Below are 57,671 nucleotides of genomic sequence, written 5' to 3'. Positions count from 1 at the left end.
GGTCCCAACGGCTATTACCCCCCTGCCACTCACGGGCATAGGGGTCGAAGAAATTGCGGTACAGGCTGTAGCGGGTCACTTCATCATCAAAACGCAAGCTGTTGTAGCCCACCCCGCAGGTACCAGGCTGCGAAAGCTCGACATGCACACGGCCCATAAATTCGGCTTCATCCAGGCCATGCAGCGCCAGCTTGCTCGGGGTAATCCCGGTCACCAGGCAGGCTGCCGGATGCGGCAGGATGTCGTCGCTGGGCTGGCAGTAGATGTTCAGCGGCTCGGCAATTTCATTGAGGTCTTCATCGGTACGAATCCCCGCTACCTGCAGCGGCCGGTCGCGCCGCGGGTCAATACCGGTGGTTTCGTAGTCGTACCAAAAGAGGCTGGAAGTCACTGTCATGTCCTGATGCTGAGGCGCGAGCAGTCTAGCACCCCACCGCCATCACGCAGACAAGCACAGAACCTTGCACCAGCGCACGCCCCGCTTGGGGTCTGCGCCTTGTAGGGCGCCCTGGCGACGACTAAAGTGGGAAACTCAATTAACCACTCTGCACAAGGACGCCCCATGAGTGAGATCAACCCCAGCAATCCCTACGCTGCTCCTGCCAGCGCACTGCAGGAAGCGCCACGCGACAGCCAGGTGCCGAGCATCGAAGAAGCCCTGAGCCGTGGCTATGACTTCACCATCAGCGACTTGCTCAGCGAAGCCTGGCAACGGGTAAAAGGCACCAAAGGCATCATCATCGGTGGTTTCCTGGTTTTTTACGTTGTACTTCTAGCGGCGTCATTTCTGATTGGCGGCTTCTTCGGCATCCTGGGCCTGGTCAGTGACAGTCCGATGCTGGCCGTCGTGGTCGAAATGGTCGTCGGGATCTTCGCCTCAGCACTGGCCTACCCCTTCATGGCCGGGATAAACATGATTGGCATCCGTCGCGCTGCCGACCAACCGATCAGCTTCAACGATATTTTCAGTCACTTCGGCCGCACCATACCGCTGGTAATCACCGCCATTATCAGCATGCTGCTGATCTACCTCGGCATGATTCTGCTGATCATTCCCGGTCTGTATCTGGCCATCGCCTATATGCTGGCCATTCCTCTGGTGGTCGAGCGCGGTCTGAGCCCCTGGCAAGCCCTGGAAGTCTCACGCAAGGCAATTACCCAGCACTGGTTCAAGGTCTTCGGCCTGTTCCTGTTGCTCGGTCTGATCACCGGTATCAGTGCCATCCCGCTGGGTATCGGCCTGGTCTGGACCATCCCGCTGTTCACCATCGCCATCGGTGTGCTCTACCGCACCATCTTCGGGGTACTGCCGGCACCGCAATAAATAACTCTCTTTGCACCGGCTCAAACGTTTGAGCCGGTTGCTTCCCCGCCTGCTGCTGGCTAGCATCGGGCTTTCCTCGACGCAGTCTGCCGATGTCGCCCACGCCAACCTCTGTTTCAGTCGCCGCCCGCCCGCTGCTGGATACCCGCTATAAGGTGGAAACGCCGGAAGGCATCGACCTGATCCTGCGTCCAGCCGGTGTAGTGCCGCGCGCGCTGGCTTTCAGCATCGACCTGCTGATTCGCGGTGCGCTGCTCGGCGCATTGTTTGCCGTGCTGGCGTTGCTCGGCCAATTCGGTATGGGCCTGGGCACCATCCTGCTGTTTTTGGTGACCTGGTGGTACATGGTGCTGTTTGAAGTGCTCAACCAGGGCCGCTCGCCCGGCAAACAGATGATGGGCTTGCGGGTGATTCATGATGACGGCACGCCGATTGGCTGGGCCGCCTCGCTCACGCGCAACCTGCTGCGTTTCGTCGACATCCTGCCGTTTGGCTACACCCTGGGCATTCTCAGCTGCCTGAATCACCCAGCGTTCAAACGCCTCGGCGATATCGCCGCCGGCACCTTGGTGGTGTACCGCGATAACGCCCCGACAGCACCCGAGCTGCCGCAAGCCGAGCCTATTCGTGCACCGTTTAGCATGAGCCTGAGTGAGCAACGCGCCCTGCTCAGCTTTGCCGAGCGAGCGCAGAGTCTATCCAGTGCACGGCGTCAGGAGCTGGCAAGCATTCTTGCCGAGCCCTTGCAGGTACCTGCTGAGCAGGCCGAACAGCAGATCCACGGGATTGCCCGTGGCTTGTTGGGGCAGACATGAAACAGAGCCTGTTTGAACACCAGCACCAAGCCGAGTGGCACGCCTTCAATGCGCAGCTCGAAGCCCTTGAGCGCGGCAAGGCCGATAGCCAGCAATGCAAGGCCTTTGCCGCCAACTACCGCAGCCTGTGCCAGCACCTGGCCCTGGCCCAGAGCCGGGGCTATAGCAGCCACCTGATCGAGAAACTGCAGCTGCTGGCCATGCGTGGCCATCAGCAGTTCTATCGCCATCGCAGCCCACTGGGGGCACAACTGCTCGGGTTTATCCTGGCTGGATTTCCACGCCTGGTGCGTGCCGAGTGGCGTTTTGTCGTGGCCGCCAGCCTGCTGTTCTTCGGCAGCCTGCTGTTGATGGGCACGCTGGTGTATCACTTCCCTGACCTGGTCTACGGGGTGATGGCGCCTGACCAGGTCGGCGAGATGGAAAAGATGTATGACCCCGACGCCAGGCGCATCGGCCGCTTCAGCGAACGCGACTCCGGTGATGACTGGATGATGTTCGGCTACTACATCATGAACAACATCGGCATCGCCTTTCAGACCTTTGCCAGCGGCTTGCTGTTTGGCCTGGGCAGCCTGTTCTTCCTGCTGTTCAACGGCCTGATGATTGGCGCTGTGGCCGGCCATCTAACGCAGATCGGCTACGGTGAAACCTTCTGGTCGTTCGTCATCGGCCACGGTTCTTTCGAACTCACGGCCATTGCCCTGGCCGGCGCGGCCGGCCTGAAGCTCGGCTGGGCGCTGCTGGTTCCCGGCCGCCTGCCACGCGGCGAGGCGCTGCGGGTCGCGGCCGGCAGCAGCGTACGGCTGGTCGGTGGGGTGATCGTATTTCTGCTGCTGGCGGCGTTTATCGAGGCCTACTGGTCATCCATGGACCTGGCCAGCCCCGCGATCAAATATGCAGTCGGCGCTGGTCTTTGGCTGCTGGTGCTGGCTTATCTCCTCCTGGCTGGCCGAGGTGCACATGCGCCTGACTGATGCCAGCGTCGCCATCCGCCCCCGTAGCGCCTGGGAAGCCGTCGACCTCGGCGTGTTGCTGGCCAAACAGCATGCCGGCCTGTTGATGCTCAGTTGGGCCTTGGTCACCGTGCCGATTTTCGCCCTGCTGTGCCTGCTGCTGTGGGATTACCCCAGCATCGCCGTACTGATTTTCTGGTGGCTGAAACCGGCTTACGAACGCCTTCCACTGTATATCCTCTCGCATGCCCTGTTCGGCGCTACGCCGAGCCTCAAGCAGGCGCTAAAAGCCTTGCCCGGCCTGCTCAAACCGCAACTGCTGGCCAGCCTGACCTGGCGTCGGCTAAGCCCCACACGCAGCTTCGACCTGCCGGTGATGCAGCTGGAAGGCCTGTCCGGAAAGCCGCGCAGCCAGCGTCTGATCGTCCTCGGCCAGCGTGATGCCGGTGGTGCCAGCTGGCTCACCATCGTCGGCATGCACCTGGAAATGGCGCTGTGGTTTGGCATCATCAGCTTCGTCTACATGCTGCTGCCGGCGCAGATGGAGCTGGACTGGACCTGGGACAGCCTGATCAATGCGGCCTCAGGCGAGTGGCTGTGGCTCGAGCATCTGTCCAACCTGACCTACGTTCTGCTGCTGATCCTCTGGGAACCGATCTACGTCGCCTGCGGCTTCACCCTCTACCTGAATCGCCGTACCGCTCTGGAAGCCTGGGACATCGAACTGGTCTTCCGCCAGCTGCGCCAGCGCCTGACGGGCATGGCTTATGCCCTGCTGCTAGGCTGCGGCCTGCTGCTGATGCAGCTGCCAAACAGCGCCATGGCCTCCGATACCGCAACCGCAACCGCAAGCAGCTGCCCGCTGCCGGTTGAAGACCCCATGGGGCCAGAAGCCGACCGCCTGCTCAAGCAACCGCTGACCAGCGCCGAAGCCCAAAAAAGCATCGGCCAGCTGCTCGATCAGCCGCCCTTCGAGCACCGTGAAACCGTCACCCGTTGGCGCCTCGGCGAAGAGCCCAAGGAGCCGAGCGAAGAAGACGCCAAGGCCCTGATCGAACTGCTGGAAAAGTTCTTCAAACTTACCGAATTCTGGAAAAGCGTCGATGCTGTGGCGCTGTTCTTCGAGGTGCTGCTGTGGGCGGCACTGTTCAGCCTGATCGCCTGGTTGCTGTGGCGCTACCGCGACTGGCTGAGCGCCTTTGCCGGTCGCCTGCGTTTGCCGCAAGCCCGCACCTATCAGTCACCTGAGCAGCTGTTTGGCCTGGAAGTGGCGCCACAAAGCCTGCCCGCGGATATCCCCGGTGAAGTGGAACGACTCTGGGATGAACAGCCACGCGCCGCACTCGGCCTGCTTTACCGCGCCCTGCTCAGCCGCATGTTGCACGAACAGCGCCTGCCGCTGAAAAGCTCGCACACCGAAGCCGAAGTGCTGCAAATGGTGCAGGCGCTGCAACAAAAAGACCTCAGCCACTTCAGCCAGGCCCTGACCCGCCACTGGCAGAACCTCGCCTACGGCCATCGACTACCGCCCGCGGCACTCAAACAGGGCCTGTGCAATGCCTGGCGACGCCTATTCGAACAAGGGGCGCAGGCATGAACCGGCGCATTCAGTTTCTCCTCGGTGCCGGACTATTGCTGGTGCTCGGCCTGCTGGGCATCTACCTGCTGGGTAAACTCACGCCCTATGAGGAAACCCTCGAACACGGCCCCTCACCCGAGGCCCAAGCCAACCCGTACCTCGCCGCCGAGCACTTTCTGCGTAAACAGGGCCTGCAGGTACAACGCGCCGATGGCCTGGAGGTCATGCAGAACCTGCCGAGCGCCGGCCAGACCCTATTGCTGCTCGGCGACCGCAACCGCATGACGCCCAAGCAGGCCGAACGCCTGCTGGCCTGGACGGCCAAAGGCGGCCACCTGCTGTTTGTCGCCGAGCGGCTGTGGGATGAAGAGGAAGGCAAAAGCGGCGATCTGCTGCTCGACAGCCTGGGCATCCAGCAATACGAAAGTGAAGAGCTTGACGAGGACGCCAGCGAAGCAGCGGAAGAAGACGCCTCAGCAGAGAACACGACTGACGCTGAGCCACAAGCCGAACCGGAGGCTGCGGCAGATGCAACCACTGAGTCAGACAATGCCTACCCGGAGCTGACCCAGCTGTATCTGGAAAACGAAGAGGCGCCGGCCTACTTCAACTTCGACACCGACTTTCACCTCTACGACTCCGAGAACCGCGCCCACGCCTGGGCCAACAGCGACGCAGCCACCCATCTGTTGCAGCTCTACCATGGTGACGGCCTGATCAGCGTGGTCAGCGACAGCTGGATCTGGCAGAACCAGAGCATCGGCGAATACGACAACGCCTGGTTGCTCTGGTACATGACCCAGGACAGCCAGGTTACCCTGCTCTACCGCGCCGACCGCGACGACCTGTTCAGCCTGCTGCTCGAACACTTCCCGCAGGCATTGGCTGCACTCACGCTGTTGCTGGCATTCGGCCTATGGCATCTGGGCATGCGCCAAGGCCCGCTGCTGTTGCCCGCCAGTCGCAATCGCCGCCAGCTGCAGGAACACCTGCGTGGTAGCGCTGACTTCCTCCTGCGCCACAACGGTCAGCACAGCCTGCTACAAGGCTTGCAACAAGACATCCAGCGCCGCGCGCGGCATCGTCACCCCGGTTTCGAACGCCTCGCGGTGGCCGAGCAGTGGCAGGTGCTGAGCCGCCTGACCCGCCAGCCTTCCAGCGTTATCAGCCAAGCCATGCGGCCGTTGCCCAAGCAGCGCCTGGCCGCCGCCGACTTCACCCGCCAGGTCGCCAACCTGCAAACCCTCAGGAATGCCCTATGACGAGCGAACACACACCCGAACAGCCGGCCAGCGACATCGAGTCAGCCCCTGTCGCCGCTGAAACCGTCGAAGCTGCTGCCACCGAAACGCCTGTACCGACCCCAGCACCAGCTGCCCCGGCAGCTGCAGCAGCCAACCCGAATGCGCAGCGCCAGCGCGCCAGCCAGTTGGCTCAGGCACTGCGTGGTGAACTGCAGAAAGCCCTGATCGGCCAGACGGCGGTGATCGACGATGTACTCAGCGCCCTGATCGCCGGCGGCCATGTGCTGGTCGAAGGCGTTCCTGGCCTCGGCAAGACCCTGTTGGTGCGCGCCCTGGCGCGCTGCTTTGGCGGCGAGTTTGCGCGCATCCAGTTCACCCCGGACCTGATGCCCAGCGACGTCACTGGCCACGCCGTGTACGACCTGCAAAGTGAGCAGTTCAAGCTGCGCAAGGGCCCGGTGTTCACCAACCTGCTGCTGGCGGATGAAATCAACCGCGCCCCGGCCAAGACCCAGGCGGCGCTGCTGGAAGTCATGCAGGAACGTCAGGTGACCCTGGAAGGCCGCGCGCTGAATGTGCCGCTGCCGTTTATGGTGCTGGCCACGCAGAACCCGATCGAGCAGGAAGGTACCTACCCGCTGCCGGAAGCCGAGCTCGACCGTTTTATGCTCAAGCTGCGCATGGATTATCCCGAGCAGAGTGAAGAGCTGAACATGGTTCGCCAGGTGGCGCGCTCGAGCAAAGCCGACATGCTCGAAGTCACCCCGCTGCGCACCCTGCTGCAGGCCCGCGATGTACTCGCACTGCAGAAAATTGCCAGTGACCTGCCGATTGATGAACAGGTGCTCGACTACGCCGTACGTATCGCCCGTGCCACCCGCACCTGGCCGGGCCTGGCCATCGGCGCTGGGCCGCGCGCCTCGATTGCCCTGGTGCGCTGCGGCCGCGCCCGTGCGCTGCTGCGCGGCGGTGATTTCGTGCTGCCGGATGACATCAAGGGTTGCGCCCTGGCTGTACTGCGTCACCGCGTGCGATTGTCGCCGGAGTTGGATATCGAAGGCCTGTCGGTGGATCAGGTGCTGCAACAGCTGCTCGACCAGGTTCCGGCACCGCGCCTATGACCCGTACTTGGCAAAAGCCCGCATTGAGAGGCGCCTCCGCATGAAGCCCGCGCGCACGCTGCTGGCGCTGCTCGCCGGTCTGTTCCTTCTCAGCATTGCCCTGGGTATCTGCAGCGCCCTGGGCGTTGCCGTGCCGCGCAGCTTCACCCCGATTTACTGGGGCCTGCTGCTGGTCCTGCTCGGCCTGACGCTGATCGACGCCCTGCTGCTGCGCCAAGTGCCCTCGCCGCGCATCGAGCGCCAGCTACCCGGCAACCTGCCGCTGGGGCGCTGGAGCGAAGTGCGGCTGGATCTGCACCACCGCTACCCACGTGCGCTACAAGTGGAGGTGTTCGACCATCTGCCCGGCGAGATGGCCTTCGAGCACCTGCCACTCAAGGTCGATCTGCACCCCGGTGAGCAGACGCAGGTCAGCTACCGCGTGCGCCCGCTACTGCGCGGGCATTTCCATTTCCCGCAGTGCGAAGTCAGCCTGCCCAGCCCCATGGGCCTGTGGCACGCCCGCCGTTATCTGCCAGTGGCCGGTGAAACCCGCGTCTACCCGGATTTCGCCCGGCTGTACGGCGCGCAACTGATGGCGGTGGATGACTGGCTCAGCCAGCTTGGCGTACGCCAGCAACAACGCCGCGGCCTGGGTCAGGAATTTCATCAGCTGCGCGAATTCCGCGACGGCGACACCCTGCGGCAGATCGACTGGAAGGCCACCGCGCGCAAACGCACACCGATTGCCCGCGAGTATCAAGATGAGCGCGACCAGCAGATCGTCTTCCTGCTCGACTGCGGCCGCCGCATGCGCAGCCAGGATGGCGAGCTGTCGCATTTCGATCACGCCCTCAACGCGTCGCTGCTGCTGAGCTACGTGGCGCTGCGCCAGGGCGATGCGGTCGGCCTGTCGACCTTTGCCAGCGAGCAGAACCGCTTCCTCGCGCCGGTCAAAGGTCAGGCGCAGCTGAGTGTGCTGCTCAATGCGCTGTACGACCTGCGCAGCACCCAGCAACCGGCCGATTTCACGGCCGCCGTGGAAAACCTGCTCAGCCGTCAACGACGCCGCGCCCTGGTGGTGCTGGTCACCAACCTGCGCGATGAGGATGACCAGGCGCTGCTCGGCGCGGTCAAACGCCTGAGCCGCCAACACCGCGTGCTGGTCGCCAGCCTGCGTGAAGAAGTGTTGGATACCCTACGCCACACCCCGGTGCAGGACCTCTCCAGCGCCCTGGATTACTGCGGCACACTGGACTACCTGAACGCCCGCGCCGGCCTGCACGAACGCCTGATAGCCAACAGGGTGCCGGTACTGGATGCGCGGCCTAGTGAATTGGGACCGCAACTGGTGAGCAGTTATTTGGCCTGGAAAAAAGCCGGCGTGCTGTAAAGCTGATAGAAGCATGGGTAGGTTGGCGTTGAGCGCAGCGAAGCCCAACTGGCATTGGCGGCTTCATCGCTCTGCTCCTCAACCTACGGCTATAGCCATGTCACGTGCTGCTCCAACGGAAAACGCAGGCGCGGGTTATACACGCCCTTTTCATCCTGCTTGCCCACCGCCAGCAACATGATCGGTAACGCCTGGCGCGGGATGTTCAGGGTCTTGCGCAGGCGCACCTCATCAAAACCTTCCATCGGGCAGGTGGCATAGCCATGGCTCTGGAAGGCCAGCATCAGGTTCTGCGCCGCCAACGCCGTGGATTTCACCGCCCAGATGCGCATCTGCGCCTGGCTGTTGGGCGCGCGCATCAGCGGTTTGCGCCAGGCAGCCACCCGCAGCAGCTGACGTTTGAACAGCCCAAACAGACCGAATGGGCCCTGGTTGTACTGAAAGGGAGCGGTCTTGTTGTAGAAGCGGCGAATCCGCGCAGGCACTTCAGGCTCCGGCCAGTAGTCGATGATGTTCTGGCAAGCCTGTTTCCAGGTATCCGGGCGCGCCAGCACGGCAATGATCAGCGGCGCCTTGGCGGCGTTCTGACTCATGCACACCGGATGCAAACGGGCCAGCAACGCCGGGTCGCGAATCACCTGAAAGCTCCAGGGTTGCAGGTTGCAGGAGTTGGGGGCGAGCACCGCCAGCTCCAGACAATCACGCACCACCTCATCAGGCACCACTTCGGCCGTAAAGCGCCGTACCGCGCGACGACTCTCGATCAGCTCGCGCAGTGCGGCAGGGGTAGCGGGGGCAATAGCAGTGTCAGCGGGAAACAGGCTCATCGGGGGCATCCTCGGCAGATCAACCGATTAAGCCGCGATGCCTGGCTGCGAACAAGCTGTATACCGGCTTAGTCCGCAGCCTTGGCGCAAATGGCCTTATCCCAGGGCTTTTTCGATCGCCTGGATAATGCTCGGATCATCCGGCGTGGTGCGCGGCGAGAAGCGCGCCAGCACACGGCCGTCATGGCCGACGAGGAATTTCTCGAAATTCCAGGTGATATCCCCCGGGAATTCGGCCCCCTCACCTGCCAGCAGGCGATACAGCGGATGGCGGTCCGGCCCATTCACCTCAAGCTTGCTGCCTAACGGGAAGGTCACGCCGTAGTTGAGGCTGCAAAACGTAGCAATGGCTTCTTCGCTGTCAGGCTCCTGCCCGGCAAACTGATTGCACGGCAATCCCAACACGCTGAAGCCCTGACTCTTATAGTGCTGATAGAGCTTTTCCAGGCCAGCATACTGGGGTGTCAGGCCACACTTGGAAGCCACATTAACCACCAGCACCACCTGCCCCTTGAAGGGTGCCAGCGGCAGCTCTTGGCCATCCAGTGCACGCAGGTTGAGGTCGTGAAAGGCACTCATGGTCTAACTCCTTGAGAACACACAGGTTGCGTGTAGCAGACAAAAAATGGCCGGGAGCCATTCTTAACGTCGCATCGCGACGGCCCGCAGGGTGACCGCCGAGGATGGCGGGTCATAAAAAAGGCGCCTATATGAAGGCGCCTTTCTTCTTTTGCAGCTTAGCAGTGGAACCAGCGGCTGATACGACCATAAGTCGACTCGCGGCTCTCACATAAGGCTAAACCATCAATGATGGTGACCGCCTTCGCCATGGATATGGCCATGGGCAACTTCTTCTTCGCTGGCATCACGTACGTTAACAACCTTGACCTTGAAGTTCAGGCGCTGACCCGCCAGCGGATGATTGCCGTCAACGATCACGTCGTCGCCATCCAGTTCACGGATGGTCACGATCTGCATACCGCCGTCCGGGCCGGAGGCGTGGAACTGCATACCCACTTCCAGCTCATCCACACCTTCGAACATCGAACGGTTGAGAGTGGCTACCAGCTCGGCGCTGTATTCGCCGTAGGCATCTTCCGGCTCAACGGCAACGTCCAGTTCGTCGCCAACCTGCTTGCCCAGCAGGGCTTTTTCCAGGCCGCCGATGATGTTGCCGGCACCGTGCAGATAAACCAGCGGCGCGCCGCCTGCGGAACTGTCGATCACCTCACCGGCATCGTTAGTCAGGGTATAGTCGATGGAGACAGCCTTATTGGCGGCGATCAGCATGGGGCGAGACCTTTGCTTGGAAATAAAGAGCGGGCAAGTTTACCCAAGGGCACGCGCGAAAGCGAACCGGACACAGACGGACGGGCAAGCGTGGCCTCAGCGCGCCTGCTTGATTTTCGTCAGGATGAGCACGGCCACTGGGTGGCCGTTTTGTCCTGCGGCCATACCCAGCACCTGCGCCACCAGCCGCCCTGGCAAAATCGCGCCTGGGTGCTGGATGCCCAACAGCGTCAGGCGCAACTGGACAAAGCCTTTGCCTGCGGATGGTGCGCAGCTGAAAATGGCGCAAGCGAGGCGACGATAGAACGCCCGACCCAAGATTTGAACAAGGAGTGGTAGATGCCCGCACGCAATATTCTGGTGATCAACTGCGGCAGCTCGTCGATCAAGTTTGCCCTGATCAACGAAGCGCAAGATGGCTTTATCCTCAGCGGTCTGGCTGAGCGTCTGGGCGGCCCGGATGCACAAATTCACTGGCAACAAGGCGACAAAAAAGACAGCCTGATCCTGCCCCATGCCGATCACCGTGCAGCTCTCGCCCAGGTATTGCCCCTGGTGCAGGCCGCCGCTGGCGGGCAGTTGCACGGTATTGGCCATCGTGTGGTGCATGGCGGTGAGCATTTCACTGCGGCCTGCCGCCTGGATACCCCCAGCCTTGCGGCAATTCGCGCCACCGCGCCACTGGCGCCCCTGCATAACCCGGCCAATCTGCTGGGCATCGAAGCGGCGATCAAGCTGTTCCCCGACCTGACTCAGGTGGCGGTGTTCGATACGGCCTTTCACCAGACCCTGCCCGAGCACGCCTACCGCTATGCCCTGCCCGAACACCTGTACCGCGAACACGGCGTACGCCGTTATGGTTTCCACGGCACCAGCCACCGGTTTGTCAGCCAGCGCGCTGCCGAGCTGGCCGGCCTGCCGGTCAGTGCCAGTAGCTGGCTGGTGGCGCACCTGGGCAATGGCTGCTCGACCTGCGCCATCGTCGACGGGCAAAGCCGCGACACCAGCATGGGCCTGACCCCTCTGGAAGGCGTGGTGATGGGCACGCGCAGCGGCGATGTCGACCCCAACCTGCACAGCCACCTGGCCCGCACCCTGGGGTGGAGCCTGGAGCAGATCGAAACCATGCTCAATAAGGACAGTGGCCTTCTGGGCTTGTCCGGCCTGTCCAACGACATGCGCACCTTAGAGCAGGCCCGCGGACAGGGGCATGCCGGCGCCACCCTGGCCATCGAGGTGTTCTGCTACCGCCTGGCCAAATCCCTGGCGGCCATGAGTTGCGCGTTGCCACAACTCGACGGGCTGGTCTTTACCGGCGGTATCGGCGAGAACTCGGCACTGATTCGCAGCCAGACCGTTGCCCATCTGAAACTGCTCAACCTGGCCCTCGACGAGCCGGCCAATGCCCGCACCGTGCGCGGCGCAGCCGGCCCCATCCAGGCACCGGGTCATCCACGGATCATGGTGGTGCCGACCAACGAGGAACGGCAGATCGCCCTCGACACCCTGGCCCTGCTTGACGCCTGAGCCGCAAGCGGCCAGCACCCTGTTTTCGCGGGCATACCCGCCCCAGCCACAAAGGAAGCCCCATGCACACCTTCTTTATCGCCCCGACCGGCTTCGGTGTCGGCCTGACCTCAATCAGCCTGGGTCTGGTCGGCGCTCTGGAGCGTTCCGGGCTCAAGGTCGGTTTTTTCAAACCCATCGCCCAGCCGCATCAGGGAGACCTGGGCCCAGAGCGCTCCAGCGAGCTGGTCGCCCGCACCCACGGCCTGCATTCGCCCAAGCCCCTGGCACTGGCGCATGTCGAGCGCATGCTGGGTGACGGTCAGCTGGATGAGCTGCTGGAAGAAATTATCAGCCTCTACCAACAGGCTGCTGCCGGCAAAGATGTGGTTATCGTTGAGGGCATGGTGCCAACCCGCCAGGCCAGCTATGCCGCACGGGTCAACTTCCATCTGGCCAAAAGTCTGGATGCCGAGGTAATTCTGGTCTCCGCCCCGGAACAGGAAAGCCTCAGCGAACTGAGCGATCGGGTGGAGATCCAGGCGCAGCTGTTTGGCGGCCCCAAAGACGAGAAAGTACTCGGCGTGATCCTCAACAAGGTACCCAGCGAAGACGGCACCGAGGCGTTCGCCAGTCGCCTGAAGGAACTCTCCCCACTGCTCAAGACCGATGACTTCCGCCTGCTCGGCTGCATTCCCTGGCAGGACGAACTGAACGCCCCGCGCACCCGCGACATCGCCGACCTGCTCGGCGCGCGGGTGCTGAATGCCGGCGATTACGAGCAGCGGCGCATGCTGAAAATCGTACTCTGCGCCCGTGCGGTGGCCAACACCGTACAACTGCTCAAGCCCGGTACATTGGTGGTCACACCTGGAGATCGTGACGACATCATCCTCGCGGCCAGTCTGGCCGCCATGAACGGCATGCCGCTGGCCGGCCTGCTGTTGTGCAGCGATTTTGCCCCGGACCCACGGATCATGGAGCTGTGCCGCGGAGCATTGCAGAGTGGCTTGCCGGTAATGACGGTCAGCACCGGTTCCTATGACACCGCCACCAACCTCAACCGCCTGAACAAGGAAATCCCGGTCGACGACAAGGAGCGCGCGGAGAAGGTCGCTGATTTCGTCGCCAGCCATATCGACCACGAATGGCTGTTCGCCCGCTGCGGCCAGCCACGCGAGCTGCGCATGTCGCCACCCGCCTTTCGCTATCAATTGGTGCAGCGCGCCAAAGCGGCCAACAAACGCATCGTTCTACCCGAAGGTAGCGAGCCGCGCACCGTGCAGGCTGCGGCCATCTGCCAGGCACGCGGCATCGCACGCTGCGTGCTGCTGGCCAAGCCGGATGACGTCCACGCGGTGGCCCGCGCCCATGGCATCGAGCTGCCAGAAGGGCTGGAAATCCTCGACCCGGACCTGATCCGCGAGCGTTATGTCGAGCCCATGGTCGAGTTACGCAAAGGCAAAGGACTGAACGCGCCAATGGCTGCCGCGCAGCTGGAAGACACGGTGGTGCTGGGCACCATGATGCTGGCGCTGGATGAAGTCGACGGCCTGGTATCCGGGGCCATCAACACCACGGCCAACACCATCCGCCCGGCCCTGCAGCTGATCAAGACCGCACCGGGGTACAAACTGGTGTCCTCGGTGTTCTTTATGCTGCTGCCTGACCAAGTGCTGGTGTATGGCGACTGCGCGGTAAACCCCGACCCAAGCGCCGTGGAGCTGGCAGAAATCGCCCTGCAAAGCGCAGCCTCAGCCAGCGCCTTCGGTATCACCCCACGGGTGGCCATGCTCAGCTACTCCACCGGTGATTCCGGCAGCGGCGAAGAAGTCGAGAAAGTCCGTGAGGCCACGCGCCTGGCGCGGGCCATCGACCCTCAACTATTGCTCGATGGCCCGCTGCAATACGACGCCGCAGCGATTGAAAGTGTTGGCCGGCAAAAGGCCCCCAACAGCCAGGTAGCCGGCCGCGCCACGGTGTTTATCTTCCCCGACCTGAATACCGGCAACACCACCTACAAGGCGGTGCAACGCAGCGCCGACTGCGTCAGCGTCGGGCCCATGCTGCAAGGCCTGCGCAAGCCGGTGAATGACCTGTCACGCGGTGCACTGGTCGACGACATCGTCTACACCATTGCCCTGACCGCCATTCAGGCCGCCAATCTGCCGCAATAAGCGGCAACGGGAGCCGCACCACCCCTGGATCAGCGGTAAATATCCACGAAACGCTGCGATCACCAGCGTTTCGAGGGGGTTGCAGTTCGGTGTACAGGCGTTAACCTGTGCGCCGACCGATCTGCGGTACAAAACCGCAGGCGTAGATAAGTCGGGGGCTAAGGCCGCTTGAGCGCCACAACTGTGGCCACAAACAGCCGGCCCCATTTTCTGGAGGCACCTGCCCCAATGCTGTATTTTCTGCCTGCCCCACTACGCGGCCTGCTGGCCAGCCTGCTTCTTGCCCTGAACACCCTGATCTGCTGCTGGCCGCTGTTCGCCGTGGCGCTGCTCAAGCTGTTGCTGCCGATTGCCCCGATCCAACGGGCGCTGCGTTTTGTCATGCATGGCATTGCCGAGTTCTGGATCAGCACCAACAAATTCTGGATGAAACAGGTCGGCAAGACCCACTGGGATGTCGCCGGCCTGAGCGGCTTCGACAAACAGCACTCCTACCTGGTGACCAGTAACCACCAGAGCTGGGTGGATATTCTGGTCCTGCAGTACCTGCTCAACCGGCGTATGCCGCTGCTGAAATTCTTCCTCAAGCAGGAGCTGATCTGGGTCCCGGTGATTGGCCTGTGCTGGTGGGCGCTGGAATTCCCGTTCATGAAGCGTTTCAGCAAGGAGTACCTGGCCAAGTACCCAGAGAAACGCGGCCAGGACCTGGCCACCACGCGCAAGGCCTGCGCACGCTACAAGACCAACCCGGTTTCGGTGTTCAACTTCCTCGAAGGCACGCGCCTGTCGCCCGCCAAGCACGCGCAGCAGCAGTCACCATTCAAGCACCTGCTCAAACCCAAGGCCGGCGGGATCGCCTTTGTACTCGACGCCATGGGCGAGCAACTGCACAGCATGGTCAATGTCACCATCCACTACCCACAGGGCAATCCTGGTTTCTGGGACCTGCTGTGTGGCAGGGTCAGCCAGGTGGTGGTGCGCTTCGAGGAGTTGCAGATTCCGGCTGAATTCATCGGTGGCAACTATGATCAGGACGAAGCCTATCGCCTGCAGTTCCAGCAGTGGGTGAACCAGTTGTGGCTGGACAAGGATGCGCAGCTCGATGAGCTGAAACAGCGCTTCCCCGCGCGCTGATACTCGCCCACACTGCGCTCAAGCCCGCCTATCCGGCGGGCTTTTCGTTGCGCGGCAGGTTGTGCCAGTCCAGCTGCGCAGGAAACGCCCTGGCCTGCTCCACGCTCAGCCCCGGTGCCACCAGAAAGCCCTGCATGATCGCGCAGTGGTGCTGGGCCAGCCAGTCACGCTGGGCCATGGTTTCCACCCCTTCGGCGATCACTTCCAGGCCCAGGTGGCGGCCCAAATCAATAATGGTACTGACCACCGCCGCATCGCGCGGTGAGTCGAGCATATTGGCAATAAACAGGCGGTCGATCTTCAGCGTATCCAACTCGAAATGGCGCAGATAGGCCAGGGATGAGTAGCCGGTACCAAAATCGTCGATGGCAATTTTCACCCCCAGCTGGCGCAGCTGACGCAGCTGTTCGCGACTGGTCTCCAGATCCTGCATCAGCGCACTCTCGGTGACTTCCACCTCCAACTGCTGTGCCGCCAACTGGTGCTCATCCAGCACCCGGCGCAAGTCATCGACCAGCTGCGGCATACTGAACTGCACCGGGCTGACGTTGAGACTGACAACCAGCTGAGAGCCATGCAGCTGGCTCATCTGCCGGCACTGTTCTACACCGGCCTTAAAAATCCAACTGCCCAAGCGGTTGATCAACCGGGTTTCTTCCAGCAACGGAATAAACACCCCCGGCGCGACCGTCCCAGCCACCCGATGCTGCCAGCGCAGCAGCGCCTCGAAACCACGCAAGCGACCGCTATCGAGGTAAATCTGCGGCTGGTAGACCAGAACAAAGTCATCATTCTCGATGGCGTTGCGCAGGCTTTCTTCGAGCATCAGCCGCGAGCGCGCACGGCCGTTCATCTCCGCTGAAAAGAAGCGGTATTGCTGCCGCCCGGAACGCTTGGCCTCGTACATGGCCATGTCCGCCGCACGCAACAATCCCTCAACAGTCTGTCCACACTCAGGGAAGCAGGCAATGCCAACACTGGCCCCCAGGGTCACATCCACGCCTTCTATGGTATGCCGCACTGAAACCTGCTCAATCAGTTTCTCGGCAATGCGGGCAGCATCCTCAGGGTGCTCCAGGCTATCGAGCAGCGCGGTAAACTCATCGCCGCCGATCCGCGCCAGACTGTCGTAGGGACGCAGACTGGTCTTGAGCTGCTCCCCCACGCGCTTGAGCAACTGATCACCGGCGTCGTGCCCCAAAGAGTCATTGATGCGTTTGAACCCATCCAGATCGAGATAAAGCACCGCCATGCGCTGACCACTCCGATCGATGCGCGCCAGTGCCGCATCCACCGCTTGATAGAACCCACGGCGATTGAGCAGGCCCGTCAGCGCATCGGTGATGGCCTGCGACTCCAGCTGTTGGTGCAGGTTGCGCACCACCGACATATCCAGCGCCATGACCACCATGGCATGTTGCAGGCGCGGCAAGGGCGAACAGGACAATGCCACTGGCACCTGACCACCGCTCAGGGTACGCAAATTGGCATCATGTAGACGATAGGCTTCACCACGCCGCCATTGCTGATAGAACTCGGACATGCGCCACTCGCAGGTGACCTGGGGCGCCACCAGGTAAGAAAGCATTTCACTGCCCTCCAGGTCGCGCACAGAACTGTCGAGCATGCGCGCCATGGCCGGATTGGCGAACTGGATACGGCCATCTTCCCCCACCACCATGATGCCCTCAGCAGCGTTATCCAGTACCGAGGCATTGAACGCACGTGCATTGTCCAATTGCTGACTGAGTTGCAGCAGCTCACTGCGATTGCGCTCGTGCTCAAGCAGGGCGTGAATCTTGTACCGCAGCACACTGGGTTCGAACGGTTTGAGCATGAAGTCCACGGCCCCAGTGGCATAGCCCTTGAGCACCGAGTCCTGAGTCTGGGCAATGGCAGACACGAATATGATCGGGGTGTAGCGGGTGCGCGGATTGCCGCGCATCAGGCGCGCCACTTCAAAACCGTCCATCTGCGGCATCTGTACGTCGAGCAGTACCAGCCCGACATCGTTCTCAAGCAGGCACTGCAACGCCTCCTCGCCCGACCCCACACAGCGCAACTGCCAGTCGCCATCGTCGAGCAAGGCCTCCATGGCTTCAAGGTTCTCCGGGCGATCATCAACCACCAGCAGAATCTGAGTCGGTGCCGCAACCTTCATCTGTAGTTGTGCCATGTGTCCTCCCTTGCCCCTGGCCCTACCGTCCCTCGCTCTGGTTCAGGGTAGCAGTACCCAGTGAAACTACCGGAACGCTGCCGTTGAACCACCTGCCGTTGCACCCGACCCCGGCGCATAGGCCAACCAGCGCACCAGCATGTCGAGTAAGGCCTCACGACTGACCGGTTTGGCCAGGTAATCGTCGGCTCCCGCAGCGATGCACTTTTCCCGATCGCCGTTCATTGCGTGGGCCGTCAGGGCGATGATCGGGATGGCACAGGCATGCTCGCCTTTCAGTAGGCGGGTGGCGGTGTAGCCATCCATCACGGGCATGGCCATGTCCATCAGAATCAGATCAAAGGGCTCGCGCTCATAGCAGGCAATAGCCTCCACTCCGTCCTTGGCAGAGCCAATCACCAGCCCCAATTCGTCGAGCAAAGCACTCATGGCGTAGACATTGCGCACATCATCATCAACCAGCAGCACGCGCCGTCCTTCCAACGGGTTGTCCAGATGAACCACCTCCTGGCGGACTGGGTCATCACACACACCGCCCAGAAAGCCCTGCACAGCCTCGCTCAAACCCTGCATATTTTCGCCATGCTTATGCACTACCACAGCGCTGAAACGACGCAAACGCTGTAGCGCCTGACGCGTGACGTCCACCCCGGTGTTGATCACCACGCGTTTGCCGAGCAGAGGGCTCAGACGATCCAGACTTTCAAGCAACTCGAAGCCATCCTGGTCCGGTAGATCAAGATCGATCACCAGCGCACTGAACTGCTCTTTGCTGTAAACGCTACGCGCCTCATCCGCACGGGCACAGGCGCGCACCGTGAACCCCAGTTGCTGCAGGTGCTCGCGATAATGCTCGCGCTCCACCTCAACATCCTCAACCAGAAGCAGGCGCTGCACCGGCAGGGGGCTGTGCTGCAACTCAGCAAATACCTGCTCCAGATCGGCGCGTTGAATGGGCTTGACCAGATACCGAGTGCCGTCATCAGTCCAGTCAATCGGTTGCGGTACGCAGGAAATGATATGCACCGGCGTCAGACGATAGCTGGCCTGCCCACGCAGCCGCCGGAACAGCTGCCAGCCACTGATATCCGGCAGCAGAATATCCAGGATGACGGCGCTGAAATGCTCGCTCTGCAGCAGATTGAGTGCCTGCACACCACTGCGGCAGTGCACGCTGGTGAAGCCACGGGCCTGCGCTTCTTCGGCCAGCACGGCCGCAAAGTTCACATCGTCCTCGACAATCAGGACAGCCGGGCCGCTGCCACTGCGCTGCGGCGCATCCGGCAATGGTTCATCCGCCACCTGAGGCACGACGCGTACCGGCAGACGCACACTGAAGCAGGAACCTTCGCCCGGCGCACTCTGCAGGCTGATCTCGCCGTCCATTGCCAGCACCAGCTGACGGGTAATCGCCAGCCCAAGTCCCGTGCCGCCAAAACGTCTGCTGGTAGAACCATCGATTTGTTGAAAGGCCTGAAAGATCTGCTCGTGTTTATCCGCCGCGATACCAATACCCGTATCGCGCACGCTGAAATCGAGTAACTCATGACCGGCTGGCGGCTCACCACTGGCACAGCTGACAGTCAGGCTGACCGCCCCCTGCTCGGTAAACTTCAAGGCATTTGACAGCAGATTGCGCAAAATCTGATGCAACCGAATACGGTCGCAATGAACGATGCGAGGAACGCCGGCTTCCAACTGCGTGTGCAGATGCAAGCCCTTGAGCTCAGCCATCGGCCTCAGGCTGGCATCCAGCTCCACCAGAATATCCTGCATATTCAGCGCTTCGAGCTTGAGTTGCATACGCCCGGATTCGACCTTGGCCAGATCCAGTACATCATTGATCAGCTGCAACAGGTCAGTGCCCGCACGGTGCACGATGTCCGCATGCCTGGCCTGCTTCTCCGTCAGGTTGCCGGCACTATTCAGGCGGAGTTGGTCACTGAGAATCAGGATGCTGTTGAGCGGCGTGCGCAGCTCATGGGACATGTTGGCAAGAAACTCCGACTTATAGCGATTGGCCAGAATCAACTGCTCGGCTTGCTCTCGCAGCCGCTGCTCGGCGGCTTTGCGCTCACTGATGTCGATGATAACCGCCTGTACCAGAGCATCCTCGCCGCCCAGAATGGCCGACAGACCGACCTCCAGAGGGATCAACCGACCATCACTGTGCTGGCCGAACAGCTCGCGGTTACGGCCCATCTGGCGTTGCACCGGGGCACTCTGAAATGCCATGCGCATAGGCGCGTGACTGGTACGCAAGGGTTCGGGCAACAGCAGTTCCACTGGCTGGGCAAGCAGCTGGTCGCGTGAATAGCCGAACAACTTTTCTGCCTGGCGATTGACCATGGCAATGCAACCGTTGGCATCCACCAGCACAATCGCATTGGGCGAAGCCTCAACTACCCGGCGAAAGCGCTCTTCCGCACCTTTACGGGCGCGCAGGTCAATCAGGTTGATCAGATAGCTGACGCCGCTGGAGTCGTCCAACACGCTAAGGCTCAACGTCACCGGTATGTCATCACCCAGGTCGCGGCGAGCCTGATATTCGCTGGCCAACTCCGCAGCCCCCTCGCCACTGACCAGTTCACTGAGCTGATCAACCGTCGGCAGAAAGCGCTTCATTCGTTCGCCGATCAGGCTATCAGCAGGACAATCCAGCAGTTCCGCAGCACTGCGATTGGCCATCTCGATGCGCCCCTGTGCATTGCACAGCAGTGTTGCAACCGGCAGCCGTTCCAGCAGTAATCGAAAGCGCTCCTCTCGCTCACGCAAACGCTCGGTGGCCAGCAGGCTGCTATGCGCTTCGCGCTCGCGCCAGTAGAGATAGCCGCCCACCAACAATGCCAGCAGCACAGCGACCAGCAACCCCAGCCACAAACTGGCATGCCCGTCCGGATTGATCCGCGTAGCGTCATAGATGTCGGTGCTGCTCACCTCCAGTAACCAGTTACGCCCATACAGGGGCAGCTCGATCACATGGCGGAACGAAGCGGGTAAACCTGCCGGTTGTTCTTCCCCGCTGAGCAGCACGGTATCAGGGGCCTGCTGATCCCTCAGGCGAATGGAAAATCGACTGGATTGCGCTCCCAGAATCCCGGCCATCAGATCATGGCTGCGAAAAGCGGCGTGGAGCATGCCGAGTACCGCTGCACGGCGCTCCTCACGGGTGCTCAATGGTTTACCGGGCTGATACACCGGCAGGTACAACAGCACACCGGCCTGCACATTCTCTGCAGTTTCCTGACGCAGAATGACCGGCGCACTCAGGGTCGCTACACCGGTGTCCATCGCCTGTTCAACAGCCGCCCGGCGCACCGCCTCACTGAGCATGTCGAAGCCCAAAACCCGGCGATTGCGCCAATCCAGCGGGCTGATGTAGTCGATCAGCAGATAATGTTCACGCTGACCAGGGGGATACAGGCGGAAATCCTCGCGGCCGCCAGCACGCTCGTCGGCAATAAAGGCCTCAAGCTGATCAGCTGCCAAATAGCGGGACCACGCCAGCCCTTGAATGCCGGGATAACGATCCTGCAGTTGCAGCTGATCAACGGCCCGCTCCCACTCTTCGCGCGCCACATGCTCATTGCCCGTCATCAAACCCGAAACACCGCGCAAAACCATCTCGTAGCCCTGCATACGGCTAATCACACGCTGACTGATGTCCTGCGCTTCGAGCTCAAAACGTTGTTGGCGCTGCTGATTGTCACGCTGCGTCAGTGCCTGCCATTGCCAGAGCGACAAACTGACCAGGCTGATCAACACAAACAGGGTGGCCCAAAGTGGCAGCCAGATTTTCCGGGCAGGAAACGCGAGGTGGTCGTCCATGGAATCTCCAGTCATCGTCCATGTCCGGCGCAGACTGGGGCACTGCGACGGCAAGGTAGAAGTGAACCATTGCCAGCAGTCTAGTCACGATTTGAACAGGTAGCCGGGCCCAAATCGCCGGCATAAAAAAGCCGCGCAGCCTGGAGACTGCACGGCCTTGTAAACGCCTGCGCTTATAGCGGACGCAGGTTGATCTCGACGCGGCGGTTCTGCGCGCGGCCAGCTTCATTGGCATTGCTGGCAATTGGCTGACTCGGACCCGCACCGTAGGCCGACAAGCGCGAACCGGCAACACCATTGGCACTCAGATAAGAGGCAACACTCTGTGCACGCCGGTTGGACAGGTTCTGATTCAACTCGAACGAGCCGGTGCTGTCCGTATGGCCAACGATGTTCACGCCGTTCTTGTTGAACTCCTTGAATACCGTGACCAGCGAGTTAAGCGTCGGATAGAAGCTGCTGGAAATATCCGCCGAGTTACTGGCGAAGGTGATATTGCCCGGCATGATCAGCTTCAGGTCATCCCCATTGCGCTGCACCTGTACACCCGTGCCCTGCAGGGTCTGGCGCAACTTGGCTTCCTGAGTATCAACGTAATAGCCATAACCACCACCGGCTGCACCACCGACGGCCGCGCCGATCAGGGCACCTTTGCCACGATCCTTCTTGCTTGAGGTGGCCGCACCAATCACCGCGCCAGTCACCGCACCAATTCCGCCGTAGATGCCCGCCTTGCCCGCCTCACGCTCACCGGTATAGGGGTTGGTGGTACAGCCGGCCAATACACTCAGCCCGAGTAATGCAACCGGCAGATTTCGCCACAGCTTCATGTGCGCTTCCTTCATCCAATTCGAGTACAAGGTTTTCACCCGCAGGTGAGAGCAGAAAGCCCTACGAAAGTTCCTTCCCGACCCACCGTCAACGCCCGGTACACACGGCCTGCTCATGCGCGAACAAACGGATTTTCACGCATTTCATCGCCCAGCCGAGTATCCGGACCGTGGCCGGTGACCACCGTGGCATCCTCATCCAGGCAATACAAGCGCTGCTTGATCGAACGTTCGATGGTCGAATAATCCCCGCCCCACAAATCCGTCCGACCAATGCCGCGCTTGAACAAGGTGTCGCCGGCAATCAGCAGCTTGGCATCGGCAAACCAGAAACTCATCGACCCCGGCGTATGCCCAGGCGTGTGCAATGCCACACCACAGCCGCAGGCCAACGCTTCGTCATCACTGAGCCACTGATCCGGGGCGGGCACCGGCGTGTAAGGCACACCGAACATGCGGCACTGCATCTCCAGGTTGTCCCAGAGGAACTGATCCTCTTTATGCAAATGCAGCGTCGCGCCGGTCTTCTCCTTCATCTGCCCCGAGGCGAGAAAGTGATCCAGATGCGCGTGGGTATGGATGATGCTCACCACCTTCAACCCGTGCGCCTCCAGACGCGCCATGATCAGATCAGGATTGCCACCTGGATCGACCACAATCGCCTTCTTGGTCACAGGGTCACCGATGATCGTGCAGTTGCACTGCAACGGCCCGACGGGGAAGGTTTCGCGTATTAACTGGTTCTTTGCGGCTTCCATGGGTATTCCTTTATGATATTTGGCACAATTTTGTCACACCGAGATTAGAAATGGCGACCTTTCGCAAGCGGGGCCCATCCCAATGGCAAGTGCAAGTCAGACGTAAAGGATGGCCCCTGCAAACCAAGACGTTCAATACCCAGGCCGAAGCCAAGACCTGGGCGACCATGATCGAACGCGAGATGGACGCCGGAATTTTCGTCAGTCGAAACGAGGCCGAGACCACCTCGTTCTCCAGCGCGCTGGAGTTGTACGCCAAGGAGGTGACGAGCAAGAAGCGCAGTAGCGCCTCTGAGCTATCGCGCATCCAGGCCATGCAACGCCACCCTCTCGCCCTTCGCTCGCTTGCCAGCATTCGCGGCTCCGACATGGCCACTTACCGTGACATGCGCCTCGAAGAGGGCATGGCCCCCTCCACCGTGCGCCGCGAGCTTGCCCTGATCTCACACGTCTTCACCATCGCCCGCAAAGAGTGGCGCATGGAGTCACTGAGCAACCCCGTCGAGTTGATCCGCCAACCGAGCGTCGATGACGCCCGAAAGCGGCGAATCCTCAGCGCAGATGTATGGACGCTTCAGAACGATGAACTGGTTTGCGAGCACCTAGACGAGCTGGAAATGATCTGCCGGCACTCACGCTCGGCCGAGCTGCCGAAAATCGTCGCCTTCGCCGTAGAAACAGCAATGCGCCGCAGTGAGATAACCGGCCTGCTTCGCGCCAACGTAAACCGGGACAAACGGGTCGCCCTTCTGCCTGTGACCAAGAACGGCTCCGCACGTGGCGTACCCCTTTCCAGCAAGGCTGTGCACATACTGGAAAGTCTCGCCGAGCGCGACGATGGCCGTTACTTTAAGAGCCGACCGGACTCAATCACCAAAGCATTCGCGGACGCTGTCGCCGGTGCCCGCAGTGCTTACGTAGAAGGGCTAACGCTTCACCTCAAACAGAAAAAGCTCTCCCAGGAGAAGATCGACAAGCGCATAAACGACGATCCGTACCTGATGAGCCTGCGCTTTCATGACCTACGCCATGAAGCCACCTCGTGTCTGGCCGAGATTTTTCCGTTGCATGAGCTGACCAAAATCACCGGACACCAGGACACGCGCATGCTGATGCGTTATTACCATCCGAGGATGGAAGATCTAGCTAAAAAATTGCGCTGAGACCATCTTAAATCACGCACAACCCAAGCTTTGACTCCAAAGCAAAGCACCATCCCGGATTGCAAATTATCGACTCTGGGCCGGTACAACGCATTGATTAGCGTATTCAGGGAATGAGGAAATGCAATGGCAGCTACTGGTTCAACCCAGCCATTTTTGATTGATGCAGAGCTTTGGAAGAAAACACGATCAGGAGCCCGCTCCGGCCGCGGCTTTCGATATCAAGATGCGGTCGCTACCTGGCTCACAGTGCTGGCCTGGCGCGGCGATGCAGCTTGGACGCATCTCATACCAGAAGGCATCGATGATCTAACCTTACATGGTCCGGAATATGAATTTAGGGCCCAGCTCAAGGCCCGGCACGATCCTCACGGCACCTTCACTCAACTTGAAGCAGCCAGACACCTAGCCAAAAGCGCCAAAGATCTACCATCTGACTGGCTTAAAAAGCCCACAATTCGGCTGGCCCTGGTGCTGGAACGACCACTTGAAGGCATAGAGCATACCGGTTGGCAAGTCTCGCTCGCAGATAGCGGTCAAGAGCTGAGTAAGTTCGAGAGACTCTTATCAGACGCCCTAGGCCCTCACGACACAGGCCTAGTCGAAGCGTTGCTTGCGCACATCCACCTTGTAGTAGAGACCGATCCACTGGAGCAGGGCTGCAAGGCTCTAACCAATGCGCCGTTGCCCCCCGCCGGCGTAAGGCTCGCGCTCCAGCAACTCAGGGAAAAGGCCGGGCATGCGGCTGATAGCAACTATTCTGCCTCCAGCGATGCTCCGATAACGCTAGATCGCAGTGATGTTCAAATGCGGATTGATGGGGTCCACGGAGTCATCGATCCTAACGGATATTTAGCACTGACAGCCGGCCTGGCAGAGCTAGCCGACTTTAGCGCCCCCATGCCAGCCGCTGGCTTCTACAAAGGTATCAATGTTGCTCCGGGGCATGTCGGAAGCGGCTTGGTCTTTGCCCGACCGGAGCTAATGACTGACGTCCTGGGTGGCCTTGAAGCTAAAAGATTTGCACTAGTTGCAGGCCCCTCCGGAGCCGGTAAGTCGGCACTGGCCTGGCTGTCGGCGCACCACACACGTCACGCGGTGCGCTGGTACCGTGTTCGAGAGCTGCAATCCACCGATGTAGCAAAACTAGTTCAGCTCGCAAAGCTCTTGGAGGCAGAACCCAACCGTCCTGTAGGCTTCGTGATTGATGACGTGGGGCGCCAGGAAACCGTGGGGTGGGATACGCTGGTTCGAGAGATAGAAGCGCACGCCGGTATCCTTGCTATTGGAACAGTTCGGGAGGAGGACCTTTTCACCCTCTCAACCGCAGCCCGCACACCCACGGTTCGCCCCACTCTGACTGAAGACTTAGCAAATCGTATCTGGAAGACGCTTCAGGCATCCGATTCAGTAGCCTTCAGTCACTGGCAGGAGCCCTTTGAGCTTAGCAAGGGCTTGCTTCTCGAATACACCCATCTCCTTACTGCCGGTCAGCGTCTTGAGGAAACAATTCGCGAACAAGTGCGGCGTCGCCTGGCAGAAGGGCGTAGCGGCGAGCTAACGCTCCTACGAACTATCTCTTTTGCCGCAGCACAAGGGGCAGCTGTAGACCCGCATCTGCTCCAAACACTTTCTGGGCTGGATGAGTTTCAATTTGCAACAGCACTTCAGCGACTGATCGACGAACACGCAGTGCGCGCACAGCCCAACGGGACATTGTCAGGGCTACATGAGATTCGCTCCACATATCTTGACGAAGCGATCCGAAAAATCCTGTACGAGCCCCGCAGCAAAGCAGTCGCAGCAGCCGCTGAAACGCTTTCGGCCAGCACATTCGCAGCCTTTATCGTAAGGGTTTTAAGGCGGTGGCCTGAAGAAGAAACAGCACTCTTAGAAGGGCTGGCTGCTCGATTTAGGCCGACCCAGAAAGACTGCTGGATCCCGATTGTCTATGGCCTAGGGCTCGCAACTGCTGACCGGATTGCCGAGCGATGGCTAGAAATCTCTCGATCAACAGGGATCGATGATCGCCTTAGCAGTTTCACTTTCATGCTCACCCTTGCAAAGCCAGAGCTGGGTGGTCTCGATATGTTCGCAAAAGTCATCGAAGCCCAGACTGCCTTCGCCAAGGTCGACGTTCCTGACTTACGCAAAACACTCTTCGAGAAGATGGCTGGTAGCTGGTGTCCATCACCTCTCGACGTTAATGACATAAATGAGCTGACTGCAGCACTTCTACCAATAACGGGTTGTAAGCTCCCACCATCTGTCAGCTGCATCCCAGAAGGCAGTCTGGCTGACGAGCCTTTGGATGAGTTAATTGCCCTTCTAACGACATTAAGGGAGGTTGATCTAGAGACGGCCCAAAAGGTGGTGGATGCGGCTGGCGGATCGGAGGTTCTTCTTGATCGGATATACAACGAAACCCCTTGGGTGACCCGCCCAGTGATCGGGCAGGTTGAGGGCAAATGCAGTGTCACAGGCTACATCCGCTTTATTCACCCTGAGATTCAACCAGACCTAAACGCCGAAGTGGTGGGCCTCTGCGCTGCCATGGCAGCAGCAGTCCCTAACGCCGAGCTCCTGATCTCGGATGCACTTTTCCCCAACGGACACCCCGTAGGCTATAGAGACCAGTCTATAAACAGGAAGCGCATGCCTCGTCAGGCATTGGTTGCGCCAGCTAGGGTTGCATGGAACCGTGCTCAGGGGCGGGCGATACATAGATTGATAGCCGCCCCAACAGAAACTCAGCGGGCAACCTCACTTGCTCAAGCCATCAAGGAGATTGGACTCAAACTACAAGAGGCTGGCGACTTTTATTGCCGAATGGAAACCCCAGGGCAGAAGTGGAAACTATTTCTCCAAGTACGCAACTGGCTCACAACGTTTATTCAGCCTCCTAGCATCGAAGATGCTATTTCAGGCCCGTTAGAAATGGGCCAGTTAAGCGATAGCGACAAGCCTCATAGCTTCGTCACCGGCCTGCAGCAACTCATGGACGAACTTACCAATGGCGTTTCTGAAAAACCGCTGCTCATGGCGGCAAGGACAGCCGATCTTGCACGCGACGCAGAAGCACTATTACGTCCCGAGACATGGCGCATGACTAGTGAACCTCCCCTTGAAACGCTGGTGCACGTGCGAGACACCCTTTGGGATATACACGCGGTGTTGGCCGATACCGCAACGGCCCCGGAAAGACGATCCAGCGCAGCAACCCGCTTCCGCACTATGAGCCGTCACAACTCCATTTTGCGACGCGCTGCCATTGAAGCCCACCTAAGGGCAGAGAGCACGCTAGCTGCCCGTCGAAAAGAGATTCAAATAGCAATGGCTGTGCATGGCCTCGATGTAGAGGTCTACTCGCGCCCGAGGGCTGAAAACAGAGGGATTTATTGGCCAAATGCTGAGTTCGCTGTTCTGTTAAAGGTAGATGCTCTGGCCGACTGGCTCGCAACTGAAGCGATCTTCACCTCTGTAGCAACCGATTTGCAGAACATTTCTAAAATCAGTTACGGCGCTGTGATCTGTGGCCATCTAGCCCCCATGGGGGTGACATTTATCTCTTCAACTTTCCCCAGCCTAGACTTTGCTAACGAATGGGCAGACGACCTGCCTTACCAACCAATAAGAGATCAAAGCCTAAATCTCTATAACGAAACATTCGATGCTATCAGCACCATGTCCGCAGTCTGTGCGGAGTCAGGAAGGGAACTTAACTCCACAGAACTAGAGCTCTTAACCAGTCTCCTCGAGCGCTACAGCCAGAACATCCAACTTATTGAGAAAAACTTAACGGATGCGCCAGACGAAGGGTTATTAATCGAAGTCGCTAACTCTCTTGCTCGTGCATTCGATCGTTTTAAGAGCGAGATTGAGGAGGAAAACCATGGAGCGTTGGCCTCGGAGCTATCTAGCAGCCTTGCGGGAACTATGAGCGATCTAGCGGTAGAGTCTCTCTGTGTGCGGCTAGCACTGATGGAGAGTGCCGCATTTCGCGCGAGAGAGACTTCAGTCCAAGTACAGTAACGGGGGGCAGAACTATTTTTGCCCCATCCACTGCTGCTCGAACTGGCCAATCATTGACCCTTCTGGGAACACGACAGGCGAAACCTACTCCCGCCTGCTCCAAATCGGCAAACCCTCGAACTTTAGTCGCAAAATCTGACTGCCCTGCCAGCCCCCAATTAACGCCAAACAAGGTACATTTACGCCAATCGAGCACGATCAGCAGTGCCGGATTGGAGCGACCAGGCCGGCTTGAAAGGGAATTGGGGTTATGGACAAAAAGTCGCTTTCCGAGCGGGACATCTGCAGCAAGTACATCGCCCCTGCTGTCAGGCAAGCGGGCTGGGACATGCACAAGCAAGTGCGCGAGGAGAAAGTCAGCTTTACTAAGGGCGGCATCATAGCCAGAGGCAAACTGCACAGCCCTGACGAACCAGGGCAACGCTACTGCCAATGGAAGGGGCCGACCCTCTGCGACCGACTGAAAGCCCGCCTAAACCGACTCAGTCAGCTTAATGAACAACTGGCCAACACCCTAGTTGAGCAGGCTGTAGCATGACCATTGTTGATGCCCGCTATGAGCGTTTGATGCCATCACTTGACCTGCTAGCCGATGAGGCAGTTCTGGCTCAGGCTTGGAAAAAGTCCGACGCCTACATTCGCCGACATAATTGGTATGCCGACATTCTGGAGCTGGAGCAGGTTTCCCTGCTGCTACCGCAGACACTAAAAGAGTGGCAGCGGCAGGTTTCCACTAACGACCATAGCGCAGTAAGCCCTTTGCGCCTGGTGCCGGCCCCAAAGAATGGCAAGTGGTACTTTCCATCGAAAGCTAAAGCTGAAGGCGGCGACTGGAAATTCAAAGCCATAGTCAATAAAGATGGCGAAATTCAACAAGCAGAGCCCGATTTACGTCCACTAGCCCATGTCAGCATTCGTGAGCAGGTTTTGGCTTCTGCCGTCATGCTATGTCTCGCGGACGCAGTAGAAACACTGCAAGGCAATACAGACCCCGCGAGCTACGACAGCAAGGCCCAAGCCAGACAGCGAGTTTGTAGCTACGGTAATCGGCTGTTCTGCGACTGGCTTGAAGAGTCTGATGGCAAACAGCACGGGCGCTTTCGCTGGGGCAATGCCACCACCTATTCGCAGTTTTTTGTGGACTATGAGCGTTTTCTGGAGCGCCCCTCAGAAGTTTGTCGCGAAGCACTGCCCAGCCTGCATGACGAGCATCTGTTTGTGGTCAAGCTTGATCTGGCCAAGTTTTATGACTGTGTTAATCAGTCCGCTGTGGTCAGCCGCTTGCGCACGCTGTACCAACGTTATGCCAGCGAATTCGCCATCCCCTACTCCGAGGTTGAAGCCGAACCTTTTTGGCAAGCAGTTGAGAAGATCGTTAGCTGGCAATGGAACCCCAGCGATTCAGCCGGCCGTAGCGAGCTCAAACTAGGCCTCCCCCAGGGCTTGGTAGCAAGCGGCTTCTTTGCCAACGCTTACATGCATGATTTCGACCAGATGGTGGTTGGAAGCTTACGCCAAGGTATCGGCATTCCTATCCAAATCAATGGCGTTACAGTCTCGGCCAGGCTGCTGGACTACTGCCGCTATGTCGATGACATGCGCTTAGTCGTGGCTATTCCAACCGAGTCGGCGCAAAACTTAGCGCTTGAAACTCTTGCGGGAGACATGAGCAGTTGGGCAAACATGCTCATCGGAGTCTGCTTTAAAGATGCAGCGAATGGCCTGGAAACCAAGAAGGAAAAGTCAGAAGCAGTCGCCTGGGAAGACTTCGCCGTTCAGGGCAGTACCTCCCGCTTTATGCGAGGGGTGAACGGGCAAATCAGCACAGCCCCCGACCCCGCGACTTTGCTGCAGGCTACTGGAAGCCTGGATCACTTACTTTGGCTTGCAGACGCACTGGATGATGCCAACGATGTCGATGAGAACCCCTTATCGCTGGCCCGTATCTCCCTGCCCCGAGCGGACGTGCGTGACGATACCGTCAAGCGCTTTGCGGCCAATCGATTACGCCAAGTATTACGCATGCGCCGCAGCATGGCTGATCCCGAGCTACCTGCCGAGGATGCGCTGACTAATATTGAAGTCAGTGAGCGACAGGCACTTGATCATGAAATGGAAACGATTGCCCGTAAGTTGATCGCTTGCTGGTCACGCAATCCTGCCCTGGCCAGCGTTCTGCGCTGCGGCTTGGACATATTTCCTTCTGCCAAACTGCTGCGGCCGGTTCTTCAGGCACTGATGCTGAAGCTAGAGCCAGCCGCCCCACAATCCGAGCGGGAAGTCGCGTTGTTTGTGCTTGCTGATCTGCTCAGGGCCGGCGCAGTAGAAACAGGACTGCATCGTCCAGAAAGCTACCCAGAGTCGGCGGACATAACGGGCTACCGCAAAGAGCTGCTGCAGGCAGCACTAGAGGTAACTGAGAACGAAACACTCCCGTGGTATCTGCATCAGCAGGCTGCTCTCTTTCTGGCTGTCATGCAGTACCCAGTGGCTTTGCCTCTCTCTACAGAACTGGCCTCCTATAGCGCATTGCATGACGCCCTACGCCTTACGCCGCCAACCACCGCGAATGCTCACAACGCACTCACAGCCGGGCTGCTTGTGATGAGAATTACCGGACAGCGGGATAAGTTCGTTATCTGGCTGGGTAACTGGCTGCAAAGGCTAACGGTCAACGAAGCCAATGCGCTGATTGACGATGTTGCCATGATCGAGGCGAGGCTTCTTGGAGAGCTGCACAGCTCATGGCAGGGCAGCGGAAAAGCTGGATGGGTCAAGCATCTAGAGCGCTATTTGCCTAAAGGCCATGCTCAGGACACATCCGCACGATTAATAGATTGGCCCAAGGGCAAACGCTCGTTGCCGGCAATCGTGGCTCATCCTGAAAACCCGTTTGTTCAGGAAAACGCATTGCTCAAACTGGCCGCTGAACTGTTAAAAACTGAGCACTCCGGCTGTCTTTATAACGATGGACTGGGCTTGGATTGGCTATCAGTCGACTGTGGTGACTGGAACAAGATTCAGCATCCAGATACGCCACTGGCTTTGATCGTCAAAGCTCCGAACAAGATCGTGCACCCATGGAATGAGAAACCATCATGGTGCTCAGAGGAAATGGCTTGGGCCTACCGTTTAGGACGTCTATTGCGCTCAGCCATCATCGGCGAAAGTGACTTCACAACTCGCTTTTTCCCAGTACGAGAAGAGCAGTTTGATCGTTATCGCGGCCTGCAAAGCAGCTGGTATAAACGTCGCATGGGGCTGATGCCGCTGAGCCGTGGTTTAGGTGAGGAGCCGACCCCAATTTCGCCATGGCTCAATGAACTGGTCATGCGTCTTTTGCAGTGGCCTGGGCTAGAGATCAATAGGACGGATATTGAGGGCTTTGCTGCAGTTCGCCAGCCATCAGACTTACTCAAACTAGTTAAAGCTCGCCTGGCTGAGCAGGGCCGCATATACGGCAGACAGTCTAATCTGCCAGCCTACTTGTTGCCTGTTGACTGCTCCCCAAAATCCAACCTGCGTGAGTTAAAGGTTGCGTTGGTGCAGACGCTAATGCCTCGCGACAGCGACTTCTCCAGTGGCGACCCGCTGATGTGGACTGCATCCTACCGGGCTAGGCATAGAGCACACCTAGCAGCCATGTGCCGGTTACTTGGACAGCAACTGGCAGCAAGCCGCTTCGCAAATCGTAAGACATCAGCGCAACAGAAGAACCAACTTGATCTCATCGTCTTTCCAGAACTTGCTATTCATCCGGACGACATGTGGCTACTTCATCGTCTTTCAGACAGCACGGGAGCCTTAATCTTCGCGGGGCAAACATTTGTTGAACACCCCTACCTGAAAAAGCCCATCAACCGCGCGGTGTGGCTGTTACGACAGGAAAGCGCAGCTGGTAGACAGATCATCCGCGCTTATCAGGGCAAGCAGCATGGCATCCCGTGGGAACTATCCTCTGGTGTTGAGGGGCACCGCCCCTATCAAGTGATTATCCAGCTCAAGGATCATTCAGGTGCCGAAGCACACCTGACTGGGGCAGTCTGCTATGACGCAACAGACCTCAAGCTGAGCGCAGATATGCGTGACATCAGTGATGGGTTTGTTATCGCGGCCTTGAATCCAGATATCAACACCTTTGACAACATGACTGCAGCCCTACAGTTCCATATGTATCAGCCCGTAATGCTGGCCAATACAGGGCAATATGGTGGCTCCAGTGCCCATGCCCCCTGGAAAGCCCACTATGAGCGACAGATCGCTCATGTCCATGGCAACAACCAGGCAGTGATCAGCATCTTTGAGGTGGATCTACTGGCGTTCAAGAACACGCGTAAAGTCGATGTGCCCAAAGAGAAGAAAGCGGCACCTGCGGGCTTCAAAGGACGCACAGGAGCATGAGTCAGACCTATCCAAAACCCTGGAAAAGCTACCAGGAACAGCTCGATCAGCTAACAGCTCGTGGCATGACCGTCACGGACACTGCCAAGGCATTGGATTACCTGGAGCGCATCGGCTATTACCGGCTGAGCGGTTATTGGTTTGCCTTCCGCGAGCGAACAGAACTCTGCTGCGTGCTCGATCCGCAAAACGGGAAAAAACCCAAAAAGATCAAACAAGACCGGCTACCGCTCGACGACTTCCGCCCAGGGACGACCTTCCAGAACGCTGTCGACCTGTATGTGTTCGATAAGAAACTGCGGCTGCTCGTCCTGGACGCGCTGGAGCGCATTGAAATCGCCCTGCGTGTCGATATCTCTCATGGTCTGGGTAAGCACCACAAGTTCGCCTATCTACAACCGGAGCTATTTCACGAGAGCTTCTCCAGCAAGCTGGATGGCAAAACAGGCTTGACCAAACATCACGGCTGGCTGAGCAAGCATGCGACGCTGATCAACCGCTCCAAAGAGGATTTCATACGCCATAACAAAGACAAGTACGGCCTGCCCTTGGCCGTTTGGGTGGCATGCGAGGTTTGGGATTTTGGCACTCTGTCGACGCTATTCGATGGCATGACCGAAGCGGATCAAGACACCATTTCATCGCAGTACAACATCAGCAATGGCCGTATCTTTGCTAGCTGGCTGCGTAGCCTGAACTACCTGCGCAACGTGTGCGCGCACCACAGCCGGCTTTGGAATCGCAACATCGTTGACCAGCCGAAACTGCCGCCAGTAGCTCAAGCACCGTCACTGGCTGCGTTTCACAACGACCCTCAGCGCCAGGCTCGCCCATTCATGCTGCTGTGCATGACTCAGCACCTGATGAAGATCATCAATCCCTCATCAAGCTGGGGGGCACGGCTGAAAACGTTGCTGGAAAATGACTTTCCAGACCTGACACACCTGGATCTTGGCTTAGATCGGATGGGTGTAGATGATGGCTGGAAGGCCCGAGATTGGTAAAACGCAGGCAATAAAAAACCCCTGAGCAATCTCCGCGCCGAAGCGCATCAACCGACAGGGGCCGTGTTGTAGCCAATTATATGCAGCTGTGACTTCCCGTCAACCGCCCCTGGCGTCACACCTGCCCACCTACGCTGGTAGTACATCGGCACTCAGCCCAGAGTGCCCTAGGGTTACGAAAGGTCCACCGCCCCTTCAGGAGCCATGAGCATGAAATGTCCTATTTGTGGTGCTGCCGAACTCATTCACGACACCCGTGACCTGCCCTACTCCTACAAAGGCGAAACACTCGTAATGGCTGCAGTGCAGGGAGACTTCTGCCCGGCCTGTAGTGAGGCCATTCTTGAAGCAGACGAATCTAAGCGTGTTTTTGCAGCGATGCAGGCATTCAAAAATGAGGTGAACACCTCACATCGTGACCTGGATTGATTCAGATGGCCAAGCAGCGCGTAGTTGATTCATTAGCTATCTGAAAATAGTAAGACAACGCTGCAGATGCTGAATTAGGTACAGGGCAGGAAGAACCAGAGTTTCGATTTAGCTGCTAAATCACAACGACCAACCTCATAGCGGCAGCTACCCAGAGTTGAGCACCATCGGTGCGAATAATGCTCGTGAATGTTTGCAACCTCCGCTCGCGAGGTTAGCTAACTTCACACATCTTGCCTTAGCTCTTCGCACAACGCGCTGGCGGTTAAAGTGCACCCACCTGTTGTCAGAGTGACGTTATCGTGCAGCTTGCTCAGAAATACACGATAAACGCAGCATTACTGCAAAAACCGCACAACAGCTGCAAGAAAGCTGCAGAAAAGTGACACAACGCAGCTGCCTTGAGATATTCGCCGATTCGGATGCGCTTTCAGCAGGCGAGACGGTAGCAGTCATCATGTGGTGGAGATAGGTGCTGCAAACCCAGGCGCCTGGCACATGGCGGGAGACTGCAATGACAGAGCCAATCTATGGCTACGATCCTGCGCGAGCGCTGGAAGATGAGGAAGCAATAGAAGTGTTCATCGCGGATGCCAGAGGCACTGAAGACGCCGCCTATATCGAAAAGGCTGTGGGAGTGGTTGCCCGCACCAAAAGGACGGCAGAGCTAGCCAAGGAAACGGGCTTGACTGAATCCTCCTAGTTTCGTCGACATATTCGAGCGGCTTTTTTTGGCCGATTCCTGCCCTCCGTGGCCGGCAGCTGTCGGCCAAGAGCAGTCATCTGGGATCTATAAAAACCCCGGCAATTGAATTAGATAGGTGGCAGCCGACTGAAGGCCGCCACCCATTTGGATTCAGTCCTGTGGGCTAGCTGGGGGCTGATAACGGGTTTTCCAAAGCGAAAGCAGCACACCGCCCAGCAGTAGACCCAGGGTCACGCTCAAGGAAATGACGGCCGGAATCTTGCCGATGATGCCAACCAGAAAGATCTTGCCGCCGATAAACACCAGCACTAATGCCAGGGCGTACTTGAGGTAGGCGAAGCGGTGAATCATCGCCGCCAAGGCGAAGTACAAAGCACGCAGACCAAGGATGGCAAAGATGTTCGAGGTGTAGACGATGAAAGGATCCTGGGTAATGGCGAAGATCGCCGGCACGCTGTCCACCGCGAACACCAAGTCGGCACACTCGATCAGCACCAGGGCCAGGAACAACGGCGTCGCCCAAAGCACGGATTTACCACTGGCATCCACCTGACGGACGAAGAACCGCCCTTCATGTAGACGATCGGTCACCCGCATGTGTTTACGCAGGAACTTCACCAGTGGGTTTTCGCTGAGGTCAGGGTGGGCATCGACCTTGCTGAACAGCATCTTCACCCCGGTCAGCAGCAGGAAGATGCCGAACACGTAGAGAATCCAGCTGAACTCGGCGATCAGCGCCGCACCCAAGCCAATCATGATCGCGCGCAGCACGATCACCCCGAGGATGCCCCAGAACAGCACCTCGTGCTGGTACTTACGCGGGATGGCCAGGAAGCTGAAGATCATCGCCATGAGGAATACGTTGTCCATCGACAACGATTTCTCGATCAGAAAGCCGGTGTAGAAATCCATACCGGCGTCACCGCCCTTGACCTGCCAGACCCAGAGGCCAAACAGCAAGCCAGCCGTGATATAGCCAGCGGACAACAATAGACTTTCGCGAACGCCGATTTCTCGATGCTCACGGTGCAGCACCCCGAGGTCGAAGACCAACAGGCTGACGACGATACTGATAAAAACGAGCCACAACCAGGTGGCAGTGCCGAGGAACTCGGCTAGGAAGAACGGTTCTAGGGCAGTCATGAGCCCCCTCCTCTAAGTGTCGAAGTTATACAAACTGCAACTCCGACATGGCAGCGGTTAGCTGTCAGAGGGGCCCGGCGTTGCCGGCGAAATGTAGAGGTGTGTGTGGAGCTTCTCAATCACACAAGAGTTGCAAATTGTTTCATTTTTGGAGGCCACCGTCGGGCTCGGTACAGAAGCGGCCGTTGAGTATTTGTGAGCGCGACCAGAGTCCAATGACTCTTAGCTCCGTGTTGATGTTTCATCCATTGCGATCAAGACGGGTTCAGCAGTTCATCCAGAATGCCAAGGCCAAAGTGGCGCTGCAGCGTGACCGCAAAGAACTGCTCGGCGATGTCCGGCAGTTCGGCATACAGCTGCAGGGTGCCGTTGAGCAGCTCGTCCTGAACCACCACGGCGGGCAGCAAGGCGATGTCGCCGGAGTCGCGGGCCAGCAGGCGCAGCATGGCCATATCATCCACCTCGGCACAGATATGCGGGCTCAGGCCGTGGCTGTTGCAGTAGACCTCGAACTGGCTGCGAATATCGCTGCTGCGCCCCGGCACGATCAGGCGGGCCTGCTGCAGATCAGCGGGCAAGGTGAACGGCGCAAGCCCCGTCCGGGGCGGCCCCACCAGGCACACGCTTTGCCGGTCCAGCAGGCGGCAACGCCAGGCCCTTTGGCCATCGCCACTGACCGCCTGGTTGGTCAGCACCACATCCAGTTTGTGTAAGGCCAGACGTTCCAGCAACTCATCCAGGCTGCCGGACTCAAGGGTGATGCGCACCTGCGCACGGCCGAGAAAGGGCCGCAGCAGGTTTTCCTGAAAGTTACGCGACAGGGTTGCCACTGCGCCGATGCGCAATGGCTGGATGTCCTGCTGCGCGCCCTGCAGAGTCATCTGCAACTCGCTGCCCAGGGCAAAGATGCTCTCGGCATAGTCCAGCACCAGGCGTCCCGCTTCGGTCAGCACCAGGCTGCGTCCGTTGCGAATAAACAGCGCGTGGCCCAGCTCGTCCTCCAGGGTACGGATTTGCGTCGACAGCGCCGATTGCGACACATGCAGCGAGTGGGCGGCACGCGTCAGGTTGCCTTCCTTGGCCACGGCCCAGAAGTAGTGCAGGTGGTGAAAGTTGAGTCGACGCACGCTGAATTCCTAAAAACAGAATGATCCATTCATATCAATCTATTTTTAATAGATCAACCGCTACGGGAGACTAAGGCCATTCGTTGGATTAGGAGCTACGCCTGTGCTGATCACTCTTCCGCCTCTGGTCGAACTGTTGCCGTGGGTGTATGCCCTGGCGCTGATTCCGGCCAGCCTCTTGGACACTCGTGAGCGTTTCTGGTGGTCGGCTCGAGTCGGGGGCTACCTCGGTTTGAGCCTGGTCCTGGCGGCCTGGCTGCAGGCGGCTCTGAACCAACAGGCCAATGATCGACTTGGCCTGGCGATGGCGGGTCTGATCAGCCTGCTGGCGTTGGTGATCATCGACTATTCCCGGCGCTATCTGGAGGGCGAGCCGGGGCAGCAGCGCTATGTGCTGGCCCTGCTCGGTACTCTGGCGGCAGTGGCCACGGTGGTCACCAGCACCGATCTGCTTGTACTGGTCGGTGCCTGGATTTTCTCAAGCCTGTGCCTGCATCAGCTGCTCACGTTTTACCGCGACCGTCCGCAAGCCCTGGTGGTGGCGCACAAGAAATTCCTCGCCAGTCGCCTAGCTGATGTCTGTTTGTTGCTGGCCACCGGGTTGCTGGTACGCGCCGGCGGTGACAGCAGCATCGCGGTGATTCTCGACGCCGTGAACAGCCGCCTGCAGGCCAGCGGGCAGCTCGGCTGGGACCTGCAACTGGCGGCGCTGCTGCTGGCCCTGGCAGTGATATTGAAGTCGGCGCAGCTGCCGGTGCATGGCTGGCTGATTCAGGTGATGGAAGCGCCGACGCCGGTGTCGGCGCTGCTGCACGCCGGGCTGGTCAATTTGGGTGGCTTCCTGCTGCTGCGCTTTGCCCCGCTGTTTTCTGCCGCCGTGCCGGCGCAAAGCGTGCTGGTCGTGGTCGGCGGCCTGACCGCAGTGCTCGCCGCGTTGGTGATGATGACGCGCATCAGCATCAAGGTCCGCCTGGCCTGGTCGACCTGCGCGCAGATGGGCTTGATGCTGCTGGAGTGTGGCCTGGGGCTGTACGAACTGGCCCTGGTGCACCTGTTGGCACACTCGCTGTACAAGGCCCACGCCTTCCTCGCCGCTGGCGAGACGGTTGCCCAGGCGCGCCAACATGCCCTGCAGCCCGCTGTTGCGCGGCCAGGTTTAGGTGATTTGCTCTGGGCCCTGTTGCTGGCCGGCCTGACCCTGGCGCTGCTGCAGGGTATGTGGACCTGGCTACAGCCGGGCCATGAGCTGCCTCTGGTGGCCCTGGCCATTCTCGCCATCGGTCTGGCTCCCTGGTGCCTGCGCCGCGGGCAGGTGTTGCAGGGGCTGAGCATGTTCGTGCTGCTGTTGGCGGCCTACCTGCTCTGGCACCAGGCCGCCGCCTGGATTCTGGATACCCCGTTAACGCACGCGCCGCTGCTGCTGATCGGGCTGGCCCTGCTGCTGTTTGTCGGCCTGTACCTGCTGCAGGCGCTGATCCTGGCGCGCCCCCAGGGCGCACTGGCCCAGCGCCTGTATCCGCTGGCCTTTGCCGGCTTCTACCTGGATGAGCACTTCACCCGTTTGACCTTCCGCCTGTGGCCGGTACGTTCGCCCCAGCCCCTGACTTCGTCTACTGGAGATCGCCCATGACTGCGCTCGAACACTTCGCCAGCCTCGACCGGGATGCGCTGCACGAGGCTGCGCGTCAGGCCTGTGCGCGCATCGCCCCGACCTGGCCACTGGACCGCATGATTGCCGTCAACCCGCTGTGGGAGCGGCGTGAACACGCCTGGTCAACCGTTGCCGCAGAACTCTGGCAACGTGCCGGCAGCCAGCTGACGCTAAGCGCCTCAGACTACCGGAACGCCTGGCAGGAGGGCCGCATTGGCGCACATCACCTACAGCAGGCCCTGGCGGAACAGGCTGACACTTGGACAACCGCGCAGTTGCTACAGGCCCTGGAGATGCCGCCGGAGGTAAAAAACGGGCTGCCTCTGCTGGAAGACCTGGCCGATCCCGGCATCCCGCTGCCGGGTTGGCCGGTGCTGATCACCCAGCAGATTGGCCAGTGCTGCGCCGCTTGGTTCGACCACGAACAGGCCGACTGGCGCCCGGAAGCCGGCACCGGGCTGTACCAGACCTGGCGCAGCAGCATGCTGGCAGACAGAGGGTTGAGCGTACTCAGTGACTGCCGCGACCTGCACGGGCGCATTGCCGAGCTGCCGTTGCAGCCCCACGGGGCGCTTGAGGTCGCGGTGCAGCGCCTCGGGCTGAGCGCTGATGACTGGGCGCCCTGGTTCGACTGCCTGTTGCTGCGCAGCCTGGGGTGGGCCTCCTGGTGTGCGTACAAGCGCTGGCAGGCCAACCTGCAGGGCCAGGATGACCAGACTACTCTGGAGCTGTTGGCCATCCGCGCCGCCTGGGAGTGGCTGGTGGATGATCGCCAGCGCGATGCGCAGAGCCACTGGCGGCGTTGGCGATCGGCCTGGCAGAACGGTTTGCAGCAGCCCCCCTCAGCCGCCTGGCAGGCCTTGCAAGTGTGGCAACGGGCCGACGAGCTGGCCTGGCAGGAACAGCTGCAACAGAAACTTTGCCGGGCGGAATCGGTAGCACCGCTGCAGGCGCCGCTGGCTAAGCTGTTCTTCTGCATCGATGTGCGCTCCGAACCCCTGCGCCGGGCCCTGGAGCAAGTCTGCCCCGAGCTTGAGACCGGTGGTTTTGCCGGCTTCTTCGGTCTGCCCATTGCCTACACGCCGCTGGGCACCGCCGCCACTCGCCCGCAGTTACCAGGGTTGCTGGCACCGCAGTTGCAGGTCAGCGATAGCAGCGGTGATGCCGCGCAGGATGACCATCTGGCGCAGCGCCGCCAGGCGCGGCTGGCCCGTCAGGGACGCTGGCGTCTGTTCGAACGCCTGCCGGCGTCGACCTTTACCCTGGTCGAGAGTGTGGGCCTGGGCTATGCCGGTGCGCTGCTCGGGCGTACCTGTGGCCTCTCCTCGGGTACTCAAGAGGCACATCGCAGCGGCTGGCGCACTGCCGAGTGGCAGCAGTTGCACCCGCAATTGCCAGCTCTGTCGCTGACCCAGAAGACCGATCTTGCCGCGCGCATTCTCCAGGCCATGGGGCTTAACGGCCCGGTCCCGGCGCTGCTGGTGCTGCTCGGGCACGGCAGCCAGAGTGCCAACAACCCCCAGGCGGCGGGGCTCGACTGCGGTGCCTGCTGCGGCCAGAGCGGCGAGGTCAATGCGCGCCTGTTGGCTGGCCTGCTCAACGACCGCGAGGTGCGCACCGAACTGCGCCAGCGCGGCCATGATCTGCCGGCTCACTGCCATGTGCTGGCCGGCCTGCACAACACCACCACCGACGAGGTGCAGGTGTTTGCCCATGAGGCCATTCCGGCCACCCTGCAAAAGGATTGGCTGCGCGTGCGTCACGCACTGGATCAGGCCGCTGCTCAGGTCCGACAGGAGCGCGCGGACGGACTGGGTCTGGCGGCGATCGGGGAGCAGCCGGTCAAATTGCTCGATTGGCTGCGCCGGCGTGCCCGTGACTGGTCGCAGACACGGCCCGAGTGGGGCTTGGCCAATAACGCCGCGTTTATCGCCGCGCCGCGCGCGCGCACTCGCGGCGTCGACCTGCAGGGCCGCGCCTTCCTGCACGACTACGACTGGCGCGAGGATGCCGAGGGCGCGGTGCTGGAATTGATCATGACCGCGCCCATGGTGGTGGCGCACTGGATCAACCTGCAGTACTTCACCTCGACCACCGACAATGCGCGCTTTGGCAGCGGCAACAAGTTGCTGCACAACGTAGTGGGCGGGCATATCGGCGTGTTCGAGGGCAACGGTGGCGATCTGCGCATCGGCCTGGCCCGCCAGTCGCTGCACGATGGTCAGCAGTGGATGCATCGCCCGCTGCGCCTGCATGTGGTGATCGAAGCGCCGCAGGCCATGATCGACCGTGTAATCGATAACCACGCCGTGGTGCGCGACTTGGTCCAGCATGGCTGGCTGTACCTGTTGCGCATGGATGGTCAACCCGCCCACCTGGAGCGGCGCACCGCAGCAGGCTGGCAACCGCTGCCGGGGACCTGATCGATCAGGACCGCGCGTATACGGCGCGGCCTTGTCGCATCCCCAGCCGGACCACGCCGCCGGATACGCGTAGCGCAAACGAAAAGCCGCCTGTTGATTCATGCGGCTTTTTTATTCAGCGCTGCGAACGGACTAGAAGTACCCCTCGATTTTCTTCTTCTCCATCGAACCATCCTGGTCATGGTCGATGATCCTGCCCTGGCGTTCGGAGGTCCGGGTCAGCAGCATTTCCTGGATGATCTCTGGCAGCGATTGCGCCTTCGACTCTACGGCGCCGGTCAGCGGGTAGCAGCCGAGTGTGCGGAAACGTACCCAGCGGGTCTGGATGCCCGCGCGTTGCTCCGGGGTGAGGTGCGCCAGCAGGCGCTCGTCGTCCACGCAGATCAGCGTGCCGTGCAGCTCGACCACCGGACGCGGCGCCGCGCGATAGAGGTCGACGATCTCGATCCCTTCGAGGTGGATGTACTGCCAGATGTCCAGTTCGGTCCAGTTCGACAGGGGAAATACCCGCAGGCTCTCGCCGGCGTTGATCCGCGTGTTGTACAGCTGCCAGAGTTCCGGCCGTTGCTGCTTGGGGTCCCAGCGTTGGTGCGCGTCGCGGAACGAGCAGACGCGCTCCTTAGCCCGTGACTTCTCTTCGTCGCGGCGCGCCCCGCCAAAACAGGCATCGAAACCGTACTGCGCCAGCGCCTGCTTCAGCGCCTCGGTCTTCATGATGTCGGTGTACTTGGCCGAACCCACGGAGAACGGGGTGATGTTCAGGCGCTGCCCATCCGGGTTGATGTGTACGCGCATGTCCAGCCCCAGACGCGCGGCCAGGCGGTCGCGGAACTGGCCCATTTCGGCAAACTCCCAGCCGGTGTCCACGTGCAGCAGCGGGAACGGCAGCGGCCCCGGAAAGAATGCCTTGCGCGCCAGGTGCAGCAGCACGGTGGAGTCCTTGCCGATCGAATAGAACAGGCAGGGGGTGCGCATCACGGCCACCACCTCGCGCAGGATGTGCATGGCTTCGGCTTCGAGCGCGCGCAGGTGACTCAAGCGCTGATTTGCAGGGACGAAAGCATTCATGGGTTACATTGCTCACATTGGCCGGCACTGGCTAGTTGGGTCACGGAATGTCGTTCTTCATGCTGACAGGCCGGGCACACCCAGATGTGTGCGGCCGCTAATGGGGTGCTCAGACCACAGTCCACGCATAGCAGGCCGGGCTCGCTGCGCGCCACGGCGAAACCGCATGCCTGACAGCTCGGGCAGTGGCTGCTCAGGCGCTTCGCCAGTTGCCCCGCGGCATCACGGATCACCGTCTGGCGTAGCGGGTTCAGATGGGCGCGCATGTCGGTCTCCAGCCAGATCTTCGGTTCGCGCGCCAGCAGCCAGTCCAGTTGAGCGAGCAGCCAGTCGCGCTCGCGAATACCCTTACGGAACCAAGCTTCGCCGGGACGCCCGAGAATCAGGGCATGTTCGGGAAAGCGGGCGCGCTGCATAAAAATCTCGGCGCCTTCCAGGCTGTCGACCTCGACCTGGGCATAGTTGGTCGCTCCCGAGCCTGCCAAGGCAAAGACCGGGTACTGCAATTCTGCATCCCACAGGCAGAGAATTTCGTAGTCCCAGGGCATCCAGCCCAGGTGCGGATCACGGCCGAAGCTGCCTTCACTGCCCAGTCCGTAGCGCACCCCGCCTAGTGCACAGGCCAGTTTGGCTTTGCTCAGCGCAGTGTCGTGGGCGCTGCCCGTACGCGCGACGTCGCGGCTGAAGGTGCCAAAGTGGTCGGTGTCGTAGCTGCTGATCGATTCGATGCACAAGCCCAGAGGAGCCAAGGCGTCGGTGACTAACCGGCCCTTGTCATGGCAGGTGAGGAAGGCAACGGGTTGCACCTGGTTCAACGCAGCGGGGTGCCCATGCGGGGCGAGAGCGGCAGACATGGCGAGAATCCCTGAAATTACGACACAGGCATTTTCTCCAGTACTTGATATAGTCAAAAATAGATTATGAGTCTAAAAACCATCGGTATTTAGCAATGCAGAGACCGCGCTTCCATACCCGTCAGACCACGTTTCGCCAGCTGGAAACCTTTCTCGCCGTGGCCGAGCGTCTCAGCGTGACAGAAGCAGCCCGTGCCCTGCACCTGGCCCAGCCCTCAGTGTCGACGCAGGTCGCCAAACTTGAGCAGGCGCTGGGCATGAACCTGTTCGAGCAACTGGGCAAGCGCTTACACCTGACCGATGCCGGGCGCGAGGTGCAGGCCGGGGCACGGGAAATCTTCGATGCCCTCGATCACCTGGAAATGCGCCTGGCCCAGCTCAATGGCCTGACTGCCGGGCAGCTCAGGCTGGGAGCGGTGACCACGGCCAAGTACCTGGTGCCACGCCTGCTGGGGCCCTTTTGCCGGCAGTACCCGCAGGTTGAGGTCGAGCTGAACATCGCAAACCGCTCGGAAGTGATTCGCCGCCTGGAAGACAATCGGGACGACCTCTATGTGTTCAGCCAGCCGCCGCGCCATCTGGATCTGGACGCCATGCCGCTGGCCGATAATCCGCTGGTGGTGATTGCGCCGGCCGGCCATCGTTTCACCGGTCAACGTATTCGCTGGGAGCAACTGGCGGCGGAGCCGTTTCTCAGCCGTGAGCCAGGTTCCGGTACGCGCCTGGCTATTGAGGAGCACTTTGCCCGCTTTGGTTGGGCGCTAAAACCGCAGATGACCATCGAGAGCAATGAGGCGATCAAAGAGTCCGTCGCGGCGGGGCTGGGTATTGCCATCCTGTCGCGGCATACCCTGATCCACACCGCACCGGGCAATCTGGTCGAACTGGATGTAGAGGGGTTTCCAATCCCCAACCGCTGGTACCTGGTGCGCTGGCGGACCAAGAATCCGTCACCGGCGGCGCAGGCCTTCAGTCGCTTTGCCGAAGTGCCGCTGGAGACCCCAACACTGCCGGAGTGAAGCCTTAAATTCGTTGACTGGCACGGGCCAGGCGGTCGTGTACCGCCGCCCAGGCATCCTGTTTCGGAGGCAGCTGGATGTACAGACGTTCCAGCCCCTGGGCGTCGAGTTGATAGAGTGCGGCATAAAGGCCGGCCGCATAGGCCTGCGGCTCACCCCCGAGATCCAGTGCCGGGCCCTGGCTGGGTTGCGCGTTACCGCACCAGAGCCAGCCGTAACGTGGCGAGGCCAGCGCCTCTGCAGGTGCATGCACGAAAGCCAGTGTCATGGTGCTGGGGGCGTAGTGGCGATGGTGCTGGCCGGGTGCGCGCACGCCACCGTCCTTGCCTTCCAGTGGCTCCCCAAGCACAGCCTCCAGCAGGCTCTGGCTGAGCATGCCGCGCCGCAGCAGGCGAGGGCTATCACCTGGCAGCAAGCTGACGATGCTCGACTCCAGACCTACCTGGCAGGCGCCGCCATCGAGAATCCACAGATCACTGTCGGCAAACTGCTGGGCCACGTGCGCGGCGCTGGTGGGGCTGATCGACATATAGCGATTGGCTGACGGCGCCACCAGGCCACTGCCGAAGGCCGCCAGCAGGGCCTGCGCATCCGGATGGGCAGGCACCCTTAGCGCCACACTGTCTTGGCCGGCGGTGACGCTGCGTGACACCTCGTCACGGGCGGGTAACACCAGGGTCAGCGGGCCTGGCCAGCAGGCCTCCATCAGGCGCTGGGCGGCAGCTGGCACCTGTGCGGCCCACTCGATGACCTGCTCAGCATGCTGCAAATGGACGATCAGCGGGTTGCTGCTCGGGCGTCCCTTTAGTGCGAATACCTGCTGGATGGCTGCATCCTGGCGCGCGTCGGCCGCCAGGCCATAGACGGTTTCTGTAGGCATGGCGACCAGATGGCCGGCGCGCAAGCGGGCCGCGCATTCGTGAACATCGATTGTGATAAGGGGCATAGCGCGGTACGTGCAGGGTCTGAATGAGTCTGAATGATCATATTCTGTCGCGCATTGATCATCGAGACTTTGAATCGCCCCTAGTTTCGTAGAGACCTCTAGGCCTCATTGCAGTAAGGACTCGTGCGCGAAGTAGTGGGCTAACAACCACCAACTGCATAACAGCGCCATTAACCAGATCATCACAATCAACCCCGCAGCTATCCGGCTGATTGGGCGCGGCGCTTGGAGTTTTTCCCACTCATCGGCTTGAACTCTGCACTCTCTAAGCGCTTCTTTAGGCATCAGTCGCACTACGAGAAGAATTCCGAGCGGTAGAAGGACTAAGTCGTCCAGATACCCTAGAACGGGGATGAAGTCCGGTATCAGATCGATAGGGCTGAGCGCGTACGCGACCACGCAGACCGCCAGAGCTTTTACGAACCATGGCGTTTTTGGGTGCCTGCAACAGAACCAAAGCACCATAACTTCCCGTTTTAAGCTCCGCGCCCACATCCGCAAGCTGTCGATCACGTGCCGCATAGGAGTCCTAAGAGTGATCCGGGGTATACCAAGTAAGGTATGAACGCTTCGATTCTATAGGGATAGCGCTCCAGGGGGAGCAGCTGCGGCAAAACCTCTAAGCCTCTACCCTTTCACCGGCCACTTCTGGCCCAGAGTGTGTAAAAACGCTGTGCCAAAATTGAAGTGCTCACGTCTACGAGAAATTTGAAATTTATCGGTAGGTCAGCAGATATGAGTTTTGCGTAGAACCGCATTTTTCAGCACGTACTTTGGTTTTTGCTGCCCTTGAAAACGTTTTTACACAGCCTCGGCCAAAAGTTTTCCTCCGATGCTCAATGGAGCCAAAGACTACTCACTCCATAGTCCCTTGAAGAACTAGCTGATGGATCTGATTAACAAACAGCACATCAGCCTCTGGTATCGTTCCTCGGTGACGCATCAACTGACGCAGATCGTGTCTGGATGCATCCTTGGCACGCCAGCGATGCCGACTTTTCTCTAAGTCGAGCAGGGCTATCTCTATATCTGCTTTGCTCGCGATACCCGGCTGAAGCTTCACAAAGATGTGCTTGGGGTAGCAGCAACCATGTTGAAAGCCGCTCTGGTGCATGCGTGCCAGTGTGACGGCGACCTGCCGCAGCACACGTTGATTGAGTTCCGGGGAATCACTCTCCTCGTACCATTGGGTGAGGCTCACAAAGCCGCGCAGTGACTCGGTCACCAGAAGGGACTGCCACTGCTGGTCTTTTCGGCGAGTGGCGCAGTAGACGATGTTTGGCGTCTTGATGCCCAAACGCGCGAGTGTCCGATATGCATCGCACTCACGTAGCACGGTGGGACGGCCGAAAGGATATCGGATAGAACGATAGAGATGCCCGACTTGTCGTTTGCAATACAAAGGCAGCTGACTGGGATCGCTGCGGGTTAGTAGCTGCACACCGCTCTCCCCACCACGGCGCTGATTGACCGGTTCGACCCAAGCCCCTGCGCTGTTCCACCAGCGATCAAAATGCGTGATGAAGGGCTGTACGGATGCACCATTGGTAAGTGCGACCATGCTCAGTCCTCCTTACGCAGTACGTAGGTTCGCCACATGGCGTAGCCCGGAAGAAAATCCTGTTGGCCGATGATGTTGAAGCCAGCTTGTCGGAATTCGTTTTCGATGACGTCGCGGGCGACGACAAAGCGATTCTGGTTCTGCTCGGCGCGTCCCTCGGCCGCGCGGCGTTGCTCAAGACGTTTGCGTTTCCAGGCCTTGTAGTTGCCGTCGACCCAGAGCGAGAGAATCACCGTGTCGCGACTGACGCGGTGGAATTCGCGCAGGATAGCCAGGCGGTGTTCAGGTTGTTCGATGTGGTGCAGCAGGCGGATGCAGAAGATGCAATCGACGGCATTGGCAGTCAGATCGATGGCGAACGCCGAAGTGCGGAAGGTTTCGACCTGCTTCAGTACCTCCATTGGTTGTGAGGCTTCGGCGATGTCGAGCATGTCGGCAGAGTTGTCTGCTGCAAAGATCAATCGATTGGGGTTTTCAGCCAACAGCGGCCAGAAGCGCCCGGCTCCACACGGTAGATCCAGCACCAGGCCAGGATCGCCAGCCAGTTTCAACGCGTGACGGGCCATCTGCTCATCGCGCCAATGCGAGAGGCGTCGGGACAGGCCGTCCTGGTGCTTGTGTAGGTATTCGTAAGCGTGTGCGCGGTCGTACTTACGCGAGAACTCGAGTTCAATGGTGCTGGGCATGGCGAGGCGTCCGTAGGAGGATACGCTCGCCACACTAGAGAGCTGGGCATCAAGGCTCTGTCAAAAGGATGTGAAAAATTCGTTATTTGCCGCTATTGAATGCCACGGTGAAACAGCTGCCGCCATCGGCCAGGTTGTGCACCGAGATCGTCCAGCCCTGTTTACTGCAGATCCGCTTCACCAGCGAGAGGCCCAGCCCCAAGCCTTCGCCGCGCGCTTCGGAGCCGCGCACAAAAGGCTGAAAGATCTGCTCGTGCTGCTCAGGCGCAATGCCCATGCCGCTGTCTTCTACGCGAAAACCATCCGTGGCCAGCACCAGGCGGACAAAGCCACGCTCGGTGTAATGCAGCGCATTGCGCAGCAGGTTGGCCATCACTGTGTTGAGCAATACTGGGTTGTAAAGACCATGATCAGCCCCTTCCTCGCTGCGTTGGAAATCCAGGCCCTTCTCGTGCAGCAGAGGTTCCCAACGGCTGGTTTGTTCGGCAGCCACTTGTGCCAGGCTGCTGTTGCCAACAAATGCGCTCTCGTTGGCTTTATCCCGCGCCAGTTGCAGAAACGTCTGCACCAGGTCACGCATTTCTTCGCTGGCGCGGCCGATGCGCTCAATTTGCTCGCGCTGGCGTGGCTGCAAATCACCTTCAGCCAATAGCTCGCACGAAGTCGCAATAACCATCAGCGGGGTACGCAATTCATGGCTGACGTCACTGGTAAATAAGCGCTCGCGCTCCAGTGACTGGCGAACTTGGCCCAGGGTGCTGTCGAAGGCTGCTGCCAGTTGGCCCACTTCATCGTCGGGGTATTCGGGGGCAAGTGGTGGCGCCAGCGGATGCAGCTGGTCGCGATGGCGTACCTGCTGCGCCAGGCGGCTGACCGGGGCCATGACCTTTCTGGCCATGATCAGCCCCAGTCCCCAGGCACCCACCACTGTCAGCAGAAAGCCCGCCAATACCACATCGAACAACGCCTGTTCGTGTGCCTCGAACTCGTGCTGCTCCTGTGCCAGCAAATAGGTCTGACCATTGTTTTTTCGGCTGTAGACATAGAACGCGTCCTTGCCGTCGACCACTTCGGTAAAGCCTTCAGGTAACCCGGAAAACAGTTTAGGAATCGCGTACTGCGGTTGTTCCGAGCTAAAGAATCGGGTCATTGAATCGAGCCTGGGTGGTCGCCCATGCTGGATATCCTCCTCCAGCACTTTGCTCAACTCACGGCCCAGTTCCTCGGAAACCAGGTTCTCTTCGATGAAATGCACCACCGCCACGATGCTCAACGAGAATAGGCCGCTGACCAGCGTGGTCATGAGCACGAAGGCAATCAGAATGCGGCGGGCAAACGGCTGCTTAGACACCATCGGTCTGCTCCGCCAGGCGGTAGCCGACGCCATGTAGGGTGTGTAACAACGGGTATGCGAAGGGCTTGTCGAGTACCTGGCGTAGCTGGTGGATATGGCTGCGTAGGCTGTCGCTGTCAGGGCAGTCGTCGCCCCACAGCGCTTCCTCCAAGGCTTCACGGCGCACCACGGCCGGACTTTTCTGCATCAGCACCGCCAACAGTTTGAGACCCAGCGGGTTGAGTTTGAGTGGCTGGCCTGCGCGACTGACATGCAGTGTGTCGAGGTCATAGGTCAGGTCGGAGACTTTCAGCTGGCGTTTCCGGCTGCCCTGGCTGCGGCGCAGGATCGCCTCGATCCTCGCCACCAGCTCAGACAGCGCAAACGGCTTGATCAGGTAATCGTCGGCCCCTGCCTGCAAGCCCTGCAGGCGGTCATCCAGTGCGTCGCGGGCGGTGAGCATCAGGATCGGCACCTCATTACGGCCATCTTCGCGCAGACGCTTGCACACCTGATAGCCATCGATGCCCGGCAGCATGATGTCCAGCACGATTAGGTCGTAATGCCCAGTGCTGGCCAGGTGCAGACCGGTCAGACCATCCTGCGCGCAATCGACGCTGAAGCCCTTGAGCTGCAGATAGTCGAGCACGTTGGCGAGGATGTCGCGGTTATCTTCGATGACTAGGATGCGCACAGGGTTATCTCTTTCTCTGGGTTTGACACTTTTTTCACATCGCGTTGACGCGCGGCTCACAGGCCCCACAACAGACTGCGGCACGTTCATCCAACAAGGATCATACGATGCCTCAGCTTCATTACGCTCAACTTCGCTACCTGTCCATCATCGTGCTGTCATGGCTAGCGGTGTTCTTCCTGACCCGCTGCTTATTGCTGGCCAGCCACCTTGCTGATGCCAACGTAAGCCTGCTGCAGCTGGCCGGCGTTTATGGCATTGGCCTGATCTACGACCTGGGTTTTCTGCTTTACGCCATCTTGCCCTTGGCGCTGTATCTGTTCATGTGTCCGGCCAGTTTATGGCGGCGGCGCTGGCACCAACGGCTGCTCATTGGGCTGGTGGGCATCAGCCTGTTCGCGATGTTGTTCACTGCGGTGGCCGAATGGTTGTTCTGGGATGAGTTCGGTGTGCGCTTCAACTTTATCGCCGTGGATTACCTGGTCTACTCAGAAGAAGTGATCAACAACATCCTAGAGTCCTACCCGATCTACCCCCTGATTGCGCTGCTCGCGGTTATCGCCACAGGTACCAGCGTTGCACTGAATAAGCTTTTGGAAGCTGCATTTAACGCACCTCTTTTGCCCCGAGGTCGTGCGTTTACAAGCCTCGCGCTACTGTGTTTGCTGACCGGACTGAACGGCCTGTCGATTGGTCAGGACACGCCGCGCGGTCTGGGTGGCAACACCTACCAGCGGGAGTTGGCCAGCAACGGTCCTTTCCAGTTCTTCGCCGCCTTCCGCAATAACGAACTGAACTACCAGCAGTTCTACGCAACTCTGCCCAAGCAAGAAGTGGCCAACCTGCTGCGCGATGAAGTGCGTGAGCCCAATGCCCGCTTTATTGGCAGCGACCCGCAGGACATTCGCCGGCTGATCGACAACCCAGGTAAGCCACAGCCCCTGAATGTGGTGTTGGTGACCATCGAAAGCCTGAGTGCCAAATACCTCGGCAGCTTCGGTGATACGAGAGGTCTGACCCCAAATCTGGATGAGTTGCGCCAGCGGAGCCTGAGCTTCAGTAACTTCTACGCCACCGGTACACGTACCGACCGCGGCCTGGAGGCGATTACCTTATCCATACCACCGACGCCGGGGCGCTCCATCGTCAAGCGCATTGGCCGTGAGTCTGGTTATGGCAGCCTTGGCCAGCAGTTCAATGCCCTCGGCTATGACAGCGTATTCATCTACGGCGGACGCGGTTATTTCGACAACATGAATGCCTTCTTCGGTGGTAATGGCTACCGCATCGTCGATCAGAGCAGCGTGGCCGAAAGCGACATGGTGTTTAAGAACGCCTGGGGCATGTCCGATGAAGACATCTACCAGCAAACCATCAAGGTCGCCGACGCTGACCATGCCCAAGGCAAACCCTTCTTCCTGCAACTGATGACCACCTCCAACCACCGGCCATATACCTACCCCGAAGGGCGTATCGACATCCCGTCTGGTGATGGCCGCGAAGGCGCTGTGAAGTACACCGACTACGCGATTGGCCAGTTCCTCCAGCAGGCCCGAGAGAAGGCCTGGTTCAAACAGACCGTGTTCGTCTTCGTGGCGGATCATACGGCGGGTAGCGCCGGCCATGAAGACCTACCGGTGGCCAACTATCACATTCCGCTGTTTATCTACGCGCCAGCGTTGATCGAGCCGCGTGAGTTCAGCGAGGTAGCTAGCCAGATCGACCTGGCACCGACCTTGTTGGGCCTGCTGAATGTCGACTACAGCTCAACCTTCTTTGGCCGCAACGTGCTGCGCGAAGACCACGCACCTGGTCGCGCGCTGATTGGCAATTACCAGCACTTGGGCCTGTTCGATGGCACCGACCTGGCCATTCTCAGTCCGCGTCGCGGTATGCGTCGGCACGACGATGCGCTCGGACTGAGTCATGAGTATTCAAGCTCCGCCAGCGACAGCTTGTTGCGCCGTGATATCGCCTATTACCAGGGCGCCAGCCATGCCTTCCAGAAACACTTGATTGCCTGGCATCCCACGCCCTTGCCTGACGAGCGGCTCAGCAAACGCTAATCCCGGCACTGTTCAGGCAGTGCCCTTACTGGAGTTCAGTTATGGCTGAAGTACTCGCCCCCAGCATCTATCGCTACTTTGATTTCCGCCTTGGTCTGGGGATTCCCCTGGCCCTGATGGCGTTGCTCCTGTTACTTGACCCCAGCGGCGTGGACTTCGCCCTGGCGCATCTGTTTTATGAGCCCGGCTTAGGCTTTGTCGGACGGCATAATTTCTGGCTGGAAGACATTCTGCATGACCGCGCCAAACAAGCAGTAATTGTTCTGGGCGTACTGGCCATTGCCGGCTTTTTGCTCAGCCTGCTCACCGTCAAATGGCGGACTTGGCGTCGCCCGCTGGGCTATCTGGTGCTCTCGTTAGCCGTATCGACCAGCATCGTCACGCCGCTGAAAAAACTTACCGCCATGCAATGCCCATGGAGCCTGAGCGAATTCGGTGGAACAGAGGCCTTCAGCCCGCTGCTCGGTGAGCGCGCAGCAACCGACAACCCTGGCAGCTGCTGGCCGGGCGGCCATGCGTCGGCCGGGTTTTCACTGATCGCATTGTTTTTTGCGCTACGTGATAGACGCCCGCGAACCGCCCGTATCGCACTAGCTGTCGCCTTGGGACTGGGCACGCTGTTTTCCATAGGGCGCATGATGCAGGGCGCACATTTTCTCTCGCATAACCTGTGGACACTGTTGTTCGATTGGCTGATCTGCACGCTTTTCTACCGCTGGTTGCTATATCGGCCAATACAGTCCTGCGATGCCGAACAAGTAGCGCAGGCAGTGCATCGCTTGCGCGAAGATGCAGCATGAACGGTACTACAAGCATGCCGTTCGACTACTCAGCCAAGCCAGGTAAAAGCTTGTCTGCCTGGCCAGCGCTGATTGCCATGGGCCTCGTCGCAATCTTGTTAGGTGGCTGCCAAAGTACCCGCGAGCAGATGATGGCTGAGGGTTATCCAGCCCCCTTTATTGACCGCTTCGAGGCGGGTTGCAGCAGCGGCAGACAAGCTGCGGGAGCGCTCGAAAGCTTTCGCAAGGATGTGCCGCGCTATCTGCAACAACCCCAATACGCACAAGGTTGGGACGACGGCTTCCGCCAATGCAAAGAGGGCCTGGAAAGTGCCATTGAACTAGAACTGCGAGACAACGATAGACGCGACCGCGACTGGCGGGATCATGTTGATCAAGCGATGGCTAAAGCGATGCGTGGAAGCTGAAGCAGAGTACGACATTGTATTGGAATCACTGACAGCCTTGGGTCGAAATTGGCCCGTTACGAACGACCGCTTTTGGCCGATTTCTGCCAGTCGTGATTTTGCCGCCTACTGGTCAACCTGAAGGCAAACGCTGGTCGGCGGCAATGCCACTCTGCGGTCAAGTGCGATGCAAGTACGCAGCTATGACCCCAGTACGTTGAAACATTCACCTGCAGCACCCGCGCCTGCTGTGCAGGGAGTTTACGAACACACGGGGAAGATCTTTTTAATCTTTTATCTTTCTTTTTAGTGGCTCACCCTGAGCTGTATTACCCACTCAAACAGCTCAGTCAGATCCGTTTTCCAAGAAGACACAGCTCACCCTGATACGGATCAGAGGGAGCTGTGTATAAGTGCTAGCGGTTACGCTTCAAATTGCTCCGAAGGTTGGCTGGTAAGCCGTCAAGGGCGGCGAGGTATTGCTGCACATTAAAGTTGGTGGCGTTATCGTGCAGGTGGTTCACATTCACCTGCAAACGTTCAATCTGGATGATCCTTGCACTAGCGGGATCCCCAGTAACAAGAACGTTTTTGAGCTCTTCCACAGCGTGCCTGATGGCACAGGGAAGGTAGTCCCAGCTCGCAACTGCCGTAGGTCGCCCCACGTCGTCACGGATCTCTATTTTCTCTCTGAGCTGATAGTGATTTGACCGACCCCGCCTTTCCTTGCAGACATATCCATGCGACTCCAGGGTCTTAAGCTCCCGCTTCACCTGGGCAATTGAGACACCAGACTTCTCAGCGATCAATTCAAGTCCAGGATACGAATCCCCTGTCGTGTAGTTCGCATAGGCCTTGATGACTAAATAAACTGTTGTCGCATGCGGCCCGAGCTTCGCCACATCACCGCCGCGAATCATCGTCACGAACATATGGAACCAATGTGGTTCTGCCTCAAGAGTTGAGTTCTGAGCAGCACCGTCAACATTTAGCAGCATGCTCATTTAGCACCTCTAGGGCGCTGCGCCTCCAATTGCTCTGAGGTTCTGACATGCTTCCGCTGCGCAGCAACCTGCTGCGCCTTGGTTGGGCGACCGCGGACGGCAGAAAACGCTCCGCCCTTTCCTTCTATGCCTAGAGGGAAAGGGTCCATGACGTAGCCAGCCAACCATCGTTCGACATCCTCTAAACGCCATAGCAGGCGCTTAGTGCCAGGAAGCCTGCAAATGGGGGGAAGACATTGGGGATTGCGCGACACATCGCTTCGGATGGTAGTCACGGATTTATGGAGATACTTGGCTAGATCTTCGACGGTGAGCAAAGGAGAAGCAGGCATGAACGGATCCTCCCCCAGCAGCAAACTGCTAGGTTTGGATGAGTCCGCGACAGCCATAACACAGTTCGTTAATCACTCGTTGGCCTGGCAAGCTTGATACGAGTGTGATCGCCCTATGGCGGGGTTGTACCCTCAGTTCCCCTTGCTCTCCAAGGCAATGCGTCGTTTGAGATCCGGCCTCATCAAAACCGGTAACGCACTGACCCTTGGCGATAGCCCTTCACAGGCATCCTTTCTTCTGAATTCAAGTGCGTACGCTTTCACCTGACTCAGTACCGAACGATTCCGTAGGCTTCGCTTTTTAAGTCACCCGTGTATGCCTTACATGGGCGCTTCTTAGTAATGCGTCGCTCTTTCGTACGTACCTCGGTGCAATTGGTTCGCACACTATCACAGATGAATGCGATTTTGAGCAGTTAAAGTGCGCGCGTACGACCGGGGGCTGGGCGAAAAAAACGGCACAAATTTGGCACACCACGTATACGAAACACTGCAAAAAAACGCATATCAACGCAACATATCGCAGCGACCTAAACACTTGATTAAAAAGATAAAAAATTAAAAACCCGTTCCCAGCCAAATACTTACAGTTTCACCTAAGATTGCAGTTGCACTGCAACGGCCCGACAGGAAAGGTTTCGCGGATTAGCGCAGGCTGAGCGTTCTGCATACAAAGCTCCAACAAGTGAATGGCACAGGCGCGGCACGCCCGCAGCGTGCGCCAAGGGTGCCGGCAACCGTCCTTGGCTTCAATCCCCCAGCACGCCCCGAGCCACAACCCAGCGCAAACAAGGTACATTTACGCCCATCGCGCACCATCAGCAGTGCCGGCATGGAGCGACCAGGCCGGCTTGAAAGGGAATTGGGGTTATGGACAAAAAGTCGCTTTCCGAACGGGACATCTGCAGCAAGTACATCGCCCCCGCTATCCAGCAAGCCGGCTGGGACATGCACAAGCAAGTGCTCGAAGAATTTGGCTTTACCAAAGGCCGCATCATCGTCCGCGGCAAGCTGCACAGCCGTGGCGAGCACAAGCGCGCCGACTACGTCCTCAGCTACCAGAAGAACCTGCCCATCGCCGTGATCGAAGCGAAGGACAACAAGCACTCCATTGGCTCCGGCATGCAGCAAGCCCTGGGCTATGCCGAAGCGCTGGATGTGCCCTTTGTGTTCTCCAGCAATGGCGATGGTTTTCTGTTCCATGACCGCAGCGGCACCGGTGCGCAGGTCGAAACCGAACTGCGCCTCGACCAATTCCCCAGCCCGGATGAACTCTGGCAACGCTACTGCCAATGGAAGGGCTTGGACGATCAAGCCAAACATAAGATCGCCGCGCCCTACTACGACGACGGCTCCAGCCGTACTCCGCACTACTACCAGATGAATGCCATCAACCGCACGGTTGAGGCCGTGGCGCGCGGGCAATCTCGCGTGTTGCTGGTCATGGCCACCGGCACCGGCAAAACCTACACCGCGTTCCAGATCATCTGGCGGCTGTGGAAGTCCAAGCAGAAGAAACGCATCCTCTTCCTGGCCGACCGCAACATCCTGGTCGACCAGACCCAAACCGGCGATTTCAAGCCGTTCGGCCCGGTGATGACCAAAATCGCCAAACGCCAGATCGACAAATCCTACGAGATCTACCTGTCGCTCTATCAGGCCGTCACCGGCGCTGAAGAAGAGATGAACATCTACAAGCAGTTCTCCCGCGATTTCTTCGACCTGATCGTCATCGACGAATGCCACCGGGGCAGCGCCGCCGAGGATTCCGCCTGGCGCGAGATTCTCGACTACTTCTCCAGCGCCACCCACGTCGGCCTCACCGCCACGCCGAAGGAAACCAAAGAGGTGTCCAGCATCACCTATTTCGGTGAGCCGGTGTACAGCTACACCCTCAAGCAAGGCATCGAAGACGGCTTCCTTGCGCCCTACAAAGTGGTGCGTATTGATTTTGACAAAGACCTGCAAGGCTGGCGGCCGCCCAAGGGCATGCTCGATAAGAACGGCGAGCTGATCGAAGACCGCATCTATAACCTCAAAGACATGGATCGCACCCTGGTCATCGAGGCGCGCACCCAGCTGGTGGCGCAGAAGGTCACCGAGTTCCTCAAGGCCACCGACCCGTTCCAGAAAACCATCGTTTTCTGCGACGACATCAACCACGCCGAGCGCATGCGCCAGGCCCTGGTCAACCTCAACCCGGAGCGCGTGGCCGAGAACCGCAAGTACGTCATGCGCATCACCGGCGATGAGCAAGAAGGCAAGGCCGAGCTGGACAACTTCATCAACCCGGAAGAGCGCTACCCGGTGATTGCCACCACCAGCAAGCTGATGACCACCGGCGTCGACTCGCAAACCTGCAAGCTGATCGTGCTCGACCAGCACATCAAATCCATGACCGAGTTCAAGCAGATCATCGGTCGCGGCACCCGCGTCAATGAGGACTACGGCAAATACTGGTTCACCATCATGGACTTCAAAAAGGCCACCGAGCTGTTTGCCGACCCGGCCTTTGACGGTGACCCGGTGGTGATCTACGCCCCCGAAGGCAGCGAACCACCCGTGCCGCCCGATGACTTACTGGAAAGCGACGGCATCAGCGCCGGCAGCGATGGCGAAGGCGATGATCTGGAATTTACCGGCGAAGACGGCGGCAAAAAACGCATCAAGTACGTCATCGACAGCATCCCCATCTACGTCATCGCCGAGCGCGTGCAGTACTACGGCCCGGATGGCCGGCTGATCACCGAATCGCTGCACGACTACACCCGCGCCTGCGTGCAAAAGCAGTTCGCCTCGCTGGATGACTTCCTGCGCCGCTGGAGCGATGCCGAGCAGAAGAAAGCCATCATCGACGAAATGGCCGCCCAGGGCGTGATGTGGGAAGCCCTGGCCGAAGAAGTGGAAAAGAAACAGGGCAAGCCCCTCGACCCCTTCGATTTGATTTGCCACGTCGCCTTCGACCAACCGCCGCTGTCGCGTAAAGAGCGCGCCGAGCAGGTGAAAAAGCGCAACTACTTCGCCAAGTATTCCGGCGCAGCCCGCCAGGTGCTGGAAGCCCTGCTGGATAAATACGCCGACACCGGCATCGAGCATATCGAGGACATCAAAATCCTCCAGCTCGACCCGTTCAGCCAGCTTGGTGCCCCTATGGAGTTGGTCAACGCCTTTGGCGGTAAGGTCGGTTACAACAAGGCCATCCATGAACTGGAAGACGCGCTTTACGCCAGTTAGCCCGCGCTAGCGTAGGGTGGGCAACGGCGCAGCCTTGCCCACCTGAGCCGCCAACATCATTACAATCCCCCGCTTTGCCGCACCTATCGAGAATTTGTTATGTCCATCAGCTCCACCATCAAATCCATCCAGGACATCATGCGCAAAGACGTTGGCGTCGATGGCGACGCCCAGCGCATCGGTCAGCTGGTCTGGCTGCTGTTCCTCAAGATCTTCGATGACCGCGAGCTGGAATGGGAGCTGATGGACGATAACTACACGTCGCCCATCCCCGACAGCTGCCGCTGGCGCACCTGGGCCGCCGACCCGGAAGGCATGACCGGCGATGCGCTGAAGGACTTTATCGACAACAACCTGTTCCCTCAGCTGCAGAACCTGCATGAGTACAGCAACACGCCGTCGGCCTTTGTGGTGCGCAGCGTGTTTGAAGACGCCTACAACTACATGAAATCCGGGCAGCTGCTGCGCCAGGTGATCAACAAGATTCAGGAAGGCGTGGACTTCAACAAAGCTCAGGAGCGCCACGAGTTCGGCAACCTCTACGAGCAACTGCTGCGCGACCTGCAAAACGCCGGCAATGCGGGCGAGTTCTACACCCCGCGCCCGGTCACCGAATTTATGGTGCGCATGGTCGACCCCAAGCTGGACGAAAAGGTCATGGACCCGGCCTGC

Annotated in this window: 45 protein-coding genes (1 of these 45 cut by a window edge); 26 read left to right on the top strand and 19 right to left on the bottom strand. The window is 59.4% G+C overall.

Going from position 1 to position 57,671, the window contains the following annotated elements; all coding sequences use genetic code 11:
• Positions 1–391, bottom strand: partial view of an exodeoxyribonuclease I gene (gene sbcB, locus DBR00_RS07460; protein WP_108490687.1) — the start only. 1,040 nt of this gene lie to the left of the window's left edge; the window shows 391 of its 1,431 coding nt (coding positions 1–391); its start codon is at positions 389–391; the stop codon falls past the left edge of the window.
• Between the two features lie 171 nt (positions 392–562).
• Between sbcB and DBR00_RS07455 the strand changes: the two genes are divergently transcribed.
• From DBR00_RS07455 to DBR00_RS07425, 7 genes are all read left to right on the top strand, one after another.
• Positions 563–1,324 (top strand): hypothetical protein, encoded by a 762-nt coding sequence (locus tag DBR00_RS07455; protein ID WP_108490685.1) that lies wholly within the window; start codon positions 563–565, stop codon positions 1,322–1,324.
• A gap of 92 nt (positions 1,325–1,416) precedes the next feature.
• Positions 1,417–2,139, top strand: coding sequence for an RDD family protein (locus DBR00_RS07450; protein WP_108538032.1), 723 nt, complete (start codon positions 1,417–1,419; stop codon positions 2,137–2,139).
• Positions 2,136–3,116 (top strand): stage II sporulation protein M, encoded by a 981-nt coding sequence (locus tag DBR00_RS07445; RefSeq protein ID WP_108487028.1) that lies wholly within the window; start codon positions 2,136–2,138, stop codon positions 3,114–3,116. Before DBR00_RS07450 ends, DBR00_RS07445 begins: the two co-directional genes overlap by 4 nt.
• Entirely contained in the window at positions 3,103–4,692 is a 1,590-nt protein-coding gene (locus DBR00_RS07440) for a DUF4129 domain-containing protein (RefSeq protein WP_108487030.1), read from the top strand. Before DBR00_RS07445 ends, DBR00_RS07440 begins: the two co-directional genes overlap by 14 nt.
• Positions 4,689–5,936 (top strand): DUF4350 domain-containing protein, encoded by a 1,248-nt coding sequence (locus tag DBR00_RS07435; protein ID WP_108487027.1) that lies wholly within the window; start codon positions 4,689–4,691, stop codon positions 5,934–5,936. The genes DBR00_RS07440 and DBR00_RS07435 overlap by 4 nt, the downstream gene beginning before the upstream one ends.
• Positions 5,933–7,039: a MoxR family ATPase gene (locus DBR00_RS07430; protein WP_256582947.1), complete on the top strand. Its 1,107-nt coding sequence runs from the start codon at positions 5,933–5,935 to the stop codon at positions 7,037–7,039. The genes DBR00_RS07435 and DBR00_RS07430 overlap by 4 nt, the downstream gene beginning before the upstream one ends.
• A gap of 40 nt (positions 7,040–7,079) precedes the next feature.
• Complete coding sequence (locus tag DBR00_RS07425; RefSeq protein ID WP_108487026.1) at positions 7,080–8,411, top strand: DUF58 domain-containing protein; 1,332 nt, start codon at positions 7,080–7,082, stop codon at positions 8,409–8,411.
• Between the two features lie 89 nt (positions 8,412–8,500).
• Here the strand turns inward: DBR00_RS07425 and DBR00_RS07420 are convergent, their stop codons facing one another.
• The 3 genes from DBR00_RS07420 to DBR00_RS07410 form a co-directional block, all read right to left on the bottom strand.
• Positions 8,501–9,238: a nitroreductase family protein gene (locus DBR00_RS07420; protein ID WP_108487025.1), complete on the bottom strand. Its 738-nt coding sequence runs from the start codon at positions 9,236–9,238 to the stop codon at positions 8,501–8,503.
• Positions 9,239–9,334: 96 nt separating this feature from the next.
• Positions 9,335–9,817, bottom strand: a complete 483-nt coding sequence (locus DBR00_RS07415; RefSeq protein WP_108487024.1) for a glutathione peroxidase — start codon at positions 9,815–9,817, stop codon at positions 9,335–9,337.
• 225 nt (positions 9,818–10,042) lie between these two features.
• Positions 10,043–10,528: a peptidylprolyl isomerase gene (locus DBR00_RS07410; protein WP_108487023.1), complete on the bottom strand. Its 486-nt coding sequence runs from the start codon at positions 10,526–10,528 to the stop codon at positions 10,043–10,045.
• 90 nt (positions 10,529–10,618) lie between these two features.
• On the opposite strand from DBR00_RS07410, the gene DBR00_RS07405 reads away from it, so the two are divergent.
• The 4 genes from DBR00_RS07405 to DBR00_RS07390 all read left to right on the top strand — a co-directional run bounded on the left by DBR00_RS07405 (position 10,619) and on the right by DBR00_RS07390 (position 15,345).
• Complete coding sequence (locus DBR00_RS07405) at positions 10,619–10,867, top strand: DUF3565 domain-containing protein (protein WP_371920624.1); 249 nt, start codon at positions 10,619–10,621, stop codon at positions 10,865–10,867.
• A complete protein-coding gene (locus tag DBR00_RS07400; RefSeq protein ID WP_108487021.1) occupies positions 10,868–12,055 on the top strand; it encodes an acetate kinase in 1,188 nt (395 codons plus the stop codon).
• A 62-nt stretch (positions 12,056–12,117) separates the two neighbouring features.
• Positions 12,118–14,211 (top strand): phosphate acetyltransferase, encoded by a 2,094-nt coding sequence (gene pta / locus DBR00_RS07395; RefSeq protein ID WP_108487020.1) that lies wholly within the window; start codon positions 12,118–12,120, stop codon positions 14,209–14,211.
• Positions 14,212–14,439: 228 nt separating this feature from the next.
• Positions 14,440–15,345, top strand: a complete 906-nt coding sequence (locus tag DBR00_RS07390; RefSeq protein WP_108487019.1) for an acyltransferase — start codon at positions 14,440–14,442, stop codon at positions 15,343–15,345.
• A gap of 28 nt (positions 15,346–15,373) precedes the next feature.
• On the opposite strand, the gene DBR00_RS07385 is transcribed toward DBR00_RS07390, so the two are convergent.
• The 4 genes from DBR00_RS07385 to DBR00_RS07370 form a co-directional block, all read right to left on the bottom strand.
• Positions 15,374–17,521 (bottom strand): bifunctional diguanylate cyclase/phosphodiesterase, encoded by a 2,148-nt coding sequence (locus tag DBR00_RS07385; protein WP_108487018.1) that lies wholly within the window; start codon positions 17,519–17,521, stop codon positions 15,374–15,376.
• Positions 17,522–17,587: 66 nt separating this feature from the next.
• Positions 17,588–21,349, bottom strand: a complete 3,762-nt coding sequence (locus DBR00_RS07380; protein ID WP_108487017.1) for a CHASE domain-containing protein — start codon at positions 21,347–21,349, stop codon at positions 17,588–17,590.
• 173 nt (positions 21,350–21,522) lie between these two features.
• Positions 21,523–22,179, bottom strand: a complete 657-nt coding sequence (locus tag DBR00_RS07375; protein ID WP_108487016.1) for an OmpA family protein — start codon at positions 22,177–22,179, stop codon at positions 21,523–21,525.
• 113 nt (positions 22,180–22,292) lie between these two features.
• Complete coding sequence (locus tag DBR00_RS07370) at positions 22,293–22,937, bottom strand: MBL fold metallo-hydrolase (RefSeq protein ID WP_108487015.1); 645 nt, start codon at positions 22,935–22,937, stop codon at positions 22,293–22,295.
• Between the two features lie 50 nt (positions 22,938–22,987).
• Between DBR00_RS07370 and DBR00_RS07365 the strand changes: the two genes are divergently transcribed.
• The 7 genes from DBR00_RS07365 (at position 22,988) to DBR00_RS07335 (ending at position 34,669) form a co-directional block, all read left to right on the top strand.
• Positions 22,988–24,100 (top strand): site-specific integrase, encoded by a 1,113-nt coding sequence (locus DBR00_RS07365; protein WP_108487014.1) that lies wholly within the window; start codon positions 22,988–22,990, stop codon positions 24,098–24,100.
• 126 nt (positions 24,101–24,226) lie between these two features.
• The gene (locus tag DBR00_RS07360; protein WP_108487013.1) at positions 24,227–28,132 is read left to right on the top strand and encodes a hypothetical protein; all 3,906 of its coding nucleotides are present in this window, start codon (positions 24,227–24,229) and stop codon (positions 28,130–28,132) included.
• A 250-nt stretch (positions 28,133–28,382) separates the two neighbouring features.
• Entirely contained in the window at positions 28,383–28,670 is a 288-nt protein-coding gene (locus DBR00_RS20965; RefSeq protein ID WP_108487012.1) for a hypothetical protein, read from the top strand.
• Positions 28,667–32,533, top strand: a complete 3,867-nt coding sequence (locus tag DBR00_RS07350; RefSeq protein ID WP_108487011.1) for an RNA-directed DNA polymerase — start codon at positions 28,667–28,669, stop codon at positions 32,531–32,533. The genes DBR00_RS20965 and DBR00_RS07350 overlap by 4 nt, the downstream gene beginning before the upstream one ends.
• Before the next feature lie 65 nt (positions 32,534–32,598).
• A complete protein-coding gene (locus tag DBR00_RS07345) occupies positions 32,599–33,537 on the top strand; it encodes an Abi family protein (protein ID WP_371920623.1) in 939 nt (312 codons plus the stop codon).
• Between the two features lie 210 nt (positions 33,538–33,747).
• Positions 33,748–33,966 (top strand): type II toxin-antitoxin system MqsA family antitoxin, encoded by a 219-nt coding sequence (locus DBR00_RS07340; protein ID WP_108487009.1) that lies wholly within the window; start codon positions 33,748–33,750, stop codon positions 33,964–33,966.
• Positions 33,967–34,480: 514 nt separating this feature from the next.
• Entirely contained in the window at positions 34,481–34,669 is a 189-nt protein-coding gene (locus DBR00_RS07335; RefSeq protein ID WP_108487008.1) for a hypothetical protein, read from the top strand.
• Positions 34,670–34,822: 153 nt separating this feature from the next.
• Here the strand turns inward: DBR00_RS07335 and DBR00_RS07330 are convergent, their stop codons facing one another.
• Together DBR00_RS07330 and DBR00_RS07325 are read right to left on the bottom strand one after the other, a co-directional pair.
• Positions 34,823–35,815 (bottom strand): TerC family protein, encoded by a 993-nt coding sequence (locus tag DBR00_RS07330; protein ID WP_108487007.1) that lies wholly within the window; start codon positions 35,813–35,815, stop codon positions 34,823–34,825.
• A gap of 254 nt (positions 35,816–36,069) precedes the next feature.
• The gene (locus DBR00_RS07325) at positions 36,070–36,942 is read right to left on the bottom strand and encodes a LysR family transcriptional regulator (protein ID WP_108487006.1); all 873 of its coding nucleotides are present in this window, start codon (positions 36,940–36,942) and stop codon (positions 36,070–36,072) included.
• Positions 36,943–37,045: 103 nt separating this feature from the next.
• Here DBR00_RS07325 and DBR00_RS07320 point away from each other — a divergent pair, with 103 nt between their 5' ends.
• Complete coding sequence (locus DBR00_RS07320; RefSeq protein WP_108487005.1) at positions 37,046–38,572, top strand: NADH-quinone oxidoreductase subunit L; 1,527 nt, start codon at positions 37,046–37,048, stop codon at positions 38,570–38,572.
• On the top strand, positions 38,569–41,016 hold the full coding sequence (locus DBR00_RS07315) for a YbcC family protein (protein ID WP_108487004.1): 2,448 nt from the start codon (positions 38,569–38,571) through the stop codon (positions 41,014–41,016). The genes DBR00_RS07320 and DBR00_RS07315 overlap by 4 nt, the downstream gene beginning before the upstream one ends.
• 132 nt (positions 41,017–41,148) lie before the next feature.
• Here the strand turns inward: DBR00_RS07315 and cysD are convergent, their stop codons facing one another.
• Together cysD and DBR00_RS07305 are read right to left on the bottom strand one after the other, a co-directional pair.
• Entirely contained in the window at positions 41,149–42,084 is a 936-nt protein-coding gene (gene cysD / locus DBR00_RS07310) for a sulfate adenylyltransferase subunit CysD (protein ID WP_108487003.1), read from the bottom strand.
• Positions 42,081–42,938, bottom strand: coding sequence for a DUF6671 family protein (locus DBR00_RS07305; RefSeq protein WP_256582946.1), 858 nt, complete (start codon positions 42,936–42,938; stop codon positions 42,081–42,083). Before DBR00_RS07305 ends, cysD begins: the two co-directional genes overlap by 4 nt.
• Positions 42,939–43,033: 95 nt before the next feature.
• Here DBR00_RS07305 and DBR00_RS07300 point away from each other — a divergent pair, with 95 nt between their 5' ends.
• On the top strand, positions 43,034–43,957 hold the full coding sequence (locus DBR00_RS07300) for a LysR family transcriptional regulator (protein WP_108487002.1): 924 nt from the start codon (positions 43,034–43,036) through the stop codon (positions 43,955–43,957).
• Between the two features lie 4 nt (positions 43,958–43,961).
• On the opposite strand, the gene DBR00_RS07295 is transcribed toward DBR00_RS07300, so the two are convergent.
• The 6 genes from DBR00_RS07295 to DBR00_RS07270 form a co-directional block, all read right to left on the bottom strand.
• Positions 43,962–44,903: an L-threonylcarbamoyladenylate synthase gene (locus DBR00_RS07295; RefSeq protein WP_108487001.1), complete on the bottom strand. Its 942-nt coding sequence runs from the start codon at positions 44,901–44,903 to the stop codon at positions 43,962–43,964.
• A gap of 105 nt (positions 44,904–45,008) precedes the next feature.
• The gene (locus DBR00_RS07290) at positions 45,009–45,368 is read right to left on the bottom strand and encodes a YkvA family protein (RefSeq protein ID WP_371920635.1); all 360 of its coding nucleotides are present in this window, start codon (positions 45,366–45,368) and stop codon (positions 45,009–45,011) included.
• Between the two features lie 391 nt (positions 45,369–45,759).
• On the bottom strand, positions 45,760–46,464 hold the full coding sequence (locus DBR00_RS07285; protein ID WP_108486999.1) for a lipopolysaccharide kinase InaA family protein: 705 nt from the start codon (positions 46,462–46,464) through the stop codon (positions 45,760–45,762).
• Positions 46,465–46,466: 2 nt separating this feature from the next.
• Entirely contained in the window at positions 46,467–47,150 is a 684-nt protein-coding gene (locus DBR00_RS07280; RefSeq protein ID WP_108486998.1) for a class I SAM-dependent methyltransferase, read from the bottom strand.
• 82 nt (positions 47,151–47,232) lie between these two features.
• On the bottom strand, positions 47,233–48,504 hold the full coding sequence (locus DBR00_RS07275; RefSeq protein WP_108486997.1) for a HAMP domain-containing sensor histidine kinase: 1,272 nt from the start codon (positions 48,502–48,504) through the stop codon (positions 47,233–47,235).
• Positions 48,494–49,177, bottom strand: coding sequence for a response regulator transcription factor (locus DBR00_RS07270; protein WP_108486996.1), 684 nt, complete (start codon positions 49,175–49,177; stop codon positions 48,494–48,496). Before DBR00_RS07270 ends, DBR00_RS07275 begins: the two co-directional genes overlap by 11 nt.
• A gap of 107 nt (positions 49,178–49,284) precedes the next feature.
• Between DBR00_RS07270 and DBR00_RS07265 the strand changes: the two genes are divergently transcribed.
• The 3 genes from DBR00_RS07265 to DBR00_RS07255 are packed head-to-tail and all read left to right on the top strand — an operon-like array spanning position 49,285 to position 52,450.
• Positions 49,285–51,243 (top strand): LTA synthase family protein, encoded by a 1,959-nt coding sequence (locus DBR00_RS07265; protein WP_108487048.1) that lies wholly within the window; start codon positions 49,285–49,287, stop codon positions 51,241–51,243.
• A gap of 41 nt (positions 51,244–51,284) precedes the next feature.
• Positions 51,285–52,043, top strand: coding sequence for a phosphatase PAP2 family protein (locus tag DBR00_RS07260; protein WP_218276599.1), 759 nt, complete (start codon positions 51,285–51,287; stop codon positions 52,041–52,043).
• A gap of 14 nt (positions 52,044–52,057) precedes the next feature.
• Complete coding sequence (locus DBR00_RS07255) at positions 52,058–52,450, top strand: hypothetical protein (RefSeq protein ID WP_371920622.1); 393 nt, start codon at positions 52,058–52,060, stop codon at positions 52,448–52,450.
• A gap of 395 nt (positions 52,451–52,845) precedes the next feature.
• Here the strand turns inward: DBR00_RS07255 and DBR00_RS07250 are convergent, their stop codons facing one another.
• Complete coding sequence (locus DBR00_RS07250; protein WP_256582945.1) at positions 52,846–53,433, bottom strand: helix-turn-helix domain-containing protein; 588 nt, start codon at positions 53,431–53,433, stop codon at positions 52,846–52,848.
• Between the two features lie 1,202 nt (positions 53,434–54,635).
• Between DBR00_RS07250 and hsdR the strand changes: the two genes are divergently transcribed.
• The gene (gene hsdR, locus DBR00_RS07235) at positions 54,636–56,999 is read left to right on the top strand and encodes an EcoAI/FtnUII family type I restriction enzme subunit R (RefSeq protein ID WP_108487031.1); all 2,364 of its coding nucleotides are present in this window, start codon (positions 54,636–54,638) and stop codon (positions 56,997–56,999) included.
• A 99-nt stretch (positions 57,000–57,098) separates the two neighbouring features.
• A partial coding sequence (locus DBR00_RS20960) for a type I restriction-modification system subunit M N-terminal domain-containing protein (RefSeq protein WP_256582944.1) occupies positions 57,099–57,671 on the top strand: 573 nt, incomplete at its 3' end.

The organism is Pseudomonas sp. HMWF032 (assembly GCF_003060885.1).
Taxonomy (GTDB): Bacteria; Pseudomonadota; Gammaproteobacteria; order Pseudomonadales; family Pseudomonadaceae; genus Aquipseudomonas.
Note: the sequence above shows the minus strand (reverse complement) of the source record. Positions and strands in the feature narration are given on the sequence as shown.

Coding starts and splice junctions, on each gene's coding strand:
- DBR00_RS07455 (WP_108490685.1), top strand. CDS start 563: ATGAGTGAGATCAACCCCAGCAATCCCTACGCTGCTCCTGCCAGCGCA.
- DBR00_RS07450 (WP_108538032.1), top strand. CDS start 1,417: ATGTCGCCCACGCCAACCTCTGTTTCAGTCGCCGCCCGCCCGCTGCTG.
- DBR00_RS07445 (WP_108487028.1), top strand. CDS start 2,136: ATGAAACAGAGCCTGTTTGAACACCAGCACCAAGCCGAGTGGCACGCC.
- DBR00_RS07440 (WP_108487030.1), top strand. CDS start 3,103: ATGCGCCTGACTGATGCCAGCGTCGCCATCCGCCCCCGTAGCGCCTGG.
- DBR00_RS07435 (WP_108487027.1), top strand. CDS start 4,689: ATGAACCGGCGCATTCAGTTTCTCCTCGGTGCCGGACTATTGCTGGTG.
- DBR00_RS07430 (WP_256582947.1), top strand. CDS start 5,933: ATGACGAGCGAACACACACCCGAACAGCCGGCCAGCGACATCGAGTCA.
- DBR00_RS07425 (WP_108487026.1), top strand. CDS start 7,080: ATGAAGCCCGCGCGCACGCTGCTGGCGCTGCTCGCCGGTCTGTTCCTT.
- DBR00_RS07420 (WP_108487025.1), bottom strand. CDS start 9,238: ATGAGCCTGTTTCCCGCTGACACTGCTATTGCCCCCGCTACCCCTGCC.
- DBR00_RS07415 (WP_108487024.1), bottom strand. CDS start 9,817: ATGAGTGCCTTTCACGACCTCAACCTGCGTGCACTGGATGGCCAAGAG.
- DBR00_RS07410 (WP_108487023.1), bottom strand. CDS start 10,528: ATGCTGATCGCCGCCAATAAGGCTGTCTCCATCGACTATACCCTGACT.
- DBR00_RS07400 (WP_108487021.1), top strand. CDS start 10,868: ATGCCCGCACGCAATATTCTGGTGATCAACTGCGGCAGCTCGTCGATC.
- pta (WP_108487020.1), top strand. CDS start 12,118: ATGCACACCTTCTTTATCGCCCCGACCGGCTTCGGTGTCGGCCTGACC.
- DBR00_RS07390 (WP_108487019.1), top strand. CDS start 14,440: ATGCTGTATTTTCTGCCTGCCCCACTACGCGGCCTGCTGGCCAGCCTG.
- DBR00_RS07385 (WP_108487018.1), bottom strand. CDS start 17,521: ATGGCACAACTACAGATGAAGGTTGCGGCACCGACTCAGATTCTGCTG.
- DBR00_RS07380 (WP_108487017.1), bottom strand. CDS start 21,349: ATGGACGACCACCTCGCGTTTCCTGCCCGGAAAATCTGGCTGCCACTT.
- DBR00_RS07375 (WP_108487016.1), bottom strand. CDS start 22,179: ATGAAGCTGTGGCGAAATCTGCCGGTTGCATTACTCGGGCTGAGTGTA.
- DBR00_RS07370 (WP_108487015.1), bottom strand. CDS start 22,937: ATGGAAGCCGCAAAGAACCAGTTAATACGCGAAACCTTCCCCGTCGGG.
- DBR00_RS07365 (WP_108487014.1), top strand. CDS start 22,988: ATGGCGACCTTTCGCAAGCGGGGCCCATCCCAATGGCAAGTGCAAGTC.
- DBR00_RS07360 (WP_108487013.1), top strand. CDS start 24,227: ATGGCAGCTACTGGTTCAACCCAGCCATTTTTGATTGATGCAGAGCTT.
- DBR00_RS20965 (WP_108487012.1), top strand. CDS start 28,383: ATGGACAAAAAGTCGCTTTCCGAGCGGGACATCTGCAGCAAGTACATC.
- DBR00_RS07350 (WP_108487011.1), top strand. CDS start 28,667: ATGACCATTGTTGATGCCCGCTATGAGCGTTTGATGCCATCACTTGAC.
- DBR00_RS07345 (WP_371920623.1), top strand. CDS start 32,599: ATGACCGTCACGGACACTGCCAAGGCATTGGATTACCTGGAGCGCATC.
- DBR00_RS07340 (WP_108487009.1), top strand. CDS start 33,748: ATGAAATGTCCTATTTGTGGTGCTGCCGAACTCATTCACGACACCCGT.
- DBR00_RS07335 (WP_108487008.1), top strand. CDS start 34,481: ATGACAGAGCCAATCTATGGCTACGATCCTGCGCGAGCGCTGGAAGAT.
- DBR00_RS07330 (WP_108487007.1), bottom strand. CDS start 35,815: ATGACTGCCCTAGAACCGTTCTTCCTAGCCGAGTTCCTCGGCACTGCC.
- DBR00_RS07315 (WP_108487004.1), top strand. CDS start 38,569: ATGACTGCGCTCGAACACTTCGCCAGCCTCGACCGGGATGCGCTGCAC.
- cysD (WP_108487003.1), bottom strand. CDS start 42,084: ATGAATGCTTTCGTCCCTGCAAATCAGCGCTTGAGTCACCTGCGCGCG.
- DBR00_RS07305 (WP_256582946.1), bottom strand. CDS start 42,938: ATGTCTGCCGCTCTCGCCCCGCATGGGCACCCCGCTGCGTTGAACCAG.
- DBR00_RS07300 (WP_108487002.1), top strand. CDS start 43,034: ATGCAGAGACCGCGCTTCCATACCCGTCAGACCACGTTTCGCCAGCTG.
- DBR00_RS07295 (WP_108487001.1), bottom strand. CDS start 44,903: ATGCCCCTTATCACAATCGATGTTCACGAATGCGCGGCCCGCTTGCGC.
- DBR00_RS07290 (WP_371920635.1), bottom strand. CDS start 45,368: ATGGTGCTTTGGTTCTGTTGCAGGCACCCAAAAACGCCATGGTTCGTA.
- DBR00_RS07285 (WP_108486999.1), bottom strand. CDS start 46,464: ATGGTCGCACTTACCAATGGTGCATCCGTACAGCCCTTCATCACGCAT.
- DBR00_RS07280 (WP_108486998.1), bottom strand. CDS start 47,150: ATGCCCAGCACCATTGAACTCGAGTTCTCGCGTAAGTACGACCGCGCA.
- DBR00_RS07275 (WP_108486997.1), bottom strand. CDS start 48,504: ATGGTGTCTAAGCAGCCGTTTGCCCGCCGCATTCTGATTGCCTTCGTG.
- DBR00_RS07265 (WP_108487048.1), top strand. CDS start 49,285: ATGCCTCAGCTTCATTACGCTCAACTTCGCTACCTGTCCATCATCGTG.
- DBR00_RS07260 (WP_218276599.1), top strand. CDS start 51,285: ATGGCTGAAGTACTCGCCCCCAGCATCTATCGCTACTTTGATTTCCGC.
- DBR00_RS07255 (WP_371920622.1), top strand. CDS start 52,058: ATGCCGTTCGACTACTCAGCCAAGCCAGGTAAAAGCTTGTCTGCCTGG.
- DBR00_RS07250 (WP_256582945.1), bottom strand. CDS start 53,433: ATGAGCATGCTGCTAAATGTTGACGGTGCTGCTCAGAACTCAACTCTT.
- hsdR (WP_108487031.1), top strand. CDS start 54,636: ATGGACAAAAAGTCGCTTTCCGAACGGGACATCTGCAGCAAGTACATC.